The sequence below is a fragment of the Sulfurimonas sp. genome, assembly GCF_028714975.1.
In the GTDB taxonomy this organism is placed as follows: Bacteria; Campylobacterota; Campylobacteria; order Campylobacterales; family Sulfurimonadaceae; genus Sulfurimonas.
The window spans coordinates 57,048-114,718 of record NZ_JAQTLH010000003.1; the positions used below are offsets into that span (position 1 = coordinate 57,048).

Annotated in this window: 62 protein-coding genes and 1 tRNA gene (2 of these 63 cut by a window edge); 38 read left to right on the top strand and 25 right to left on the bottom strand. The window is 36.0% G+C overall.

Annotation, left to right across the window (positions count from 1 at the left end):
- On the top strand, window positions 1-1,129 hold the 3' portion of the coding sequence (locus tag PHQ93_RS03635; protein WP_299940993.1) for a methyl-accepting chemotaxis protein. It extends 866 nt beyond the left edge of the window; 1,129 of the gene's 1,995 nt are visible here — the last part of the coding sequence; its start codon lies beyond the left edge, outside the window; the stop codon is at window positions 1,127-1,129.
- Here PHQ93_RS03635 and PHQ93_RS03640 read toward each other — a convergent pair.
- The 5 genes from PHQ93_RS03640 to PHQ93_RS03660 all read right to left on the bottom strand — a co-directional run bounded on the left by PHQ93_RS03640 (window position 1,126) and on the right by PHQ93_RS03660 (window position 6,349).
- Window positions 1,126-2,049: a cation diffusion facilitator family transporter gene (locus PHQ93_RS03640; RefSeq protein WP_299940995.1), complete on the bottom strand. Its 924-nt coding sequence runs from the start codon at window positions 2,047-2,049 to the stop codon at window positions 1,126-1,128. The genes PHQ93_RS03635 and PHQ93_RS03640 overlap by 4 nt on opposite strands.
- 135 nt (window positions 2,050-2,184) lie before the next feature.
- Window positions 2,185-2,883 carry an energy transducer TonB gene (locus PHQ93_RS03645; RefSeq protein ID WP_299940997.1) on the bottom strand — a complete coding sequence of 233 codons (699 nt, stop codon included), beginning with the start codon at window positions 2,881-2,883 and terminating at the stop codon, window positions 2,185-2,187.
- A gap of 47 nt (window positions 2,884-2,930) precedes the next feature.
- Window positions 2,931-4,106, bottom strand: coding sequence for an ammonium transporter (locus PHQ93_RS03650; protein WP_299941000.1), 1,176 nt, complete (start codon window positions 4,104-4,106; stop codon window positions 2,931-2,933).
- 286 nt (window positions 4,107-4,392) lie between these two features.
- Window positions 4,393-4,731, bottom strand: a complete 339-nt coding sequence (locus PHQ93_RS03655) for a P-II family nitrogen regulator (RefSeq protein ID WP_299916085.1) — start codon at window positions 4,729-4,731, stop codon at window positions 4,393-4,395.
- 364 nt (window positions 4,732-5,095) lie between these two features.
- On the bottom strand, window positions 5,096-6,349 hold the full coding sequence (locus tag PHQ93_RS03660) for an ammonium transporter (protein WP_299941003.1): 1,254 nt from the start codon (window positions 6,347-6,349) through the stop codon (window positions 5,096-5,098).
- A 199-nt stretch (window positions 6,350-6,548) separates the two neighbouring features.
- Between PHQ93_RS03660 and gyrA the strand changes: the two genes are divergently transcribed.
- The 10 genes from gyrA to PHQ93_RS03710 all read left to right on the top strand — a co-directional run bounded on the left by gyrA (window position 6,549) and on the right by PHQ93_RS03710 (window position 15,324).
- Window positions 6,549-9,032, top strand: coding sequence for a DNA gyrase subunit A (gene gyrA, locus PHQ93_RS03665; protein WP_299941005.1), 2,484 nt, complete (start codon window positions 6,549-6,551; stop codon window positions 9,030-9,032).
- A 44-nt stretch (window positions 9,033-9,076) separates the two neighbouring features.
- The gene (locus PHQ93_RS03670; protein ID WP_299941008.1) at window positions 9,077-9,598 is read left to right on the top strand and encodes an LPP20 family lipoprotein; all 522 of its coding nucleotides are present in this window, start codon (window positions 9,077-9,079) and stop codon (window positions 9,596-9,598) included.
- Window positions 9,547-9,957, top strand: coding sequence for a hypothetical protein (locus PHQ93_RS03675; protein WP_299941009.1), 411 nt, complete (start codon window positions 9,547-9,549; stop codon window positions 9,955-9,957). Before PHQ93_RS03670 ends, PHQ93_RS03675 begins: the two co-directional genes overlap by 52 nt.
- Window positions 9,958-9,989: 32 nt before the next feature.
- Window positions 9,990-11,282 carry a sigma-54 dependent transcriptional regulator gene (locus PHQ93_RS03680; RefSeq protein WP_299941010.1) on the top strand — a complete coding sequence of 431 codons (1,293 nt, stop codon included), beginning with the start codon at window positions 9,990-9,992 and terminating at the stop codon, window positions 11,280-11,282.
- Between the two features lie 10 nt (window positions 11,283-11,292).
- Window positions 11,293-12,327 (top strand): aspartate-semialdehyde dehydrogenase, encoded by a 1,035-nt coding sequence (locus PHQ93_RS03685; protein ID WP_299941011.1) that lies wholly within the window; start codon window positions 11,293-11,295, stop codon window positions 12,325-12,327.
- A gap of 2 nt (window positions 12,328-12,329) precedes the next feature.
- Window positions 12,330-12,848: a YqhA family protein gene (locus PHQ93_RS03690; RefSeq protein ID WP_299941452.1), complete on the top strand. Its 519-nt coding sequence runs from the start codon at window positions 12,330-12,332 to the stop codon at window positions 12,846-12,848.
- Between the two features lie 37 nt (window positions 12,849-12,885).
- Complete coding sequence (gene hemE, locus PHQ93_RS03695) at window positions 12,886-13,917, top strand: uroporphyrinogen decarboxylase (protein ID WP_299941012.1); 1,032 nt, start codon at window positions 12,886-12,888, stop codon at window positions 13,915-13,917.
- Window positions 13,918-14,850, top strand: a complete 933-nt coding sequence (locus PHQ93_RS03700; protein WP_299941013.1) for a radical SAM protein — start codon at window positions 13,918-13,920, stop codon at window positions 14,848-14,850.
- 58 nt (window positions 14,851-14,908) lie between these two features.
- A tRNA-Asn gene (locus PHQ93_RS03705) sits at window positions 14,909-14,983 on the top strand.
- Between the two features lie 182 nt (window positions 14,984-15,165).
- Window positions 15,166-15,324 carry a hypothetical protein gene (locus PHQ93_RS03710; protein WP_299941014.1) on the top strand — a complete coding sequence of 53 codons (159 nt, stop codon included), beginning with the start codon at window positions 15,166-15,168 and terminating at the stop codon, window positions 15,322-15,324.
- 289 nt (window positions 15,325-15,613) lie between these two features.
- Here the strand turns inward: PHQ93_RS03710 and PHQ93_RS03715 are convergent, their stop codons facing one another.
- Complete coding sequence (locus tag PHQ93_RS03715; protein ID WP_299941015.1) at window positions 15,614-16,432, bottom strand: D-alanyl-D-alanine carboxypeptidase family protein; 819 nt, start codon at window positions 16,430-16,432, stop codon at window positions 15,614-15,616.
- Between the two features lie 171 nt (window positions 16,433-16,603).
- Here PHQ93_RS03715 and PHQ93_RS03720 point away from each other — a divergent pair, with 171 nt between their 5' ends.
- Together PHQ93_RS03720 and PHQ93_RS03725 are read left to right on the top strand one after the other, a co-directional pair.
- Complete coding sequence (locus tag PHQ93_RS03720; protein WP_299941016.1) at window positions 16,604-17,554, top strand: nitrate reductase; 951 nt, start codon at window positions 16,604-16,606, stop codon at window positions 17,552-17,554.
- 146 nt (window positions 17,555-17,700) lie between these two features.
- On the top strand, window positions 17,701-18,450 hold the full coding sequence (locus PHQ93_RS03725) for a response regulator (RefSeq protein ID WP_299941017.1): 750 nt from the start codon (window positions 17,701-17,703) through the stop codon (window positions 18,448-18,450).
- 16 nt (window positions 18,451-18,466) lie between these two features.
- On the opposite strand, the gene PHQ93_RS03730 is transcribed toward PHQ93_RS03725, so the two are convergent.
- Together PHQ93_RS03730 and PHQ93_RS03735 are read right to left on the bottom strand one after the other, a co-directional pair.
- On the bottom strand, window positions 18,467-18,670 hold the full coding sequence (locus PHQ93_RS03730) for an RNA-binding S4 domain-containing protein (protein ID WP_299941018.1): 204 nt from the start codon (window positions 18,668-18,670) through the stop codon (window positions 18,467-18,469).
- A complete protein-coding gene (locus PHQ93_RS03735; RefSeq protein WP_299941019.1) occupies window positions 18,670-19,212 on the bottom strand; it encodes a hypothetical protein in 543 nt (180 codons plus the stop codon). The genes PHQ93_RS03730 and PHQ93_RS03735 overlap by 1 nt, the downstream gene beginning before the upstream one ends.
- 226 nt (window positions 19,213-19,438) lie before the next feature.
- Here PHQ93_RS03735 and PHQ93_RS03740 point away from each other — a divergent pair, with 226 nt between their 5' ends.
- Window positions 19,439-19,657, top strand: a complete 219-nt coding sequence (locus PHQ93_RS03740) for a cold-shock protein (protein WP_294878387.1) — start codon at window positions 19,439-19,441, stop codon at window positions 19,655-19,657.
- Between the two features lie 56 nt (window positions 19,658-19,713).
- Here the strand turns inward: PHQ93_RS03740 and PHQ93_RS03745 are convergent, their stop codons facing one another.
- Window positions 19,714-20,142: a GNAT family N-acetyltransferase gene (locus PHQ93_RS03745; protein WP_299941020.1), complete on the bottom strand. Its 429-nt coding sequence runs from the start codon at window positions 20,140-20,142 to the stop codon at window positions 19,714-19,716.
- Between the two features lie 93 nt (window positions 20,143-20,235).
- Between PHQ93_RS03745 and PHQ93_RS03750 the strand changes: the two genes are divergently transcribed.
- The 6 genes from PHQ93_RS03750 (at window position 20,236) to gdhA (ending at window position 26,166) form a co-directional block, all read left to right on the top strand.
- Window positions 20,236-21,732, top strand: a complete 1,497-nt coding sequence (locus tag PHQ93_RS03750) for an FAD-dependent oxidoreductase (RefSeq protein ID WP_299941021.1) — start codon at window positions 20,236-20,238, stop codon at window positions 21,730-21,732.
- A 20-nt stretch (window positions 21,733-21,752) separates the two neighbouring features.
- Window positions 21,753-21,890: a hypothetical protein gene (locus PHQ93_RS03755; RefSeq protein WP_299941022.1), complete on the top strand. Its 138-nt coding sequence runs from the start codon at window positions 21,753-21,755 to the stop codon at window positions 21,888-21,890.
- Between the two features lie 83 nt (window positions 21,891-21,973).
- The gene (locus tag PHQ93_RS03760) at window positions 21,974-23,578 is read left to right on the top strand and encodes an ABC-F family ATP-binding cassette domain-containing protein (RefSeq protein WP_299941024.1); all 1,605 of its coding nucleotides are present in this window, start codon (window positions 21,974-21,976) and stop codon (window positions 23,576-23,578) included.
- Window positions 23,565-24,404: a DUF5718 family protein gene (locus PHQ93_RS03765; RefSeq protein WP_299941026.1), complete on the top strand. Its 840-nt coding sequence runs from the start codon at window positions 23,565-23,567 to the stop codon at window positions 24,402-24,404. The genes PHQ93_RS03760 and PHQ93_RS03765 overlap by 14 nt, the downstream gene beginning before the upstream one ends.
- Window positions 24,401-24,745, top strand: coding sequence for a translation initiation factor (locus PHQ93_RS03770; protein WP_299941028.1), 345 nt, complete (start codon window positions 24,401-24,403; stop codon window positions 24,743-24,745). Before PHQ93_RS03765 ends, PHQ93_RS03770 begins: the two co-directional genes overlap by 4 nt.
- Before the next feature lie 68 nt (window positions 24,746-24,813).
- Window positions 24,814-26,166 carry an NADP-specific glutamate dehydrogenase gene (gdhA, locus tag PHQ93_RS03775; protein ID WP_299941030.1) on the top strand — a complete coding sequence of 451 codons (1,353 nt, stop codon included), beginning with the start codon at window positions 24,814-24,816 and terminating at the stop codon, window positions 26,164-26,166.
- 17 nt (window positions 26,167-26,183) lie between these two features.
- On the opposite strand, the gene PHQ93_RS03780 is transcribed toward gdhA, so the two are convergent.
- Window positions 26,184-27,440, bottom strand: a complete 1,257-nt coding sequence (locus PHQ93_RS03780) for a diguanylate cyclase (protein WP_299941032.1) — start codon at window positions 27,438-27,440, stop codon at window positions 26,184-26,186.
- Between the two features lie 150 nt (window positions 27,441-27,590).
- On the opposite strand from PHQ93_RS03780, the gene PHQ93_RS03785 reads away from it, so the two are divergent.
- The 11 genes from PHQ93_RS03785 (at window position 27,591) to PHQ93_RS03835 (ending at window position 37,290) form a co-directional block, all read left to right on the top strand.
- A complete protein-coding gene (locus PHQ93_RS03785; RefSeq protein WP_299941034.1) occupies window positions 27,591-28,256 on the top strand; it encodes a Crp/Fnr family transcriptional regulator in 666 nt (221 codons plus the stop codon).
- Window positions 28,256-29,263 carry a type IV pili methyl-accepting chemotaxis transducer N-terminal domain-containing protein gene (locus PHQ93_RS03790; protein WP_299941036.1) on the top strand — a complete coding sequence of 336 codons (1,008 nt, stop codon included), beginning with the start codon at window positions 28,256-28,258 and terminating at the stop codon, window positions 29,261-29,263. The genes PHQ93_RS03785 and PHQ93_RS03790 overlap by 1 nt, the downstream gene beginning before the upstream one ends.
- A 224-nt stretch (window positions 29,264-29,487) precedes the next feature.
- Entirely contained in the window at window positions 29,488-32,310 is a 2,823-nt protein-coding gene (napA, locus tag PHQ93_RS03795) for a nitrate reductase catalytic subunit NapA (RefSeq protein WP_299941038.1), read from the top strand.
- A 55-nt stretch (window positions 32,311-32,365) separates the two neighbouring features.
- Window positions 32,366-33,160, top strand: coding sequence for a ferredoxin-type protein NapG (gene napG, locus PHQ93_RS03800; RefSeq protein WP_299913658.1), 795 nt, complete (start codon window positions 32,366-32,368; stop codon window positions 33,158-33,160).
- Window positions 33,157-33,984, top strand: a complete 828-nt coding sequence (napH, locus tag PHQ93_RS03805; RefSeq protein ID WP_299913647.1) for a quinol dehydrogenase ferredoxin subunit NapH — start codon at window positions 33,157-33,159, stop codon at window positions 33,982-33,984. The genes napG and napH overlap by 4 nt, the downstream gene beginning before the upstream one ends.
- Before the next feature lie 11 nt (window positions 33,985-33,995).
- Window positions 33,996-34,697 (top strand): nitrate reductase cytochrome c-type subunit, encoded by a 702-nt coding sequence (locus PHQ93_RS03810; RefSeq protein ID WP_299941041.1) that lies wholly within the window; start codon window positions 33,996-33,998, stop codon window positions 34,695-34,697.
- A complete protein-coding gene (locus tag PHQ93_RS03815) occupies window positions 34,697-35,179 on the top strand; it encodes a ferredoxin-type protein NapF (protein ID WP_299941043.1) in 483 nt (160 codons plus the stop codon). The genes PHQ93_RS03810 and PHQ93_RS03815 overlap by 1 nt, the downstream gene beginning before the upstream one ends.
- Entirely contained in the window at window positions 35,179-36,129 is a 951-nt protein-coding gene (locus PHQ93_RS03820; RefSeq protein WP_299941045.1) for a WD40 repeat domain-containing protein, read from the top strand. The genes PHQ93_RS03815 and PHQ93_RS03820 overlap by 1 nt, the downstream gene beginning before the upstream one ends.
- A gap of 38 nt (window positions 36,130-36,167) precedes the next feature.
- Window positions 36,168-36,557: a chaperone NapD gene (locus tag PHQ93_RS03825; protein ID WP_299941047.1), complete on the top strand. Its 390-nt coding sequence runs from the start codon at window positions 36,168-36,170 to the stop codon at window positions 36,555-36,557.
- Window positions 36,558-36,560: 3 nt separating this feature from the next.
- Window positions 36,561-36,860, top strand: a complete 300-nt coding sequence (locus PHQ93_RS03830) for a hypothetical protein (protein ID WP_299941049.1) — start codon at window positions 36,561-36,563, stop codon at window positions 36,858-36,860.
- Between the two features lies 1 nt (window position 36,861).
- Window positions 36,862-37,290 (top strand): hypothetical protein, encoded by a 429-nt coding sequence (locus PHQ93_RS03835; protein ID WP_299941051.1) that lies wholly within the window; start codon window positions 36,862-36,864, stop codon window positions 37,288-37,290.
- Between the two features lie 132 nt (window positions 37,291-37,422).
- Here the strand turns inward: PHQ93_RS03835 and PHQ93_RS03840 are convergent, their stop codons facing one another.
- The 15 genes from PHQ93_RS03840 to surE all read right to left on the bottom strand — a co-directional run bounded on the left by PHQ93_RS03840 (window position 37,423) and on the right by surE (window position 50,398).
- The gene (locus PHQ93_RS03840) at window positions 37,423-38,706 is read right to left on the bottom strand and encodes an aminopeptidase P N-terminal domain-containing protein (RefSeq protein ID WP_299941053.1); all 1,284 of its coding nucleotides are present in this window, start codon (window positions 38,704-38,706) and stop codon (window positions 37,423-37,425) included.
- Window positions 38,697-39,290: an ABC-type transport auxiliary lipoprotein family protein gene (locus tag PHQ93_RS03845; protein WP_299941055.1), complete on the bottom strand. Its 594-nt coding sequence runs from the start codon at window positions 39,288-39,290 to the stop codon at window positions 38,697-38,699. The genes PHQ93_RS03840 and PHQ93_RS03845 overlap by 10 nt, the downstream gene beginning before the upstream one ends.
- Before the next feature lies 1 nt (window position 39,291).
- Complete coding sequence (locus tag PHQ93_RS03850; RefSeq protein WP_299941057.1) at window positions 39,292-40,254, bottom strand: MlaD family protein; 963 nt, start codon at window positions 40,252-40,254, stop codon at window positions 39,292-39,294.
- Window positions 40,247-41,038, bottom strand: coding sequence for an ABC transporter ATP-binding protein (locus tag PHQ93_RS03855; RefSeq protein ID WP_299941059.1), 792 nt, complete (start codon window positions 41,036-41,038; stop codon window positions 40,247-40,249). The genes PHQ93_RS03850 and PHQ93_RS03855 overlap by 8 nt, the downstream gene beginning before the upstream one ends.
- On the bottom strand, window positions 41,038-42,162 hold the full coding sequence (locus tag PHQ93_RS03860; RefSeq protein ID WP_299941061.1) for an MlaE family lipid ABC transporter permease subunit: 1,125 nt from the start codon (window positions 42,160-42,162) through the stop codon (window positions 41,038-41,040). Before PHQ93_RS03860 ends, PHQ93_RS03855 begins: the two co-directional genes overlap by 1 nt.
- 10 nt (window positions 42,163-42,172) lie before the next feature.
- Window positions 42,173-42,667: a chemotaxis protein CheW gene (locus tag PHQ93_RS03865; protein WP_299913529.1), complete on the bottom strand. Its 495-nt coding sequence runs from the start codon at window positions 42,665-42,667 to the stop codon at window positions 42,173-42,175.
- The gene (locus PHQ93_RS03870) at window positions 42,664-45,051 is read right to left on the bottom strand and encodes a chemotaxis protein CheW (protein ID WP_299941063.1); all 2,388 of its coding nucleotides are present in this window, start codon (window positions 45,049-45,051) and stop codon (window positions 42,664-42,666) included. Before PHQ93_RS03870 ends, PHQ93_RS03865 begins: the two co-directional genes overlap by 4 nt.
- Window positions 45,052-45,061: 10 nt before the next feature.
- Complete coding sequence (locus PHQ93_RS03875; protein WP_299941066.1) at window positions 45,062-46,003, bottom strand: chemotaxis protein; 942 nt, start codon at window positions 46,001-46,003, stop codon at window positions 45,062-45,064.
- Window positions 46,004-46,006: 3 nt separating this feature from the next.
- On the bottom strand, window positions 46,007-46,738 hold the full coding sequence (locus PHQ93_RS03880; RefSeq protein ID WP_299941071.1) for a metallophosphoesterase: 732 nt from the start codon (window positions 46,736-46,738) through the stop codon (window positions 46,007-46,009).
- Window positions 46,728-47,732, bottom strand: a complete 1,005-nt coding sequence (gene argC, locus PHQ93_RS03885) for an N-acetyl-gamma-glutamyl-phosphate reductase (RefSeq protein WP_299941075.1) — start codon at window positions 47,730-47,732, stop codon at window positions 46,728-46,730. The genes PHQ93_RS03880 and argC overlap by 11 nt, the downstream gene beginning before the upstream one ends.
- Window positions 47,719-48,216: a transcription elongation factor GreA gene (gene greA, locus PHQ93_RS03890; protein WP_299941078.1), complete on the bottom strand. Its 498-nt coding sequence runs from the start codon at window positions 48,214-48,216 to the stop codon at window positions 47,719-47,721. Before greA ends, argC begins: the two co-directional genes overlap by 14 nt.
- Before the next feature lie 118 nt (window positions 48,217-48,334).
- Window positions 48,335-48,586, bottom strand: coding sequence for a thiamine biosynthesis protein ThiF (locus PHQ93_RS03895; protein ID WP_299941081.1), 252 nt, complete (start codon window positions 48,584-48,586; stop codon window positions 48,335-48,337).
- On the bottom strand, window positions 48,570-48,950 hold the full coding sequence (locus PHQ93_RS03900; RefSeq protein WP_299941084.1) for a hypothetical protein: 381 nt from the start codon (window positions 48,948-48,950) through the stop codon (window positions 48,570-48,572). The genes PHQ93_RS03895 and PHQ93_RS03900 overlap by 17 nt, the downstream gene beginning before the upstream one ends.
- Before the next feature lie 9 nt (window positions 48,951-48,959).
- The gene (locus PHQ93_RS03905; protein WP_299941086.1) at window positions 48,960-49,598 is read right to left on the bottom strand and encodes a ThiF family adenylyltransferase; all 639 of its coding nucleotides are present in this window, start codon (window positions 49,596-49,598) and stop codon (window positions 48,960-48,962) included.
- A complete protein-coding gene (gene surE / locus PHQ93_RS03910) occupies window positions 49,595-50,398 on the bottom strand; it encodes a 5'/3'-nucleotidase SurE (RefSeq protein WP_299941088.1) in 804 nt (267 codons plus the stop codon). The genes PHQ93_RS03905 and surE overlap by 4 nt, the downstream gene beginning before the upstream one ends.
- 148 nt (window positions 50,399-50,546) lie before the next feature.
- Here surE and rho point away from each other — a divergent pair, with 148 nt between their 5' ends.
- The 7 genes in view from rho to PHQ93_RS03945 are tightly spaced (at most 51 nt apart) and all read left to right on the top strand, a layout consistent with a single transcriptional unit that may run on beyond the window.
- A complete protein-coding gene (gene rho / locus PHQ93_RS03915) occupies window positions 50,547-51,899 on the top strand; it encodes a transcription termination factor Rho (protein ID WP_299941090.1) in 1,353 nt (450 codons plus the stop codon).
- Between the two features lie 3 nt (window positions 51,900-51,902).
- A complete protein-coding gene (murI, locus tag PHQ93_RS03920) occupies window positions 51,903-52,646 on the top strand; it encodes a glutamate racemase (RefSeq protein WP_299941093.1) in 744 nt (247 codons plus the stop codon).
- A gap of 16 nt (window positions 52,647-52,662) precedes the next feature.
- Window positions 52,663-53,652 carry a hypothetical protein gene (locus PHQ93_RS03925; RefSeq protein ID WP_299941095.1) on the top strand — a complete coding sequence of 330 codons (990 nt, stop codon included), beginning with the start codon at window positions 52,663-52,665 and terminating at the stop codon, window positions 53,650-53,652.
- Window positions 53,652-54,065 (top strand): hypothetical protein, encoded by a 414-nt coding sequence (locus tag PHQ93_RS03930; RefSeq protein WP_299941097.1) that lies wholly within the window; start codon window positions 53,652-53,654, stop codon window positions 54,063-54,065. The genes PHQ93_RS03925 and PHQ93_RS03930 overlap by 1 nt, the downstream gene beginning before the upstream one ends.
- Window positions 54,065-55,120 (top strand): HD domain-containing phosphohydrolase, encoded by a 1,056-nt coding sequence (locus PHQ93_RS03935; protein ID WP_299941100.1) that lies wholly within the window; start codon window positions 54,065-54,067, stop codon window positions 55,118-55,120. The genes PHQ93_RS03930 and PHQ93_RS03935 overlap by 1 nt, the downstream gene beginning before the upstream one ends.
- Window positions 55,113-57,167 (top strand): ATP-binding protein, encoded by a 2,055-nt coding sequence (locus PHQ93_RS03940; RefSeq protein WP_299941103.1) that lies wholly within the window; start codon window positions 55,113-55,115, stop codon window positions 57,165-57,167. The genes PHQ93_RS03935 and PHQ93_RS03940 overlap by 8 nt, the downstream gene beginning before the upstream one ends.
- A 51-nt stretch (window positions 57,168-57,218) precedes the next feature.
- Window positions 57,219-57,671, top strand: partial view of a GGDEF domain-containing protein gene (locus PHQ93_RS03945; protein ID WP_299941105.1) — the start only. 1,308 nt of this gene lie beyond the right edge of the window; 453 of the gene's 1,761 nt are visible here — the first part of the coding sequence; the start codon lies at window positions 57,219-57,221; the stop codon falls past the right edge of the window.

Consider the following 57,671-nt stretch of genomic DNA (forward strand, 5'->3'; position numbering starts at 1 on the left):
CAGTATCATAAATAGCGCTTTGGCTTTGGTAGCTATACTAATCATCATTATAACAATCGCAATTTTAATTACCATTAGAAAAATTGTTCTAAACCCTCTTGATACATTTGAAGAGGGACTGTTAAACTTTTTCAAATATCTTAACAAAGAGAGCAAAGAGGCAAATCCTATTAAGATTTATGAAAATGATGAAATAGGAGAGATGGCTAAAGCAGTTAATGAAAATATCTTAAAAACAAAACAAAACATAGAAGAAGATAGAATTCTCATAGAAGATGTAAAAAGAGTAGTTGCAGGGATAGATAAAGGAAGCTTGGAGCAAAGCGTAGTCGAGAGTACAAAAAATCAAGCCTTAAACGAGCTAAAAGAGAATCTCAACAAGATGTTATACTCGCTTCAAAATAGCATCTGTAGAGATACAAATAACCTTATTGCGACATTGGATCGCTTTAAAAATTCGGATTTTACCGCTAATGTCAAAAACGATAACGGAAAAACTGCACTTGCCGTCAATAATATGGGTGAAACTATCCGCAATATGTTAAGGGTATCTAGTCAAAATGCTTCAGATCTCTCTCAAAAATCTATAACGCTAAAAGAGAAGATGCAAACGCTAAGTACGGCATCGTCAAAACAGGCATCAATGCTAAAAACCATATCATCATCTATGGAATCTACAAACAGCTCAATTGCCGATGTCTCGCAAAAAGCAAAACAGGTAGCTTCACAATCAATGGAGATAAAATCGGTTATAAATGTTATCTCCGATATAGCCGATCAGACAAACTTGTTGGCTCTTAATGCCGCTATCGAAGCCGCAAGAGCAGGAGAACACGGAAGAGGTTTTGCAGTCGTTGCGGATGAGGTAAGAAAACTTGCAGAAAATACTCAAAAAAGTTTACATGAGATAAATATAAGCGTTGAAACACTCTCTCAAGCTATTTTAGAGATAGGAAGCGCCATAGAAGAACAAGTAGGCGATATCAACGAAGCAACCGATTCCATAAAAGATATAGATAAAACTACGGCACAAAATGCATTATATACCAAAGAGATAGAGAGCATTGCCATAGAGCTCGACGATATGTCTGCAAAAACACTCCTAGATATCAGCACAAAGAAATTTTAATTCTCTTTGTGCTCTATTTGGATTGTCGTGTGAGCTATGATAAATTTATACTCTAAAAACTCACTAACTTCAGAAATAGTTTTATCATAAAGCTCTTCATCAACTTTATCCAAAATTATATGGCATGTAAGGTAGTAGTAGTTGTGTGAAATTTCCCAACAGTGAATATCATGAACATCTGCTATATACTCAAACTCTGCTAAAATCGCCTCTTTTACAGTATCCACATCATAGGGTGAACCTTCTAAAAGTACATGCACGGAGTCACTAAGCAACCCTTTTGCCCATTTTGCTATAACTACGGCTACAACTAAAGCTAAAATAGTATCGAGCATATAAAAATGGGTATAATAAATTATTATGGCACCTATAATAATCGCGGCAGATGAAAAAGTATCCGCCAACATATGCAAAAATGCGGATTTTATATTGATATTGTCATGATTTGCTTTAAGTAAAATAAGCCCCGTGATTATATTTACTACAAGTCCTAAAGCGGCTATCATTATCGTAGCACTCGCCAGTATCTCTTCCGGGCTTAAAAATCTCATTATCGCTTCATATACTATCCATACTACGGAGAGTGCAATAGTAAGCCCGTTGATAAATGCGGCTAATACCTCGGCTCTAAAATATCCGAATGATTTTTTATTATCAATTTTCTTTGTAGAAATTACAAGAGCAAAAAGCGACAGTCCCAAAGCAAAAGCATGGGTAAACATATGGATTGCATCGCTAATGAGTGCCAATGAATTTACATAAATTCCGCCCGCTATTTCTACTATCATAACTACAAATGTAATCACAAAAGAGATAGTTAAAAGCTTTTTGTCATTTATGTCGTGATGATTATGACCATTATCGTGATTTTGCTCATGGTTTGAAAGCGGATAGTGATGATTATTATATTTACAAACCATTATATATGTACCGTTTTTTAAATATAAGTCTCATTTACTCTCCAGATGATTATAATTGAAAAGCTAGTATAACTACTTATTTCTTAACTTTTGATAATGGATATCAATATAATAATCCGATTGATATTATAAATTTCAATTTAAATTATAGTTTATAGGGATACTTAGGCTGATTTCCCTACTAGGTTTTGGAAATTTCTGGGACAAATCTTCTATAGTTTTAATTGCTGCGCTACTAAGAATCTCACTACTAGAATCAACTATTTTTATATCTGAGACTTTTGCATCGGTACTTAGGCAAAACTTTACGACTACGGTTCCCGTAATCCCTCTTCTTCTAGCAGAAATCGGATAAGATAAGTTATCTTTTATTAACTGGGCTATTTTTTGCGTATTTACTTCAATATACTCTTTGCTTAACTCTTCTTGTTTTGGCGGCGGATTATCTTTTTGTATCTCAAAATGCTCTTTTTGAACAACTTTTTGCTCTAAGACAACATCTTTGGCGATAGGAAGCTCTTCATGCACCATCTCTTTTACACGCTCAATCTCCTGAGTTTTTGGCTCCGCAATCTCCGCTTTTTTTAACGCAACAAAAGGTTTTATCTCTTTTTGTTTTTGCTCTATTGTTTCTTGGATTTTTTCAATTTTTTTTGATTCCGTTTGTTGCGGTGGTTGTTGGTTATGTTCTACATTACAAAGCTTTAGGCAAACTTTGTTAAGCTCCTCTTTTTTTTCAATACTGCTATAAGTTTTATATGCAAAAAAAAGAGTTATAAGCAGAGCAGCATGTATGCCTAGAGAGATAAGAAGTGAGCTTTTTTGTCTAATCATAAAAGAAATAGTAACAGAAAAACTATTACTATTTTGTTAAACTATTTTTATATAGCTCTTTTAAATTCAGGGTATGATTCCACACCGCACTCGTTTACATCCATACCTTCAAGCTGATTGTCATCACTTGCTCTAAATACGGAGATTTTATTAATTAGATATAAAACTATATAAGAAACACTAAATGCAAAAATTCCCACAAGAACTACGCCTTTTAACTGAGCGGTAAAAGATATGCTATCCGCAAAAATTCCAACAGCCAAAGTTCCCCATATACCGTTTACTAAATGAACGGATAGTGCTCCGACAGGGTCATCAAGCTTAAATTTATCAAATACCGGAACGGCAAATACAACTAAAGCTCCGCCTACCAAACCGATTAAAATCGGTGTATATGCATCATATAAATCAGGTCCTGCAGTAATTGCGACCAAACCGCCCAACGCACCGTTTAGTATCATAGTAATATCAAGAAGTTTGTATCTCATATACATAATTATTCCGGCGATTATTGCACCTGCAAGTCCTGCCGTATTTGTATTCATAATCGTTTTAGCTACTAAATCAGCCTTTTCTATACTTGATATTGAGCCTACGCTTCCGCCGTTAAAGCCAAACCAACCTATCCAAAGCAAAAGCGCTCCAAGCACGACAAGCGGTATATTTGAAGCAGGAATAACTTTGATTTTTCCGTCTTGATAACGACCTTTTCTTGGACCGATAATCATTATAGCTGCTAAAAGAGCCCAACCGCCCGTTGAGTGAATAACGGTTGAACCTGCCAAATCGTACATTTCGATATCAAGCATAGTTCCTTTAATCATATCGGCACCCCAGCAAACATTGACTACAAGCGGATATATAACAGCACCCATTACAACCGTAAAAATAGCCAAAGGAATAATGCGAACACGCTCGCTGACACCGCCGCTCATAATGTTTACTGTTTTACCGACAAATGCCATCTGGAACATAAAAAATGCCCAAATGCTTTGATTAAGATTTTCCCAACTGCCAAAAGCCACCTTAAAACCGATAAGCAAAAACGAGAGCGATGCAACGGCATAAATCATTACATTTATTGTAAGAACTGCAGAGACATTTTTTGTTCTGACAAGCCCTGCTTCAAGCATAGCAAAACCGGGAACCATAAAGATTATCAGCACCATTGCAAAAATGGTAAAGAAAGTATCGAGAATATATTTAAAATCTGCTTCTAACATGTAAGAGATCCTTTTGAAAAATAAAGAAAAGATTATATCTTAGAAATTGAGCAAGATTTTTTTTAATTGATTAAATTTTAATCAGTTTGAGGATTTTTTAATGCTATATATCGGTTCTCTATATCTTTTTTAGATATAGAGAAAAACTTCTTGTAAAACTGCAAGAAGTTTTCTGTCTCGCAAGAGGCAAGCTTTAGTACCCGTGCTGCTAGCGTAGCAAAAGGAACTTTGTTCCTTTTGCGTGTAAATTGAGTTCTGCAAGAACTCTAATAAAAAAGTTAAATTATTATATCGCTTCGCTATCTGTCTCGCCAGTACGAATACGGATGATTTTTTCAATATCGCTGACAAAAATTTTACCGTCACCTATTTTACCGGTTCTTGCAGCCTCTACGATTGTGTTAATCACCTGATCTACATTCTCATCATCCACTACCATTTCCATTTTGATTTTAGGTAAAAAATCTACAACATATTCGGCACCGCGGTAAAGTTCGCTATGACCTTTTTGACGACCGTAACCTTTTACTTCACTTACCGTCATACCGGTAATTCCTATCTCTGCCAATGCATCCTTAACATCTTCTAATTTAAATGGTTTAATAACCGCTTCTACTCTTTTCATAATAATATCTCCAAATTAAGTTTAAAATTGTAACCATTTTTATGCTTTAAAGCAAACTACTTTGTTTATACGCAAAATGAGCAAAGCCCATTTTTGCTACGCTGGCCGCTTTGGCACTAAAGCTTGCCTCTTTCGAGGCAGATATGCAAAACATATCATTTATACGCAAAATGAGCAAAGCCCATTTTTGCTACGCTGGCCGCTTTGGCACTAAAGCTTGCCTCTTTCGAGGCAGATATGCAAAACATATCATTTATACGCAAAATGAGCAAAGCCCATTTTTGCTACGCTAGCCGCTTTGGCACTAAAGCTTGCCTCTTTCGAGGCAGATATGCAAAACAAATAATGTTTTGCAATTAGATTTTTACAGATTTATTGCTTTTTCGCCGTGAATTGTTTCGTCAAGACCTCTGTTTTCGCTCTCATCGTCAACTCTGCCGCCGCCTGTTATTGCTGAAGCTATAAAATAAATAACCGCAGTTGCAATAGCGCTATAAACAGTTGTTAATCCGATTGCTTTTAGTTGACTTGCCAACTGTGAAGCCATACTATAGTTCTCTATCATCGCATAAGGTGCAATAAATATTGCAGTTGCAATCGAACCCCAGATTCCTACCAAACCATGGATCCAAAACGCATCCAATGAATCATCCACTTTAAACATAGTTTTTAGTTTAGCCACGCCGATAAAACCTAAAGCTCCGCCGATTAAACCTATAATAATTGCACCCTCGACACCCGCAGTTCCCGATGCCGGAGTAATAGCGACCAAGCCTGCAACGGCTCCCGAAGCTCCGCCTATAATCGTCGCTTTTTTATAAACAAACCACTCTACCATAATCCAACCGATTACACCAAGGGATGCGGCAACATTTGTAACTAAAAATGTAGATGAAGCTATACCGTCCGCAGCCAGTGCTGAACCTGCATTAAACCCGAACCAACCGAACCATAAAAGCGCCGCACCGAGTGAAACCAATACCGGTGAGAACGGTTTAATTGCCGCTTTGCCGTAATCTCTTCTGCGTCCAAGTATCATTGCAACTACAAAACCTGCTATACCTGCATTTAAGTGAACAACCGTTCCGCCTGCAAAGTCCATCTCTCCAAAGTTAAGCGATGAACCGCCGCCCCAAGCCCAATGTGCTACAGGTGCATAAACCGCGACAATCCATAAAGCCGCAAAAACCATATATGTAGAAAATTTAACCCTCTCTATCATAGAACCGCTTGCAATTGCAACCGCGATAGCAGCAAAAGTTCCCTGAAATGTTACAAACAGAAGTTCAGGAATAGTTCCCTTTAAAGTATCCGATGTAATTCCCGAAAGTAAAACCTTACCGCTTCCGATAATATCACCGTCCCCGAATGCTATAGAGTAGCCTACTAAAACCCATACCAAAGTACCGACCGCATAAGCGCCTAAACTCATACCTATAGTATTTAGCACATTCTTACTGCGAGTTAAACCTCCGTAAAACAGTGCTAGTCCCGCAGGTGTCATAAGCATAACAAAAGCGGTAGCAACAAGCATCCAAGCGGTATTGCCGCTACTTAGCAGATCTTCGGCAAACGCCAAAGACGGTAGAGCTAACAAACTAAGTAAAAACCTCTTCATCTTTCATCCTTTTATAGCTAATCTACTCAAAATTATACATATAAAAACTTCACTATAAACAAAATATTGATTAATTTTTAATCAATATAATTTTTTGAGGTAAACATCAGTAAAATTATCTTTTTTTTAGCCGTTTTCATAAAGCTTAAGGCGTTTTTGGATACTATCGAAAAATTTTATTTTCTAGTAGGTGTTATATATGGGCAATTTGCTAAACAACGATAATATACAAACTATAAATATTGAAGAATCTCTTCAAAACAGCTACCTTGATTACTCTATGAGCGTAATCGTAGGACGTGCTCTGCCTGATGTTCGCGACGGACTTAAACCAGTTCACAGAAGAATTCTTTATGCTATGGATAAATTAAGCCTCTCGGCAGGAGCAAAATTTAAAAAATCAGCCCGTATCGTCGGTGACGTTATCGGTCAATACCACCCACACGGCGATACAGCCGTTTACGATGCACTTGTTCGTATGGCTCAAGACTTCTCTATGAGAATGCAGTTAGTTGACGGTCAAGGAAACTTTGGTTCAGTTGACGGCGATAGTGCTGCTGCTATGCGTTATACCGAAGCTAGAATGACGAAATATGCCGGAGAACTTTTAAAAGATTTAGAAAAAAATACTGTTAATATGATAGACAACTACGACGGTACCACAAAAGAACCGGATGTTATGCCTACTCGCGTACCTAATCTTCTTATAAACGGCTCATCGGGTATTGCAGTCGGTATGGCAACAAATATTCCTCCGCATAATCCTACCGAGATTATGAACGGTTTAAAAGCACTTTTGGCAAACCCGAATATAGAGCTTTTTGAACTTATGGAGCATATAAAAGCACCTGATTTCCCGACAGGCGGAACAATATTCGGTAAAAAAGGGATTATGGATGCATATGCAACCGGTCGCGGCCGTATAAAAGTTCGTGCCAAAACTCATATAGAGAAAAAAGGCAATAAAGATGTCATCGTAATCGACGAATTGCCGTATCAAGTAAACAAAGCTCGTCTGATTGAAAATATTGCAGACTTAGTAAAAGATAAAATGATAGACGGTATTTCAGAGATTCGCGATGAATCCGACCGTGACGGTATCCGTGTCGTTATTGAGCTAAAAAAAGATGCAATGAGCGAAATAGTTTTAAATAACCTTTTCAAGCAGACAAGTATGCAAACTACTTTTGGTATCATTATGCTATCTATTTTAAACCAAGAACCGAGAGTTTTTGGGATAATTGACATATTAAAGCACTTTATAAATCACCGCAAAACTATTATTATTCGTCGTACTATTTTTGATCTTGAAAAAGCAAAAGCTAGAGCGCATATCTTAGAAGGTCTAAAAAAAGCTCTTGATATTATTGATGAAATCATTAGAGTTATAAAATCTAGTAAAAACATTGAAGAAGCAAGAGACAACCTAGTTTCAGAGTTTGATTTTAGCATGCTTCAAGCGCAAAGTATCGTAGATATGCGCCTTGGAAGGCTTACAGGGTTAGAGCGCGAGAAAATAGAAAATGAACTTCGTGAACTTCTTGAACTCATCACTTACCTAGAATCTATCCTAAAAAGCGAAGAGATACTTCACGGTATCATAGATCAAGAATTTGATGAAATCCTCTCTATCTATACGGATAGCAGAAGAACAGAAATCGAAGATGATTATGACGATATTGATGTTGAAGATCTCATCCCTAATGAGCCGATGGTTGTAACTATTACTCACAGAGGCTATATAAAAAGAGTTCCTCTCGTACAGTATGAAAAACAAAAAAGAGGCGGTAAAGGAAAAATTGCCGTCACAACCTATGAAGATGACTTTATAGAGAGATTCTTTACATGCAACACGCATGATACGCTACTTTTTGTAACTGACCGCGGACAGCTTCACTGGCTAAAAGTTTATAAAATTCCTGAAGGAAGCAGAATAGCTAAAGGTAAAGCGGTTGTAAACCTGCTTAATCTTGTAGCAGATGAGCAAATCCAATCAATCAACCCGACAACAGATTTTAGCGAAGAGAAATCTTTGGTATTCTTTACTAAAAAAGGTGTTGTAAAGAGAACAAATCTAAGTGAGTTTTCAAATATTAGAAGTAACGGTGTTAAGGCTATTTTACTTGACGATGACGACTCTATCATAACGGCAAAAATTGCAGATCAGAGTATAAAATATCTTTTTATAATGACTAAAATGTCTCAATGTATAAAATTTGATATGGAAAAAACTCGTGATCAAGGTAGAAATACAAGAGGTGTCAGAGGTATCAAGTTTAAACATGCAGATGATGTGGTTGTAGATGCAGACATTATTGCTAATGATGATCAAGAGATTTTAGTGGTAAGCGAAAAGGGTATCGGAAAACGAACCGATGCAGGCGAGTATCGCTTAACAAATCGCGGCGGTTCCGGCGTTATTGCTATGAAGATGACCGCTAAAACCGGAAAATTTGTTGTCGGATGTTTGATGGTTGATGAAAGCATGGATATGATGGCACTTACAAAAGCCGGCAAAATGATAAGAGTAGATATGCAAACAATCTCAAAGTCAAGCAGAAACACAAGCGGTGTTTACATAGTAAAAGGGGATGATGTAGCAAGTGTTTCTCGTTGTCCGAAACAGCCAATCGAAGATGAAGAAGATGATGATTCTCTTTTTGAATCAAATGAGTTGGAATAATAGTTGCTTAAACTAGTTAATAAAATCATGTCAAGGGACAAACAATGAGATATTCCGCACTGCTTGCACTGCTTTTAAGTGTTTCATCACTTTTTGCATCTGAGCGAGATGCTACTACTGTAGAACAAACAAATGTTGAGCTTAAAAAAGTAAGAGCTGAAGCGGCTCAAATAAGAGAAGAACTTGCTCAGGCAAAAGCCCAAAAAGAGGAAGCATTCGCTTCAATAAAAGCTGAAGAAGAACTTTTAAAAAAGAATAGTTCTATGCATATTTCAGTTGTTGGACAAGGCGTTGCACCTATGAACACCTCTTCTCCCGCTCAAGCTTATGCTCTTGCAAAAAGAGCGGCAATCGCAGATGCATACAGATCAATAGCAGAGAAAGTTAAAGGTGTTCGTATCGATGGACAAGACACAATCAAAAATATGATGATTCAAAAATCAACAGTACGAACTTATGTTCAGGCTATGGTAAAAAATGCAAATATTGTTGAAACAACTTTTAAAGAGGGATTATGCGAAGTAGAGATGGAAATAATGATTTCTCACTCAGACTTTGCTCAATAATAATATTTAACTCACTTGCACTTCATGCAAGCGAGTATCTTATCTCCTACAAATATATAATTGAAGATATTATGCTTTACAATGAAACACTGCTTATTTCAGAGGCTATGACAAAATGCCGTGGCAAGCCGTATGATGAGTTGGTTTTTAGCAAGAGTGACAGCAAAGATTTAAAAAAAATTATCTCTGAAAATTCCGAGGAATTTATCGACTTCATACACAAGCTTGGACTTCATCTAGAACATAAAGAGACAACAATAAATTTAAAAAACTCTTCAACAACTACGCTAGTGCTTAAAACAACTTGCTTCAAAGTCGATTTTAATGATAATTTTGTTAAAATTGCACCTTTAAAATAAGAGTGTCAGATACCCAAACTCTAAGGTTCTTCGTGAAAATTGCAATAGTTGAAGATGATATCAATATGAGAAAATCTCTTGAAATCGCAATGAGCGACTATAAAGAGTTTGAAGTAAAAACATTCAAAAATGCAAAAGATGCACTTAAGAGCATTGATGATAGTTTTGATTTGATTATTACTGATATAAATATGCCTGGTATGGATGGTATAGAGTTTGTAAAAACGCTAAATGGCAAATTTGAAGTTATCATAATGACCGGAAATGCAACTCTGCAAAGAGCTATTGAGTCTATTCATCTGGGCGTAAAAGACTTTTTACTAAAACCTTTTGATGTAGATACGCTTATAGCTGCTATCAAAAGAGAAGATAAAATACAAAAAGTAAAAAAAACTATTACGCAAAGTAGTGATAAAAACGGTTTGAGCAGTTTTTTAGGCACATCAAAAGCGTTGGAAGCAGCTCTTAATATTGCTAACAAAGCTGCTAAAACAGATGCCGGCATTTTGCTCTTAGGTGAGAGCGGCGTCGGTAAAGAGATTTTCGCCGCTTATATACACGAAAACTCATCTAGAGCAAAAAAGCCTTTTGTTGCGATAAATATGGCGGCAATTCCGGACAATCTCATAGAGAGTGAGCTGTTTGGATTTGAAAAAGGTGCTTTTACCGATGCCGGTGAAGCTAAAATCGGACAATTTGAACTAGCAAACGGCGGAACGCTTTTTTTAGATGAGATAGGTGAGATGCCTTATGGCGTTCAAGCTAAGCTCCTTCGAGCTATTCAAGAAAAAGAAGTACGAAGGCTCGGCTCGACAAAGGGCATAAAGATTGATATAAGAGTTATTTCTGCAACAAATGCAAATTTAATTGATAAGATAAAAAACGGTACCTTTAGAGAGGATTTGTACTATCGTTTAAATACGATACCTCTAAACATTCCGCCTCTTAGAGAAAGAAAAGATGAAATTTTACAGATTGCACAAAAAGTTTTAGAGCAAAATTGTAAAAAATACGGTTTTACTTTAAAAAATTTTTCAAATGAGGCGCAAAAACAACTTTTGTCTTATAACTGGCCGGGAAACATAAGAGAGCTCATCTCTGTTGTTGAGAGAGCTGTAATATTAAGTGACAGTGATGAAATAACGCCTCAAGAGCTATTTTTAGAACATCGAGGATTGACTAAAGAAAAAGATATTGCAACTATGGAAAGAGAACTTATACAAAAAGTCCTAAATTCCGAGAGCGGTGATGTTGACAAAGCATCGGAAGTGCTAGGTATGAGCAAATCAAACTTAGTTAAAAAAATAAAAATTTATGAACTGTAAGGAGTAGGAAATGTCAAAGAAATATAATGTAGCGGTAGTTGGAGCAAACGGAGCGGTTGGAGAAGAGATATTGGCAATTTTGCATGAAGTTAACTTTCCTATCAATAAACTAGTTCCTTTGGCTAGTTCTAGAAGTGCAGGAAACACGGTAGAATTTGGCGGCAAAGATATAGTTATAAAAGAACTGACTGACACTGTTTTTGAAGAAGAGGATGTTGAGATTGCACTCTTTTCGGCAGGCGGAAGCGTGAGTGCCCAGTTTGCACCCTCAGCTGTTAGAGCCGGTGCCGTTGTAATTGATAACACATCGCACTTTAGAATGGATGAGAACATTCCTCTTGTTGTTCCTGAAGTAAACCCTGAAGATATTGCAAAATGGAAAAAGTCGGGAATTATCGCAAATCCAAACTGTTCTACTATTCAAATGGTTCAAGCACTTAAACCGCTAGATGAAGTTTATGGTCTAGTTAGAGTCGATGTAAGCACATATCAAGCAACATCAGGGGCCGGAAAAAGAGCTATGGAAGAGTTAGTTAATCAAATGAAAGATTTTTTCAGCTTTAAATTAAGCGAGAGTGCACATAAGGCATTTAAGCACCAAATTGCTCTAAATGTAATCCCTCAAATAGATACTTTTTTAGAAAATGGATATACTAAAGAAGAGATGAAAATGGTAAATGAGACTACAAAAATTATGCACAAACAAATTCCTCTAAGTGCAACTTGTGTTCGCGTACCGACTCTTCGCGGTCATGCAGAAGCTCTTACTCTTACATTTGCAAATGAAGTTTGTGCAGATGAAGCTAGAGAGATTTTAAGAAAAGCTCCAAACCTTGTTATTTTAGATACTCCTATGGAATCTATCTATCCGATGCCTTCGGTTTGTTTAGAAAAGAATGAAACTTTTGTAGGGCGAATCAGAAATGACAACTTCTCTAAAAATATGCTTCATCTCTTTATCGTTGCCGATAATCTAAGAGTAGGTGCCGCTACAAATGCCGTTCGCATAGCTCAAAAATGGGTAGAAATGAAGGAAGAAAAGTGAATTTGTTAGAAGAAGTTTTTGAAAACGGTCTATGGAGTTCAAGATTTGTAATAATTCTCGCCGTAATTTTTGGTCTCATCGGTGCTATCTTACTCTTTGTCGTTGCCAGTTTTGATGTATATGAGACTGCAGTCTATGTAATAAACACATATCTTACACATGTTCATCCTGAAAATTTCCACGAAGAGGTTATCGGCGGGATTATAGGTGCAGTTGATTTGTACCTAATCGGTGTCGTAATGGTAATCTTCTCTTTCGGTTTGTATGAACTTTTTATCTCTGAAATCGACCCTGCAAAAGATGAAGAGGGAAAAGAGAATCAACTCCTTGCAGTACACTCGCTAGATCAGCTAAAAGATAAAATATCTAAAGTAATCGTGATGGTCTTGGTTGTCGGATTTTTTCAAAAAGTCGGACACACGGCATATAACAGTGCTCTAGATTTACTATATCTTGCTCTTTCTATTGCAGCGATTGCGGTTGGTCTTTTCTTTTTAAGCAAAGTCGGAAAAGCACACTAATTTAGAATTAAAAAAATAAACTATTTTAAGGATTAAAATGAGTAAAATATTTGTAGATGCATGTTTTGGCAAAGAGACTCCCTATACCCCTGTTTGGATGATGCGTCAAGCAGGTCGCTATCTTCCTGAGTATATGGAAGTAAGAAAACAAGCCGGAAACTTTTTAAACCTATGCCACAATCCAAAACTTGCCGCAGAGGTTACACTTCAGCCTGTCGATATTGTCGGTGTAGACGCAGCAATTCTATTTAGCGATATCTTAGTTGTTCCAAATGAGATGGGCATGAAGCTTGATTTTCTCGTTGGAGAGGGACCTGTTTTTGAAAAGCCCATCAAAACAGAGGCTGATATTGATGCTCTTTTGGGTGGCGATGAGGCAGCGTCGAAACTTACTTATGTTTATGAGACCATAAAAATTATCAAAGAGCAACTAGCAGATGATAAAGCTCTAATCGGTTTTACGGGTGCACCGTGGACGCTTGCAACATATATGATAGAGGGAGAGGGTACAAAAACATACAATATCTGTAAAAAGATGATGTACTCAAATCCTGAACTTTTGCATAAAATACTCGCAAAAGTAACGGAAGTTGTAAAGCTGTACATGGAAAAACAGATAGAAGCGGGAATCGATGTCGTTCAGATATTTGACTCATGGGCTGCTGCAATTGAACCTGCAAAATATGATGAATTTTCTTGGAAATACATGGTAGAAATTGCCGATTATCTTAAAGCAAAATACCCGCACATCCCGATTATAATGTTCCCAAAAGGCATACCTGCATTTTTAGACAAAGTGTATGGAAACTTTGATGTATTCGGCGTAGATTGGTCGACTCCTATGGCTCTTGCAAAAGAGAAGCTTGGTGATGAGTATGTACTTCAAGGAAATATGGAGCCGTGCAGACTATACTCTAAAGAGTCAACGACGCAGTGCGTAGAAGCACTTCAAAATATCATGGGCGGCAAAAGACATATATTCAACTTAGGGCATGGAATTTTACCTGATGTACCGGTAGAAAACGCGAAACATTTTATTAGCGAATGCCACAGAGTTAGCAAAAAATAAGTGAAGACGATTTTTGGACCTATAAACTCAAGAAGATTCGGTTCTTCTTTGGGTATAGACCTCTCCCCTGCCCTAAAACAGTGTAATTTTGACTGCCTATACTGTGAACTAGCCCCTAGTGCGACGACGGATGAGCAAAAAAATATAGTAGAAGTATCTACGATTATCAGTGAACTAAAAGAGCATTTAAACAACCATATAGATGTTATAACCATAACCGCAAACGGCGAGCCAACCCTCTATCCATACTTAGACGAACTAATCGATGAATTAAACAAAATCAAAAACGGTACCCAAACTCTTATACTGACAAACAGCTCAACATTAGTTGATGAAAAAGTTTTTAACTCACTCTTAAAACTCGACCAAGTTAAACTATCTCTTGACGCGGTAAGCGAGAGCGTTTTTAAGAGAATTGATAGACCGCACACAAATATAGATATTGAAAAAATAGTTCAAAAAGTAATTGAATTTAGCAATGTTTATAAAGGCAAGCTCTTCATTGAAATACTTTTTGTTCATGGGCTCAACGATACGAAAGAGGAGATTGAAAAACTAAATAGCGTTCTTTTAAAACTGCATGTTGAAAGAGTGGATTTAGGCACTATTGACAGACCCCCTGCTTATCCCGTAAGTGGTCTTAGCTACAAAGAACTTCATGATGCTTCACTTCTCTTTGAGAGCTCCCTGCCTATTCATATAGCTTCAAGAGTTCATGCAGAGCCAAATAATACTGGCTATACCGATGAAGAGATATTAAATACGCTGGACAAGAGACCATTAACTGCCGAAGATATCAACCTGCTATTTGATGAAGAGAGCAAAAAACGACTTGAAATACTTATAAAAGAGTCTAAAATTACCAAAAAAAGAGTAGGAAATTTGGAATTTTTTATTTTACATGAAAATGAGAAGCGAAAACGGATAAAATAGCGTAAAATGCTTGACTTTTAAAACATCATAAAGTATAATTCCACCCTCTTAAAAATATTCCGAATTAGCTCAGCGGTAGAGTAGGTGACTGTTAATCACTTGGCCACTGGTTCGAATCCAGTATTCGGAGCCACCCTTTTTAAAACCCATAAAACACGGCATTTCAGAAGATTTATTTTCCTATTGTGCCCAAAGTGTGCCCTTAGATATTACCCAAAAATGATAATTCAGCCTCTCGTTTTTTTCATTACGCCGAACTGTTCAATAAATTATTTTTAGAATTGGCGATAACAAAAATTTAAAAAGGAGTCCTTTATGGCACTGCATATAGACAAAAGCGGAAAAATACAAATTGTGACACCGCCAAAAACACTTACAAGTGGTGAAAAAAAGCTTTTGGAAAATAGCCAAGTAAATGAGCATCTCATCCAAAAAGCGATAAATACTAAATTTAATGTAGTATATGGGCAGTAATATAACTATCGTTAAAATAGACGATAAAAATATTCGCCTATATAAAGCGCCAATTCTAATATCAAGTGCAATTTTCACCTAAAATTCACTAGCTAACTTTCTACTCATTTCACTAAAAATACTTTATATGAAATTTTATAGCCCTCAATGGATGCCTAGTATCCAAGCACTTTTCTAGGTCTATGGTTAAGTCTGTTTTGTATCATAAATTTTATTGCGGATTTTATTTTTAAGTTGCAGTATTAAAGAGAGCTATCTTTTGCTCTCTTTAATGTCCTAAAATGGTTGACTACCCATTTTTAGATGATTTTGACACAAAAACTTGCTCAAAAATTTGTTTTGCAGTTTTCCAACGATCTTCTTTGGAATCCATCATTACTATAAGACAATCTCTACCGTTTTTCTTTGCTCTTGCGATTAAACACGCTCCTGCTTTAGAAGTATACCCCGTCTTCACCCCAACAGCGTATTCATAACGACTAAGAAGGCGGTTATGCGTGTACGCATAAAACTTTTTATTATTATTTAGAGAAAAATAAGTATGTTGATTCTTCTTACTGATTTCATTAAAGTATTTATTCTTTATTGCATATTCTGTCATTTTCAAAAGGTCGCTCGGTGTTGAATAATGCTCTTTATTATCAAATCCACACGGATTTACAAAGTGAGTATGCTTCATACCTAATGCTTTAGCTTTGGCATTCATCATCTCAACAAAGCGCTTTTCAGTTCCTCCGACGGCAATCGCAATTGATTTGGCAGCATCATTGTCCGATTTCACCATCGCCGCCGTAACTAGGTCTCGCAGCCTGATAACATCACCAGGTTTGTATCCTGCAATGGTAGGTTCCACTTGAATCATCTCATACGTAATCGTCACGGGACGGTTTAAATCTCCCTGCTCGATCGCAATCAAAGCAGTCATTACTTTTGTAAGGCTAGCCGGTTTTAGCTCTTTAAACGCCTCTCTGGCATAAAGCATTTGATTGGAAGTCATGTCTTTAACTAGCAACGCACCGACATTGAGTTTATTTAACTGCTCTTTATTTATACTAGCAGAAGCGCTTATGGTCAAGCCAAATAATAATACACAAAAAAATTTGATCATACTCTCTGAACTCCTTAAAATTTTTCAATTTAACTATTCTACCTCAAAACGGCTTATTATGTTCATCAATTTTAAAAATAAAACTGCAAAATTGCAAAAAAGCATTTTATGTTCCTCTTTAACATCGTGTTAACCTATAGTGGTATAAAATATCTCAAAAAAAGGCAGCTTTTGCAAAAGATATTTTTACTTTTTTTTCTACTAATGGGGATAACGTTTGCAAAAGATATATCTCCTGTCTCTCGTTTTTACTCTGTCGGTTTTGTAAATGATTTTATTGTGCATGAAAATCTATTATATGCCGGAAACGACATGGGAACGGTCGATATATTTGACATAAAAACGGCAAAATTAATAAACCAAATTTCACTTCCGCCGATTGCATCTTCTATGAACAAAATTATCCCTGCGGATATACTTAGCGTAGATTATATAAACGGCAAGGTTCTGATTCTTAGTATTGGAGAGAGCGGTTATCGCAATGTTTGGATATATGAAAACAATATGCTAAAACAGATAATAAATGAAAATAAAAAATTAACCATTAAAAAAGCTAGATTTATAGATAAAGAAAAAATAATATTGGCAACACTTGATTCTGATATTATCTTACACGATACATCCGAAAACTATAATCTATACCGCTCAAATGTGTCACAAAGTACGATGGGAGATATCTCTCTAAGCGATGACAAAGAAAAAATAATTTTTTGTGATGAAAGCGGAGAGGTAAAAATAATAGATGTTAAAAATTCAAATATTATTAAAAAATATTCATCACAAAATGTAGATAATATTTTTAGAGTCGCCTATAGCAACGGCGTCATAATCACGGCGGGACAAGATAAAAGAGTCGGGGTTTATCAATCTAATCAAGAAGCGTACCACATTAAAAGCAACTTTTTGGTCTATTGCGTAGGCATAAGCCCAAGCGGAAAAATCGGTGTATACTCAAGCGGTGAAGAAAATGTACTGCAACTTTTCGATACCAAAACAAAAACGAAGTATGACCGATTAATCGGTCATAAAAATGTTATTAATCAAATTAAGTTTGTAAATGAAAACGAACTATTTAGTTCAGCTAGAGATAATCATATTTTGCGGTGGAAACTCACTCAATAATCGCTCTTTTAGTGTAGTTTTGTAACAAAATTATCACAATTATCACAATTGTCACAATTTAACTTCTTAATTAAAAAAACTTATATTAAAATGATATTACCTATAAATGTCATAAAATAATTATAAATAAACTTTAAGGGTTGGGCATGGAAAAAAAAACTATTATCATTGTTGAAGATGATGAGATAACGGCACTAAACTTAAAACTATCTCTACAAAAATATGATTATAATATTATTTCAATATGCGACAGTGCCGCCGATGCAAAAGAAAAAATAGACATCTTTAAACCTGATGTTATTATCATCGATATCTCCCTGCAAGAGAGTAATGACGGAATTGAGTTAGCTAAAGCAATCAAACAGCATTATGCGATACCTTTTATATATTTGACTTCTTACAGCGACGATGAGATAATAGCCGAAGCGATAAAAACAGAACCATACGGCTATATTGTAAAACCGTTTGATCCATCTTCACTCCATGCAACAATACAAATGGCGATTTTTAAATTTGATGTAGAAAATCAGAGATTCGCAGAACTAAACAATTCAAAAGTAGATGAGCAGAGCTTAGAAAAAATGCTCTACGCAAGAAGAGATGCAGATAAACCTGTTGTTAAATTTGGGGATGCATATCATATCGACATATCGAAAAATGAGATATTTTATAATAATGAAAAACTCAAACTTACAAAAAAAGAGAGTGCCATTTTTAGGCTTCTTGTTGCAAAAGTAGGACATACTATCAGTTTTTCTCAAGCTATCGACTATGTTTGGAAAGAGCACGGCGCTACGGAAAACAGCATAAGAACACTTGTGTGGAGACTTAGAAACAAACTCCCGACCGACATTATAAAAAATGCCTCCGGAATCGGTTACTATATAGAAGAGTAACCAAATTCTATTATAGTTAACAAACCTCTATAACTACATCCGCTACTTCTATGACATCGCCGCTGCGAATTTTGGCTCTTTTTCTTAGCTCAACTTCATCGTTTCTTCTTACATGTCCATCGGCAATTATAAGTTTGGCTTCCGCTCCGCTGTCAACTAAATCTAAAACTTTTAAAAGCTTATAAAGCTCTATATACTCATCATTTAAAATATATTTCATCATACCTCTTTATCTAATATAGAAAAACCTAAATCATACATTGCTTTATCTACCATCTCGATAGCTCTGTCCATGGTTTTTTGAGAAATTTCAGGCAATTTTCCGCCCCACATCTCCTCGGCCTCTTTAAATCCCTGAATCATTCCTTCACGCCCTGCACGAAATCTATCTTCATCTTTGCCCGCTCCGTTTATAACAAAGTCGGCTATCCTCTGCGATGTCTGATTTATACCGAAAAACCCGTCTTCGCTGACAAGTTCAGTTGCCTCTTTTTTTGAGAGTTCGGCTATAGGCTTTCCGTTATAACCTATATCTTTGAGAAAAGTTTGAAAATCATCATACTCTTGCTTAAAGTTATTATTCCCGCCGGCAATAGTACCTTGAATAGAAGCTGAATTAAAAGCAACTGCATTTGCATTTTGCTTGATTTGCTCTCTAATCTCTTTAACCTCATCTTTTGATAGTTTTTCGGTAAAAAGAGGCTTAATTGCCGACATCTCTTTTGTAGAGCTAAAAACACCCATGCTAGATGATACTTGCATAACAAATCCTTTTTCTTTTTTCAATCTATACATATCGACCTAAACCCGACTTACATAAAGTTTTTATTTTTATGTACAAAAATTTAAAACTTAGGTTATAATTCTTTTCGATGAAAGATTTTTGTGTGCGAGTTCATCTATAGTATATTCTGCTAGACAAACGACTCTCCCTATATTTTGACTCCACTTCCAAAAGAAGTGAATTTTTACCACAGAGGTACTACACATGGCAGAATTGCTAGACGGATCAGTTAAATGGTTCAATGAAGAAAAAGGTTATGGTTTCATTCAACAAGAAAATGGCGGAAAAGATGTATTCGTACACTTTCGTCAAGTAAACAGAACAGGTCCAGGTCGTGTTTCTTTAGCTGAAGGTCAAAAGGTAACTTTTGAACTTGGTGAAGGTCAAAAAGGTCCTCAAGCTGAGAATGTAACACCTCTATAAGGTTTTACCTTGCAGGCATTTTTTGCCTGCAAATCTTTTACTTAATCTCTTTTAAATTACTTTTCATTTCCGATACTCTTTAAAAAAACAAAACTCTTTTTTAAAAAACCGTTTTTTTCATAAAACTTATGCGCGTCAACCCTTGCAAAACCCGATGATAAAACTATATTTTCACACATACCCATTTTTGCATAGTCCTGAAGATACTCAAGCATCATCGCTCCATATTTTTTGCCTCTATACTTCTCATCCGTAACCAAATCAAAAACAAACAGATGTCTTTTATGATAAAGATTTGTTTGAATTGCAATACCGGCATAAGCGATTAACATCTCTTTATCTATTATGCCTATCATTTTATATTCACTTTTTCTCATCTCATATATCAAATCTTCAAATTCATCATATGTCAATGTTGTACGAAGCTGAGAAACCACTTCATAGGCCATTAAAAGCTCTTTTAAATCCAACTCTCTAATCTGCATAGTATCAACCGTTATTAAATTGCAAAATCTTATAATAATTTTAGTTACAATACCTATAGAGGTACTCTATATTTTTTTTAAAGTGAAGCTTTTATGTCTATAAAAAATTTTGAAGTAATAATTATAGGAGCCGGAGTATCCGGTGCAGCACTAGCGTACGAGCTTGCAAGATATACCGATATCAAATCCATCGGAATAATTGAAAAATATGAAGATATTGCCACACTAAATTCCTGCGCGACAAGCAACTCCCAAACTATACATGTGGGTGATATTGAAACCAACTATACTCTTGAAAAAGCAGCTATTACAAAACGAACTGCAAAAATGGTTGAGAAATATTGCTTGCAACATAACTATCAAAACGAGATAATATTTTCACACCAAAAAATGGCTTTAGGCGTCGGAAAAGAAGAGGTCGAATTTTTACTGCATCGCTATGAAGAGTTTTCCGAGCTATTCCCTTATCTAGAAGTGTGGGATAAAGATAAGCTAAAAGAGTTGGAACCGCGTGTCGTATTTGATGAAAACAGTAATGAGAGAAAAGAGGAAATCGTCGGAATCGGCACAAGAGGGCAATGGACTACCGTTGATTATAAAAAACTATCAAAATCATTTATAGAAAATGCGAAGAAAGAAGAAGGTATCAGTGTTGAACTCTTTTTAAATACTAAAGTCGAGGAGATTAAAAAAAGCAAAAAGCGAGGATATGTCGTTAAAACCAAAGATAAAAGATTTTATGCCGACTTTGTCGTTGTAGATGCCGGAGCGCACTCTCTATTTTTAGCTCATAAAATGGGATTTGGTCTAAATCTCGGCTGCTTGCCCGTGGCGGGAAGTTTTTACATGACAAACGAAAAAATGTTAAACGGCAAAGTTTATATGATTCAAAATCCTAAACTTCCGTTTGCGGCTCTTCACGGCGACCCAGATATACTTGCAGGAGGAAATACCCGTTTTGGTCCGACTGCACTAATCTTGCCTAAACTAGAGCGATACAAAAGCGGTACCTATATGGACTTCATCAAAACGCTTAGATTTGATAAAAATATCGCTATTGCTTTGTGGAAACTTTTAAAAGAGAGTGACATACGCAACTATATTTTTAGAAATTTTCTATTTGAAATCCCTTTTATAAATAAATACTTTTTTTTAAAAGATGCCAGAAAAATCGTTCCCTCACTAAAAGCGGACGAGTTTAAATATGCCGAAGGTTTTGGCGGTGTTCGCCCTCAAGTACTCAATAAAGATGAACAAAAACTTCTTCTCGGCGAGGCGTCTATCTACACAGGTGAAGGAGTAATCTTTAATATGACACCCTCTCCGGGAGCAACATCATGTTTGGGTAATGCAGAGCGAGACTTAAAATATATAGTAAAATATCTCGGCAAAAATTTTTATGAAGAGAAATTTAAAGATGAGTTAACCGACGGCGAATATTGCGCACTTCCACAACCGATAGCGTCGCAAAAAGCTGTTGTAAACCTCATCAGAGCAGAAATACAAAAAACACAAGAGAAATTTTTTCAAGAGTTACATATAGGCAAACCTGATGCCGATTTTTGGGATAAACCGCATAGTAAAATATAGGCACATATATAAGGAAAGAGATGAAAGCGCTATTTTTAACAATAATTCTAATATTTGCAGGATGCAGCACAAAAGAGATTAACGAGGGCATAGAGAGCATAACAAGTGACATATCAAACGCTTTTGAAAATGCAAAAGACAAATCTCCAAATAAATAATAATCAGTTTTTAAACAACTATTGGCTACAATCGCGAAAAATTATAGACACATTTTAGCTGTGTCTAAACGAGAGATAAAATCATGGTAACAGTACAAAATTTAGTTATGCGTTACGGAAATAGAGTTCTATTTCAAGACATAAACCTTAAACTTGACCGTCATAAAAGATATGGTCTTATCGGTGCAAACGGTGCCGGAAAAACAACATTTTTAAAAATACTCAGCGGTCAGATAAAAGAGTATGAGGGTGAAATTATTATCCCAAAAACAAATAAAGTCGGTGTTTTAGGACAAAATCAATATGCCTATGAGGACTTTACGATTGCCGATGCTGTTTTATACGGAAACAAAAGACTCTATGATGCGATTAAAGAGAAAGAAGAAATCTATGCAACGGGTGATTTTGAAGACGATGCGGTAAATGACCGTCTTGCAGAGCTGGAAGTTATCTGCGTTGAAGAAGATCCGACTTACGAGTATGATGTAAATATTGCAAAAATCCTAGAAAATGTAGGTATTCCTGCAAGCAAGCATAACGACCTTATGAGCACGCTTGACAGTGCTGATAAATTTAAAGTTCTTTTAGCGCAAGTTTTATATCCAAAACCCGATGTTTTATTTCTTGATGAGCCAACGAATAACCTTGATATCCAAACTATCAGCTGGTTAGAGCATGAACTTCAACGCCATGAAGGCACAATGGTAGTAATTTCACACGATAGACACTTTCTAAACTCGGTAGTTACAAATATTTTGGATGTTGATTATCAAAAAATCCGTGAGTTTACGGGTAACTATGATGATTGGTATATTGCCGCAAATGTTATAGCAAAGCAGCAAGAGCTAAATAACGCTAAAAAAGAGAAAGAAAAAGAGCAGCTAGAAGCTTTCGTTCGCCGTTTTAGTGCAAATGCCTCAAAAGCAAAACAGGCGACTTCAAGACAAAAGCAGCTTGACAAACTTGTAATTGATGATATAAAACCATCTTCAAGAAGAGACCCGAGTATCGTATTTAAACCAAAGAGAGTTATGGGGGATGAGGCATTAAATATCATCAACATAAACCACTCTTACGGCGATAATGAAGTTTTAAAAAATATAAGTTTAAAATTTGAGCCGGATGAAAAAGTTGCACTAATCGGACCAAACGGTGCCGGTAAAACAACACTTTTAAAAATAATCATGGAAGAGATGAAGCCCTCTAGCGGAGAGATTCATTGGGGTGCTACGATTGAGAACAGCTACTTCCCGCAAGATACGGCAGATATCATCAAAGGTGAAGGAACTCTATACGACTGGCTTAGAGGATTTGATCCAAAACGAGATATTGCAGAGATTAGAAACTGTTTGGGACGTATGCTTTTTAGCGGTGAGCAGCAAGAAAAATCTGTTGTAAGTATCTCAGGCGGTGAAAAACATAGAATGATGCTAAGTAAAATGATGCTTGAGGGCGGAAACTTTTTAGTTTTAGATGAGCCTTCAAACCACCTTGACCTTGAAGCAATCGTTGCCCTTGGCGAAGCTCTTTACAATTTTAAAGGTAATGTTATCTGTGTATCACATGACCGTGAACTTTTAGATGCATTTGCAAATCGTGTTATAGAACTTAGAGCAGACGGTACTTATGTTGACTTCAAAGGCTCTTACGAAGAGTTTGTAGAAGCTAAAGAAAATGGACAAATATAAAGATTTTTTAGGGCTGGGGATTGCAGGCAACTTTGCTCTGCATCTTGCCCAAGCCGGTGAGCTGGAAGATTTTAAAGAGATTATCACCGCCGATGAAGCATCTCCAAAAGGGATGTTTCCTTTTTATCTGCCAAAGCGTGTTGATGAAGCGAAAGATATTTTAAACACCTACCCTCTCTCAAGCTCCACTATCAAACTGCCATATCAAAGTGTTAATGTTCAAGCTGAACCGGAAGTTGCTCTTATCTGCGATTTTGTGTATGAAAACAACAGACTCTCAAAGATAATCCCGACTCATTTTGGAGCATATAACGACTGTTCTATAAGAGTTGCGGGAGCTAGCAAAATCAGTGATAAAAAAAACTGGGGCGAAAATTCTAAAGGAGTGAGCGAAAACCTTATCCAAATAGACAGGTTTGATGGCGGCGGGATTATGGATAGTTACTCGATATGCAGTTTTTTAAAAAGAGATAATGAAATCCATGCTTACGGGGAGGATGTAGAACTTAGCGGCTACAGCTACTTCTACGAAAAACTGCTTGATTGGATGGTAAATCAGATAAACACCCAAGAAGATTTCGGACCTCTTGAGCCTCTAAGCGAATACATTTTGAGATGTGAAAATCCGACAAAAGCTATCATCAGCATCGGCGCAACAAGATATACTCACTACGGCGAAACCACATTCTTAAAAAATGGCGATGAGATAATCATAGCAGTCTATAACAGAGCAAAAACAACATCACAAAATATCTTAAAGAGCATAGAGGATGAGAGTTATAACCTCTTGGATGCAAGTATCTTAAGACAAAAAGTTCTCTCATGAGCAGAGGCAAAAAACTAGATATTTTCATCGGTGCAGAGATAGAAGATGGATGGGCAAAGGTTGAGTCACCTAAAAAAACAGATATATCAGACGAGATTTTAGAACCGCAAAAGCACTTTTTGGTTTTTAAAAAAGAAAAAAGAAGAGGAAAAACAGTAACCCTTGTCGGCGAATTTCATCTAAGCCAAAATGATTCGGAAACGATATTAAAGAGTTTGAAAAAAAAGCTCGGCTGCGGCGGCACTCTTAAAGACGGATGGATGGAGTTTCAAGGTGAACTCAAAGAGAAGCTTAGAATTTTGCTTGTAGAGAGTGGTTTTAGATTTAAACACGGACATTGATTTTTAATAATGCTATAAATTTTAGTATATAATACTACTAAAAGCCTAGTTAAATCAAAGGGAAATTAATGCCGTATGTTAAAGAAGTTTTAGATTATTTAAGAAGAACAAGCCCCGCTCAAAACGAGTTTTATCAAGCTGCCGAAGAGGTATTGGAGTCACTAAGACCTTTAATACTGCAATACCCCAAATATGCAAAATACAAAATTATAGAGAGAATCGTAGAGCCTGAGAGACAGATACTCTTTAGAGTAAACTGGCTTGACGACAAAGGCGAGATTCAAGTAAACAAAGGGTACAGAATCGAGTTTAACTCTGCTCTTGGACCATACAAAGGCGGTTTAAGATTTCATCCGAGCGTAAAGGCGGGGGTCATTAAATTTTTGGGATTTGAGCAGATTTTCAAAAACTCTCTGACAGGACTTCAAATCGGCGGAGGAAAAGGCGGAAGCGACTTTGATCCAAAAGGCAAATCCGACAATGAAATTATGAAATTTTGCCAAGCGTTTATGAGTGAGCTATATCGACATATCGGAGCGACTACGGATGTTCCGGCGGGAGATATCGGAGTCGGTGCAAGAGAGATCGGCTATATGTTTGGAATGTATAAAAAGCTCTCAAACAGATATGAAGGCGTCTTTACCGGCAAATCCTTAAAATGGGGTGGATCGCTTGCAAGAACTGAAGCCACCGGATACGGAGTCGTCTATTTTGCAAAATATATGCTTGAGGATAGAGGTGAGAGTTTAAATGGCAAAAAGTGTGTAGTCTCAGGAAGCGGAAATGTCGCCCTGCATACAATCGAAAAACTTTATCATCTCGGCGCACTTCCCGTTACATGCAGTGATTCAAGCGGTATGATTTACGATGAAAATGGTGTTGATTTAGAACTTCTAAAAGAGATAAAAGAGGTTAAGAGAGAAAGAGTTAGCGAATATATAAAATATAGACTCAATGCAAAATATACTCCTGTTGAAGAGTATCCACAGGGTTATAACGGCGTTTTTTCAATTCCATGTTTTGCAGCTTTTCCGTGCGCTACACAAAATGAGCTAAACTTAAATGACGCGAAAAATCTTCTTGCAAACGGCTGTTTTTGCGTAAACGAGGGTGCAAATATGCCATCAACAAATGAGGCTGTTAATCTTTTAATTGAGTCTAAAATCTGCTACGGACCGGGGAAAGCCGCAAATGCAGGCGGCGTTGCTACAAGTCAGCTTGAGATGGCACAAAACGCTTCTATGACTAGCTGGAGTTTTGAAGAAGTTGACGCCAAACTAGCTAAAATTATGAAAAATATCTATGTGAGTGCAAGTCAAACGGCGGCAGAGTTCGGCGAGCCTACTAACTTGGTTTTAGGTGCAAATATTGCAGGATTTAGAAAAGTAGCGGACGCTATGATAGAACAAGGATTGGTTTAAAGCATCAGGTGTAAATTTTATGCACTGGCTTCTTCTATGATATGCGGAGTTGCCGTGCTAACATTTGTAGTTATATCGTATCCGTCTCTTCCATTCTCTTTTGCACTATAGAGCATCTCATCAGCACGACTTATTAGCACTTCTTCATCAAGTGCTTCGTCAGCTATACAACAAGCTACACCGATAGAGACGGTCAGAAATTCATTAACCTTAGAACCTTTATGCTCTATTTTGCTATCTCTTACCACATCACAAATATTGGCAGCAACCGTTGCACTGTCTGATTCTGATGTTTCGCTAAGTAACACTCCAAACTCTTCTCCGCCAAGCCGAAATATAAAATCACTAGGACGGTTAAGTGCATCTTTTAAAATTTTTGCAACACTCTTAAGGGCGATATCGCCCTCTATGTGCCCATATGTGTCGTTATATTGTTTAAAATAGTCAATATCAAGCATCATAAAAGTTATATAACTGTGAGTTCTTTTTGCTCTTCTTATCTCTCTCTCATATATAAGATTAAAATATCTTCTATTGTAGAGTCCCGTTAAAGAGTCCGTATATGAAGCATTTTCTAACTTTTTATTAGCTATTTTCAATTTTTTCGTGGTTATTTCAAGAGTCGTTTGATCATTTTTAATACTCTTAAATACATAATATGAGATTATCATAACACCAAAAATTACAATAACCAATACGGCACCTACTTTTAACAAAATCGAGTCGTATAAATTTAAAAAATTTTTTCTCTCATACTTGGCAATATCAATTTCATACTCAATCAACTTACTTACCACTTTATGAATATGCGTAATTCTCTCCTCAAAATTGCTAATTGACAAATCTTTAATGTTATTTCCAACTGCGAGTGCATCTAGTATCTTAAAAAAATAATCGTTTGTTGCTTTTATTTCTGCCGCGGTATACTCTACATATGAAAACTCTTCATATCTTTTAAAATGCGACTCATAATTTTTCCACTCTTTATTGATTGTATCTATTGCAGTTTTTATTTGTGCTTTTATCTCATACGCATTTACTTCGGAGTGCTTGGCTTTGTAAATCGTACTTGCTAAATTTCCGTGATATGTTTGAAGAATGGTACTTAGTTCAATAACCGGAACAAGAGAGCCGAAATATAGCGAATCTAAATTTTTTTTCATAGAGTTTAAATTTATCGTACCCATAACCCCTATAATAACAAGTCCGATAGTTACGATTATAAATATAAATAAAAGTTTGCTCTTTAGCTTTAAAGCTTCTATAAAATTCATCTAACTCCCTAAAATACATCCTAAAACTAAAGCAAACACTATGCCAAATATAAAAATTATTTTTAAAAAAAGTATCTTTTATGATAAAATACCCGATATATAAATTGAGTTTCGCAAGAACTCTATTAAAAAAGAAGCCAAACGACAGTTATGAATGAAAAATTAAATTTTATAAAACAACTATCTTTTTTCAACTCCCTCGATAGTGAAAAATTAAATCTTATAAATAGCATGTCAAAAATAATCACTCATCCGAAGAACTCAATACTCTATTATGAAAATGATATAAACAATAAAATATTTTTTTTAGTATCCGGTCTTTTAAAAGTATATAAAATAGATAAATTTGAAAATGAAATTTTTCTCTACTATATACACAAAAACTCTCTTATTTCCGAACTCACTACACTAGATAATGATATGATACGCTGCTTTTCAAATGCCGAATTTATGGAAGAGAGCGTTGTTTTAGAGGTTGATTTTTCAGAGTTCAAAGCAGAATTTTTATCCAAGAATATATTAAACAATGAATTTATAAATGAGATACTGCTAAAAACCCAGCAGCTTCACTGCGTCGTAAACAGAGAGTTAGTTTTTGATGCAACTGCAAAAGTTGCTTTTTCTCTATGCGATGACTTGGAGATGTTTAACTCACTCAAAAGACATGAAGTCTCTTTTATGCTCCATATCCAGCCCGAAACTCTTTCTAGGGTTTTAAACAAACTAAAAAGAAGTGCCATAATTGATATTGAAAATTCTAATATTGTAATCCTAGACAAAAAAATGCTACAAAATATATACAGAGGCGATGCATAATGATAAAATCAAACAAAATAAGTACAAAAATCAAACTCATAGGTGCATTGCTAATATTTTTAATGGCAAGCGTAATAGCAACGACCATATATCTAAATCAACAAAATATCAAAGATGCTCTACTTATAAACATCGCGGGCAAGCAAAGAATGTTAACTCAAAAGATAGTAAAAAACATCTTCTACACACACTATAACTCCTTAAAAGATTTTCATGAGCTAGATGAAGCGTGTAATGAGTTTATAGATGGATTAAACACCTTAAGACACGGTAATCAAGGCAAAGGTATACTTGTAGTACCGACATATGAGATATCTAACAAACTCTTAGAAGTCGGCGAACTTTGGGGGAATTTTTACAAAGATGTCGAAGAGTTTAAAAAGCTCTCAAACTCAAACGATGAAAAAACAAAAGAGCTTGAAAAAATCATTGCTTCAATATACAAAAATAATACCGTACTATTAAATAATGTTGATAAACTTGTAACCATGTACACAAATTACAGCGAAGATAAAACCAACTTTATCAAAAGTTTTCAATACTCATCAGGAGCCATACTTTTCATACTTTTCATATACTCGCTATTACAGTTAAAATCTATAGAGTCGCACGTTGATTCATTTATGCAGTACTCAAAAATGCTTGTAAACAATGAAGATATATCAAACTTAGTCCCGTTAAAAGTCGAAGCTGAAAGCGAAAGCGAAATAGTTGAAGTCAGCGATACCATAAACTGCTTTATCAAAAAGATAAACTCTGCCGTAGATTACTCAAATGAAGCACTGCTTCAATCACAAAAAGCCTCGTCCAAGCTTGAAGAGCTAACCGATGAGTTTGACACGATTTTAGATGAACTAAAAGACAAATCATTGGCATTTAAACATCTAAATAACAGCGAAGACATGGTTATAGAATCAACCGAAGAGCTAATGAATTCAACAAAAAAACTCTCAAATTTGAAAAAAGAGTTAGACAAACTTATCAAAAGTTGTCAAGAGCTTAAATAATAAAAATTTCAAAAGCTTATTTTTATCTTAAATGTTACTTATGTAAACTTTTTTTAAAAAAAATCAAATTTAAGTGGCAAAAACTGTCAATTTGACTCAAGTCAAAGATTTTAAAAGCCCTAAAGTGATATTATAAATCTGTTAATGGACACCTTAACAAAATATCGAGATGTAGTAGTTGCATAACTATTATGTTTTAAAAAAATTATCATATAGGAGAAAATATGTCACTTTCAAGAAGAGAATTTCTTAAAAGTTCAGCAGCAGCATCTGCAGCAGCAGCGATTGGTATGAGTGTACCGGTAGAGCTAGAAGCAGCGGCAGCAGAGGCTGAATGCGACTGGAGATGGGACAAGGCAGCTTGTCGTTTCTGTGGTACGGGTTGTGGAATTATGATGGCAACAAAAAACGGTAAAATCGTTGCTGTTAAAGGGGACCCAGCTGCGCCGGTAAATCGTGGTCTTAACTGTATTAAAGGGTATTTTAATGCTAAAATCATGTACGGTGCGGATAGACTTACTCAACCGTTATTAAGAGTTGATGCAAACGGCAAATTTGACAAAAAAGGTAAATTTGCTCCTGTATCATGGGAAAGAGCTTTTGATGAGATGGAACTTAACATCAAAAAAGCACTTAAATCAGGCGGACCGGAAGCTGTCGGTGTATTTGCATCAGGTCAATACACAATCATGGAAGGTTATACGGCTCTAAAAATGATGAAGGGCGGATTCCGTTCTAACGCTATCGACCCGAATGCTCGTCACTGTATGGCATCTGCGGTTGTTGGTTTTTATCAAACATTTGGTGTGGATGAGCCTTCAGGTTGTTATGATGATATCGAACTTACAGATACAATCGTAGCTTGGGGTTCAAACATGGCAGAGATGCACCCGATCCTATGGTCTCGTGTAACTGACAGAAAACTATCAGATCCAAACAGAGTAAAAGTTGTATCTATCCAAACTTATACTCACAGAACTTCTGACTTAGCAGATATCGAAATAATCTTCTCTCCAAATACAGACGGTGCTCTATGGAACTATGTTGCTAGAGAAATCGTTATGAGAGATGCTGCTGAAAAAATTATCGACTGGGATTTCGTTAAGAAACATATGATTTTTGCTGCAGGTCCTGTAAATATCGGTTACGGTATGAGAAGAAGCGATGAGAAATCTGTAAAAGAGGGTAAATATACAGCTCTTGAGATGGAAACAGTTTCTAAAGAGATGAGTAAAAAAGTTTCTGCTAAAGAAGCACCTGCATTGGTACCGTACGGTTACAAAGAGGGTGATGTTATGACGAATGTTCCTGGTCACTTAGGGCACTGGGAAATTTCATTTGAAGATTATAAAAAATCTTTAGAGCCTTATACACTTGATTACACTGCTAAAATCGTAAAAGGTGATCCAGATGAAAAGATCGAAGATTTTAAAAAGAAACTTCAAGCATTAGCAAACCTTTACATCGAAAAAGGTAGAAAAGTAGTATCTTTCTGGACAATGGGTATGAATCAACATACTCGCGGTACATGGGTAAATACACTTTCATACAATGTTCACTTCTTACTAAACAAGCAAGCTAATCCTGGTGATGGAGCATTCTCATTAACAGGTCAACCTTCTGCTTGCGGTACTGCTCGTGAAGTCGGTACATTTACACACAGACTTCCTGCCGATATGATGGTAGAGAATCCTGCACACAGAAAAATTACTGAAAACAAATGGATGGTTCCAGAAGGAACGCTAAATCCTGTCGGCGTACAACACATCATGAAAATTCACCGTGATATCGAAGACGGTTTAATCAAATTTGCATGGGTAAATGTTTGTAACCCTTACCAAGATACTGCATCTGCTCACCACTGGATTAATGCGGCGAGAGAGATGGATAACTTCATCGTAACTTCTGATGGATACCCTGGTATTTCTGCAAAAGTTTCTGACCTTATCTTACCGTCTGCTATGATTTATGAGAAGTGGGGCGGATACGGTAATGCTGAGAGAAGAACTCAACTTTGGAGACAACAAGTAATTCCTGTCGGAGATGCTATGAGTGATACATGGCAATGGGTTGAACTTTCAAAAAGATTTACGGTTAAAGATGTTTGGGGCGGATATGCACCGTCAGGTCCAAGAAAAGAAGCTCTTCCAAGCATGATAGAAAAAGCAAAAGCAATGGGATATAACGAAAACACTACAATGTTTGAGATTCTATTTGCTAACGATATCGCAAAATCATATAAACTTGACCAAAATGATCCGATTCAAAAAGGATATGACAATACTGAAGGTTACGGAGACAGCAGAAAAGTTGTAGGAAGTGACGGGAAAGTATTTGAAGGTTACGGTTTCTTTATTCAAAAATATCTTTTCGAAGAGTATGCTGCGTTTACTCGCGGACACGGGCATGACCTTGCACCGTTTGATATGTACCATAAAGTTCGCGGTCTTAAATGGCCGGTTGTTGACGGTAAAGAGACTCAATGGAGATTTAATGTTAAGTATGACCCGTATGCAGCTAAAGCAGCTAAAGATAGCGGCAACTCACATGCATTCTACGGAACTCTTGCTAAAAAATTAAAAAGCGGTAGCTTAACAGGCGTCAATAAAGACAGTGAAGAAAAACCGTTAACTAACAAAGCTAAAATATTTGCTCGTCCTTACATGGATCCACCGGAAATGCCGGATGCAAACTACGATACTTGGTTATGTACAGGTCGTGTACTAGAGCACTGGCATTCAGGAACTATGACTATGCGTGTACCTGAACTTTATCGTGCCGTTCCTGAAGCTCTATGTTATATGCATCCAAAAGACGCAGAAGCTAAAGATCTTAAACAAGGCGGTTCGTGCTGGGTAGAATCTCGTCGCGGCAAAGTAAAAGCAAGGGTTGAGACTCGTGGTAGAAATAGACCTCCAAGAGGTTTAGTGTTTGTTCCATGGTTTGATGAAAAAGTATTTATCAACAAAGTATGTTTAGATGCGACATGTCCAATGTCAAAACAGACAGACTTTAAAAAATGTGCTGTAAAAATTTACAAAGCATAATTTATTAAATTAAAGGAGAAGTAGTTTTTGGTTTATAAAAAACTACTTATACGAAATGAAAAACAAAACAGAGAGTGATAGAAGAAAATTTATTTTAAGTATGGCTCGCGGTGCCGGAATAACGGCGCTGAGCGGATTCATATGGAGTGCTTATGTTGATGAAGTCACGGCTTCACAACTCACGCTTCGTCCGCCGGGAGCTATAAAGGAAAAAGATTTTCTAAAAACTTGTATCAAATGCGGGCTTTGTGTAGAAGCATGTCCGTATGATACTCTATTGCTTGCAAAACCGGGTGATCATAAACCTCTAGGTACGCCGTATTTTATACCTAGAAATATTCCTTGTTATATGTGTCCAGATATTCCTTGTGTACCTGTATGTCCTACAGGTGCACTTAATGAGCAAAGTGTTACAACAAACGGTAAACTTGATATAAACATTGCCGATATGGGACTTGCTATTATTGACAGAGAGACTTGTATAGCCTATTGGGGTATTCAGTGCGACGCATGTTACAGAGCTTGTCCGATATTAGGTAAAGCCATAACGGTTGAGTACAGCAAAAACGAAAGAACCGGTAAACATGCATTTTTGACACCGGTCGTTCATGCTGATGCTTGTACGGGATGTGGTCTTTGTGAAAAAGCTTGTGTTACAGAAAAACCTGCCATATTTGTGCTCCCTAGGGAAGTTGCAATGGGTAAAGCCGGTAGCCACTATATCAAAGGTTGGGATAAAGAAGATGAGAAGCGTTTAAAAGATGCCTCAGAAATTAAATCAACGACTGAGATAAGTAAAGGTACGGCTATTGATTCTTTAAATAGCGGGATAGGAGGTTTAGACAAATGAAAACATTTTGGAATAAATATCGCTATCTATTTTTTAGAAGAACAACCCAGATAGGTTTATTATTTTTATATTTCGGTGCAAATGCGTGGGGATGGACCGTTTTAATGGGAAATCTTAGCACATCCGTTTTATTTAATGTTATTCCTTTAAGCGACCCTTATGCAGTGTTACAAATGGTTGCGGCAGGTGCCGTGATAGCAACGGACTTAATTATAGGTTCTTTAATTATTACGATGTTTTATTTAGTAATCGGAGGGCGTGCTTTTTGCAGCTGGGTTTGTCCGATAAATCTGGTAACGGATGCAGCAGCACTTTTAAGAAGAAAGATTGGCGTTGACAATTTTTCAAAAAGACAACCGGCTACTAGAAATATAAGATATTGGGTTCTTGGATTAAGTCTAGTAATATCATTTGCAATGGGTGTGACGGCTTTTGAGTTTATTTCGCCCATCTCTATGCTTCATAGAGGGATAATATTTGGTTTTGGTTTTGGATGGGCAGCAGTGCTCATTATTTTTCTTTTTGACCTTTTAGTTTTAAAGAATGGTTGGTGTGGACATATTTGCCCACTTGGTGGATTTTATTCATTAGTAGGCAAAAACAGCTTAGTAAGAGTACATCACAATGAAGAGAATTGTACAGAGTGTATGAAATGTAAAGTTGTATGTCCTGAGCAGCAAGTTTTATATATGATTGGTAAAGAGAGTATTCCCGTACTTTGGGCAGAGTGCACAAATTGTGCAAGATGTATAGAAGTGTGCGATGATGATGCTCTTAGTTTTTCAATAAGAAAACTAGTAAATGATAAAAAAAAGGGAGAGTAATAATGAAAACAATGATTAAGATATCGGTTGGTTTAGTTACTGCAGCACTACTAATAACTGGTTGTGTTAGCGAGGAAAGCGCTAAATCTTCACAAAAATTAGCAGTTGCAAAAACAGTTAGTGAAGAGTCTTTAGGTTTAAGAAAGACAGATATTTACACTGAAGCCGGCACAATAGCTGATAAAACTGAATATAGAACGGCGCAAGCTACAACAAGTTCTAGAATTAAAAGAGCATTCCAAGATGCTCCGCCAATGATTCCACATGATACTACCGGTATGTTGCCTATTAAAGCAGGTAACAATCAATGTACAGGTTGTCACATGCCGGAAATGGCTACTGCAATAGGTGCAACTCCGATTCCTGTATCGCACTTTACAGATTTTAGACCGAGAGCTAAAATTGTAAACGGTATAGCTGTGGATACAGTTGATAACTACAAAAACGAGACTAAAATCGTTAAAGGAAATGATCTTCAAAATGCTAGATTTAACTGTTCAGCTTGCCATGCTCCGCAATCACAAGGTAATTTGGCTTGTGAAAACACATTTGAGCCTGTATTTACAAGCAAAGATGGTGCAAATAAATCAAGTTGGAGCGGCAGCAAGTTAACTGAAGCTCTTGATACTGTTGGTAAAGAAAGCTTTATAACAAAAGATGACCTTGCAAACAAAAACTCTAAAGCAGGCAGCTTAGGCGGCGCGGCTCACTAATGCAAAGAAGAGAGCTATTTAGCTCTCTTGCTTCATCCATAACAGGTGCAAAGAAGCAAGAGAAACCATTAAGACCACCCTACTTTAGTGATGAATCTCTTTTTCATAATGAGTGTAACAAATGCGATGCCAAGTGTGCCACTGTTTGTGAAGAAGATATAATTAAAATTTCGGACGATAAAACTCCATATCTAGCTTTTTCAAACAGCGGTTGCACATATTGTGACAAATGTGCCTTAGCATGTGAATTTGGGGTTTTAAAAATAGAAGATAAAAAATTAATCGGGGCAGTAGTTACGATTGATAAAAAAAGTTGTTTAAGCTGGGGACATACAATGTGTTTTTCTTGTAAAGATCCATGCTTAGATAAAGCAATAGATTTTAAAGCTATGTTTATGCCGACAATCAACGACAATTGTACATCATGCGGGTTTTGCATAGGCAGATGCCCGACAGATGCAATAAAAATAAAGGTGCTATAATGAAGATAATTACTATTTTAATGTTACTCTTAACACTGCTTGTTTCACAAAACATTAAACAGCCTGCATCAAAATTTACTTCAAGCGGTTCAGTCGTCGACTTGCTATATAAAGACGGCAAAGTATATAGTGCCACAAATGCAGGCTGTGTGGATATTTTTGATTATCAAAGCAAAAAATTGATTAAAAAAATTGAAGTTGAAAAAATAGTAGATTTTGCAGGAGATAAGATTGATGCAAAAGTTTACTCCGTAGATATAATTGATGACAAAATATTGATTTTGTCACAAGATAAAGGGGGATTTACAAGAGTACATATCCACCAAAACGGAAAAACTGAGCTTCTGTTTGATCACTCTAAAACTCTTGCCGTTGCAAAAGCTAAATTTTTAGATAGCAACACAATTCTCTTAGCACTTCTTAGTGATGAGCTAATCTCCTACGATATAAAAAAACGCTCTAATAACTGGTTGATGCAAGTTTCAGGTGCAAGATTTTCTGATTTTGCGCTCAATGAATCAAAAAGTGAAGTCGTAATCGCGGATGAGAGCGGAAATTTAAAAATTCACAATACCAAAGACGGCAAACTCATCAAATTATTATCAGGAGAAAATTTAGACAATGTTTTTCAAGTTGATTACAAAAACGGGATTATAGCAACAGCAGGACAGGATAGAAAAGTTGTAATTTATACTCCAAAATCTGCCTCAGCTTATCATATAAAATCCAATTTTTTAATTTACAGCGTTGGATTGTCTCCAAGCGGAAAAGTTGTAGGGTACTCAAGCGATGAACATAACAATATATCGGTTGTAGATACTGCTACAAAAGCAAATATAGGCAGATTCGGCGGCAACAATATGACACTTACAAAAATACTTTTTATAAATGAAAGTGAATTTTTAGTTGCAAGCGATGACAAAATCATTAATCTATATAGTGTAAAATAGGTTTATGAAATAACTAAAACAATATAAAAGGAAATAGAATGAATATATCAAGCATAGTGGTTCAAACAGTGCCAAAATACCTAAATGAAGTAGTACAAAGTCTAAAAGATTGTGAAGCATGTGATTATCATATGCATGATGAAAAAGGCAGAATCATTGTAACTATCGAGGGCGAGGGTGTCGCAGAAGAGCTTGAAAAATTAAGAGTTATTGAAGCTATACCGCATGTGGTTGCAGCTGATATGCAGATGGCATATAGCGAAGATGAACTTGATGCTCATATGGAAATTATTGAAAACGGTGACGCTGTTCCAAAAATGTTAAATGATGACACTATTGATGTGTCTAACATAACATACAACGGTGATTTAAGAAAAAAAGACGACTTAGCGACATTTGCTAAAAACTTCGATAAAACAGAGAGGTAGATTTTGTCTATTGTATTTGAATCAACTATAAAAATGGTTGAAAACAGCAGAACAGAGTGGTATATTGAACTTAAAGATACTATCAACGGTACTATCGAAATATGCAGTGATTTGCAAGAGTACTCTAAAAAAATAGAAGAGCTTGGAAAACTACACGGCGGCATTATAGATGAAGTAAAATGGAGCAAAGATGTTAATGTTCATCCTATAATTATCGATAACATCAGATTTGAGATGTCCAATCTTCAAAGAGAGTTAGAAGACGAGATAGGTGAACCTCTAATAAACGGGGAAAAGCATTAAATTGGAAGCGGCAGCTATAAAAACATTAAGATATTTGAGTGTGAGTGAGATACAAGAGCATTTAAACGGTGTTGAATATATCATTATGGCAGCCCCTGCACCGGATAACTTCAAAGAGACTCCGATTCATTTTACAATTTTTTTAAACACTTCGGATAACTTGCCCAAAGATATTCAAAAAGCCGTTTTTGATAAATTTTTATACGAAGAGGGCATAAAAAATCCGATTGAAGTTATGAGCCAGATAATGCCCGTCGGATTTTCAGAGGGAGTGCAAGAGACTTTAATGCCTATGCTTTTGGTAAAGCAAGAAGATATGAGAAGTATACCAAACGCTCCAATGTTTGTTATAGATTTTTTAGCCGACTCCGACAATTTTAGCGAAGCAAAAGATAAGAGTTTGACCGGTTGGACATACTCTTATAATTAATTAGACTTCTTTTATAGGCTAGATCCTGAATCAAGTTCAGGATGACAAACTTTCCGTCATTTCAGGCTTGACCTAAAATCTAGATTATAATTAAATCATAGATTTCAATTTCATAGAAGAAAGCAACTCCTTTTACTTTGCTAAAGCCTCTATCTCTTCTACAGTTTTTGCGATGCTAGAAGATAAATTTTCACATCCCTCTTTTGTGACTAAAATATCGTCTTCTATTCTTATACCTATTCCGCGATACCTTTTAGGTACGCTTTTATCTTCTTTGTCTATATAGATACCCGGTTCAATTGTTAAAACCATCCCCTCTTGCAGCGGTATCTCTCTGTTTTTAGCATCTCTGTACGGTGCCGGATCATGAACATCGATTCCCATCCAGTGACCTATGCCGTGCGGATAATATTTTTTATGTTTCTTCTCTTTGATTAGCTTTTTATACTCGCCTTTTAATATGCCAAGCTCAATCATCCCTTTTGTAAGCAATTTCTCCGCTTCTTCTTGAAGTTTAGTTCTTTTCACATTTGGTTTTATCATGCCGATAATTTTTAGCTGCGTATCTAAAACAATATTGTATAACTCTTTTTGCGGCTGTGTGAATTTTGCACTTACGGGAATCGTTCTTGTGATATCGCTTGCATAATAGTTATGCTCGCAACCCGCATCTATAAGTATAAGCTCCCCATCTACAAGCGGTTTGTCATTTTGTATGTAGTGAAGAGTGTTTGCGCTGTTTCCGCACGCAACGATAGATGTATATGCATCGCTGTAAGCTGCATTTCTTCTAAATTCATGCTCTATCTCTGCTTGGAGCTCATACTCGTACTTATCTTTTTTCTCAAAACGCATTGCTCTTAGATGAGCTTTTGCCGTTATTGCAATCGACTCTTTGATTAACTCAATCTCAGAGGGAGATTTGATTAGCCTCATTTTTTGTATAAGTTTTGTAATATCTTCTTTTATTTTAAAATATTTTATAAATTTTAAAATCTTCTTTACATCTATATTTTTAGAGTTTATATCAAAATATAGATTTTTTTTGCCCTTGATTAACTCTTTAAATCTCTTCTCAAAATCATCAATTAGATAAACTTTATCGATTAGGAACCTTTTTTTTGCCTCTTTTTTACCTAGCCGCTCTCCTGTCCAAAGTTCTAGCAACTCATCTTTTTTTTGAACAAATAGAACTGTTTTTACTTCGCCTTTTGTCTTTAAAAAAAGCAGACATGCGTTATCCTCTTTAAAACCCGTTAAGTAGTAAAAATTGCTATCTTGTCTATACGGATGATGAGTATCATGTGAACGAGCAGTATGCGGTGCGCTAAAGACGACCCCGACGGAGTTGTTAAATAACTTATTGGCTAAAGTATCTCTTCGCTTTTTATATTCGCTCTCTTGTGTCACTTGCACACTCCGTTAAGCCACTCTATATTTTGAGAAACTGTTTTGGACAAAGCACCGTTTAGCGCCTCTACTCCACCTTCGGCATCAAGAGTTTTTGCATCTACTTTTGAGTTAAAAGTTTTAGTTGCAATCACGCTGTTTGTCTTAGAATCAATCAGCGCTAAAGTTATTACGACATATGCGTATGAAGTTTTCATATCTTTACTGAAAAACTGCATAAACTCCTCTATATTTGTCTCCAAAATCAGGCTGCTTTTGCTTCTTGATTTTGATGTCTCGACACTGCTGAAAATTTCCGCTTCTCTTATATTTTTGAGCAGTTGTGAAGTTATCAAGTTATTCGGTGACTCTTGCCACTTCGACTGCGAGTATGAAAAAACTCTATTGTCAGACTCCATATAATCCATACTCAAAGACATAAGAGAGCTGGAGCTAAACGCTTGTGCAACTTTTAGAGACTTATCTCTGCAACCCTCGGAAATTTTATCCACTTTAAAAGATTCACTAACGACTCTATACTCCGTTATCGGGGGTTTAACCGTTGCACAGCCGCTCATCAGTACCGCTAGTATAATTAAAACAGTTCTCATATTACTTCTCTCCCGGACCTTTTTTAATTTGCTCTTTCATAAATATGATATCACTCGGACTTCTATCATGTTTATCAAGAGTGTCTTCTATTTTTATAATTAAATTCTGCATCTCAAAAAGCGTATTGTTCATAGTAGGTAAAAGATCGCTGCTCATCTCTCTTAGGTTAAAATCACCGCTTTGCAATGCTTCTTTGAATGTATTCATAGAGCCTGCAATTCCGGCATAGCTTTTGACGATTAAGCCAAAAGAAGCAGATATATTATTTTCCCATCCAATACTATTATCTATCAATTTCTCAACACGAGGCATCATCTCATCTATTTTTTTAGAAGCGCTATTGAGATTTTTCATAGTCTCTTTTACATTCACAATAGTTTCATCATCTAGTATTTGATTCATTTTAGAGACAAAAACAGCACTATTTTTTAGTAATAAAGAGAATTCTGCTTGATTTTCCTCTTTTAGCAACTCTTTTGTTCTTTGCAGCGTCTCAGATAGATTATAAGTCACATCTCCGAATGTATTTTCAAGTTTTATAAGCAGTGAGGGTATTGTTTTTATAACAGGATACTCCTCTCCCTTTTTTCTTTCAAGAAACGGAGCATTCCCGTCACCAAAGCTTAAATTTATATAACTAAGTCCGGTAATTCCCTGCGATGTAAGCTGTGCAACCGTAGATGACTTTATCGGAGTGTTTTTTAAAACATTTATTAAAACTTCAACTTGTTCAGAGTTTTTTGGGTTAATGTTAAGTGCCGTTACTTTTCCGACATTTATCCCCCTATATTTTACCGGTGCGTCCATATTTAAACCCAAAACCGATTCATCAAAGTATATAGCGTATACTTTCATCTCAATCTCTTTGGACGGTTTTAAAAGCCAGTAGCCAAATCCCATCATAGCAGATAAAGCAAAAAGAACTAAAAATCCGACTAGACTGTAATTTACTCTATTATTCATAACTTTTTTTCTCTTTTGTGTAACTGGTATTTTGCAGCGTCATATAATTTTGATTTCCATGAAAAAAAGTTTTTATAAACTCATTTTCAACATTTAATATATTATCCAAATTACCCTCATAGACCACTTTTTTATTATCTATAATTGCAACTTTATCAACGGTATCGTAAATTGATTTTAAATCGTGCGAAACCATAATAATGGTCAGATCCAGCAAATCACGAAGCTTTAATATCAAAGCATCAAATTCTCTAGCAGAGATCGGGTCCAATCCGCTTGTAGGTTCATCCAAAAATAGAAGTTTGGGATCCATAGCAAGCGAACGTGCCAAAGCCGCTTTCTTTTTCATTCCGCCGCTTATTTGTGACGGGTATAGATTGGCATCGCTTGCCTTCAAACCGACAATGCTTATCTTAAATGCTACTATCTCATTAATCATCTCTTGAGAGAGATCACTATACTCTACAAGCGAGAGGGCAATATTTTCTTTGATATTTAACGATGAGAAGAGCGCTCCCGATTGAAACAAAACACCCCACTCTTTTCTCAGCCGCATTGCTTCGTCGTACTGAATATTATTTATTTTTTGCCCGAGTATTTCAATATCTCCGCCGTCAATTTTTTGAAGCATTACCATTTCTCTTAAAAGAGTTGTTTTGCCGCATCCGCTCGGACCTAAAAGACCGTAAATGCTTCCCTTTGGAACGCTAATATTGATTCCGTCGTGAATAATTCTGTTATCAAAGAGTGTTTTTACGTCTCTTACTTCAATAATATTATTCATTATATTCCCAAATTTGTAAAAGCAATCGAGAAAACCGCATCGCATATAATAACCGCAAAAATAGATTCTACTACACTTTTTGTAGTATTAAACCCTATGCTTTGAGTATCGTCTCTGACTAGTAAACCTCTGTATATCGCTATAGAAGCGATTAAAAAGGCAAAGAAAGGTCCCTTTACAATCCCTACAACAAAGTGTTTTACTCCTACGACATTGGAGAATCTATCCAAAAACATATCCACCGTAATACCCAAATCCAAATTTGCAACAACCATTCCGCCGATAATCGCCATGATATCGGATACAAAAATGAGTATGGGCAGAGTAATCATAAGTGCGGCAATTTTAGGAATAACCAAAAACTTATATGGATCAAAGCCCATAGTCTGCATAGCATCAAGCTCTTGAGTTATCTTCATAGCACCTATTTGTGCGGTAAACGCCGAACCGCTTCTTCCTGCAATGACTATCGCCGTTATCAGCGGTGAAAGCTCTCTTAAAATCGATATACCCAACATATCGACTATAAATATATTGGCACCGTACAATTTAAGCTGATATGCCGATTGATATGCTACAACCAAACCTATTAAAAAACTAGTCAATGCCACAATACCGAATGCTTTTACGGCACTTTCGTTTATCTCAAAAGCAATCTCTTTATATCGGATATTTTTATATGATAAGAGATAATAAAGTTTATTTGCAAAAAGTTCACCCATAAACGACATAAAAGATAAAAAACTAAGATAATTTTTATATGTATTTTCACCCAGTTTTTTTACAAAACCTCTTTTTCTGCGCTCTAAAATTTCTCCGCAATTTAATTTCTGTGCTCTAACTAGTTCAAGCATATCCAAAACTTCCGTATCATTGCAAAGAAGCTCTATATGCAAAGCGCTATTTAAAGAGAGCCGGTTTTGTAAATTATTTATAAAAATGGAAGCGGCACTATCTAAAAAAGTTAGTTCCAATAAGTCTATAACTACACTGCGAACTTTACTTAAATCCAGTGAGTCTGTTCTTTTTTTATGTTTTGTGAGATTATAAAGAGTAAGCTCACCTTTAAATTTTAAAGAGAGCTTATCGCCGGTAAGTACAATATCTAAAGATGAGTTATTCATATCAATGAGGTTAGAAATCTCTCTCTAAAAGTTTGTTTACTTTGAGTATTGTTATAATTCTATCTTCTTGTTTTCCAACGCCGTCAATTGCGGTATCATCGCCGTTAGCAGTCTCAGGTGCGGGTCCGATTTTTGATTTGCTGATTCTAATAGCCATTGTAAGTCTATCGATTACAAATCCTGCAATATCATCACCGTGCCTCATAACTATAAATCTTGTCTCCTCATTATGCTTTTTAGGGCTGAGTCCAAATTTCAAACGAAGATCTATAAGAGGTATAACGGCACCGCGCATATTAAAAACACCTACCACATACTTTGGAACTTGAGGAACTCTTGTCCACGGAAACGGTTTAATAATCTCTTGAATAGCTAAAATCGGAACCGCATACTCCTCATCTCCGATTACAAATCCAACCAACTGAACTATATCATCAGAGCGTTTTAAACTATCTTCTTCATGTTTTCGTTGTTTGCTGATTACTTGCTTTAATTTATCACTCATCTTAAAAACTCCGATTTAAAGTTTATATTTCTTTGAACTACACTAGCCAAATAGTCCGCAGAATACGGTTTTGTTATATATTCTACCATTCCGGATTCAACACCGCGCATACGATCGGATTTACCCGTGCGAGATGTTACGGCAATCAGAGGTAAATTTTTATAACGATTATATTTTTTAATCTCAATCGCTAAAGAGTATCCGTCCATTCTAGGCATCTCGATGTCTACTAGCATCGCATCAAAATTGTAATCACCCTGCTTTAATATACTTAGCGCTTCTTGTCCGTCGCCTGCTTCAACCAAAGTTATCCCAAGCGGTTCAAGAGCTTTTCTCATAATAGTTCTATCCGTTTTAGAGTCATCTACAATCATAACCGCATAATCACTTGCTTTTGTTTTTTCACGCGTTGACATCGCCGCATCCGATGTAGTGTCTTTTAGAGCTTTTGTTTTAACACGCTTTGACATATCCATAATCGCTATAACGTCAACGATAAGCGTTACTCCGCCGTCACCGCGAATAGTAGCTCCCGCAATACCTTCTATACCTTTTAGGAACTCTCCGAGAGATTTTATAACTATCTCTTCCTGCCCTACCAATGTATCCACAATTAGTCCTAGTTTGCTTGTGCCCAAACCGAGTACGACCACATACGCATATTCACTAGAATCTAAAATGCGTTCAACTTCAAAAATATCTCCGATATGCACAAGAGGAAGAACATCCTCGCGCAATCTCATAACCGAACGACCCTCAACCGTGTAAACTTCATCTTTAGAAATTCTAACAGTCTCTAAAACCGAAGCTAGCGGAATAGCATAATGTTCCTCTTGAACACCGACTAAAAGTGCTTGGATAATGGCTAAAGTCAGTGGGATTTTAAGCTTCATCGATGTTCCGATACCTACTTCGCTGTCGATATCAATAATTCCGTTTAACTTCTCAATGTTTGTTTTTACAACATCCATACCAACACCTCGTCCTGAGACATTGGTTACTGTAGCTGCGGTTGAAAAGCCCGGTTTAAATATAAGGGTAAATGCCTCTTTGTCACTCATATTATCCGACTCTTTTTGAGTGATAAGACCTTTTTCTAAAGATTTTCTCTTGAGCATATCTGCATCAAGACCCTTTCCGTCATCGTCTATTTGAATAACGATTTGATTTCCCTCATTATATGCTTTTAACTTAATCGTTCCTGTTTCATTTTTACCTTGTTCTGCACGAATCTTAGGTATCTCTATTCCATGGTCGCATGAATTTCTAATAATATGAACTAGCGGATCGCCTACTTCTTCAACAATAGATTTGTCAAGCTCCGTCTCTTCACCGAATATTTCAAGCTCTATTTTTTTGTTCAGTTCCCTGCTTAAATCACGAATCATTCTCGGAAATTTGTTAAATACTTTACCGATTGGAAGCATTCTTGTTTTCATAACCGCTATTTGAAGGTCTGTCGTAACTAGAGACACGATAGATACTACTTGGTTTAACTCTTCAAGGAATCCCTCACCCTCATATCGCTCTTCAACATCATCGTTGATTTTAATAAGTCTGTTTTTAGCAAGAACAAGTTCTCCGATAAGGTTCATAAGATGGTCAAGTCTTTTAACATCAACACGGATTGTCTGTTCAACAACTTGCTGTTTCTTTGCAGGTGCCGCAGCTCTAGCATCATCCGAGTCTGAACTATCTCTAATTGAAGCCGGTTTAGGAGTCGGATTTACCGTCATCGGAACTTTTATAGTCGGCTCATAATCCTCTTCCGTAAACTCTTCTTCGGGCTCAGATGAAGAAGCATTGCTTCCTTTTTTAGCCGCTCTTTTAACTTTGTCTTCAGCCTGTCTCTGATTTAAAAGTCTCTCTATCTCTGCTTCTAGCTCATCCGCACCCATATTTTCATAGTCAAGATCATCTTCTGTATCTACAAACTCAATTTCAGGTTCTTCTTCGACTTTTGGAGCCGCCTGAGATACGGGAGTTTTAATCTCTCCACTTCCTCCGACGCATCTGTCAAGTCTGGCAACACAGGCAGAAACATCAACGCCACCGTCAGCGCTTGTATCGCGGATAATATTTAAAAGCGTTTTCATAAGGTCGATTGACTCTAAAATAACATCCATAATATCCGGAGTAATTACCAATTCTCCGTGTCTTGCTCTGTTTAAAACATCTTCCATATGGTGAGTCAAATGTGTTAAAACATCAAAATTTAAAAATGATGAAGCACCTTTTACCGTATGTGCAACACGAAATATTCTGTTTAAAAGTTCTAAATCATCAGGTCTGGTCTCTAATTCTACCAAATCTTGATCTAGCTGTTCAATCAACTCGAAAGATTCAACCAAAAAATCTTGTAATATCTCTTGAAATTCATCCATATTTATACTCCTACTTCATATGTGCACGAACGACTCGCGCTATTTCGTTATAAAATGAACTTGCTTGGAATTTAACCAAATAAGCTTCACCGCCCGCTTCAACACCTCTAAGTTCACTAAAATGATCACTGATTGAAGAGTTAAATACAATTGGAATATTGCCGAATCTTCCGTCTTCTTTGACATTTGCGGCAAAATGAAAACCGTCCATTCTAGGCATCTCGACATCTGAAACGATTATCTTTAAATTTTTAGATATTTTATCGCCGTACAGCTCATAGAGATCATTTAGTTTTTCTAAACCCTCTTCTCCGTCCATTGCTTCAAGAACATCAAAACCCATTTTCATAAGTGCTTCTTTAACAATTTTTCTTGCCGTTGAACTATCATCCAAAACAAGAGCCAAGCCGGAAAAGTTTTCAATCTCTGTCACATTAAACTGCGTATCGGGTTCATAAAGACCGAGATCTTGAACGACGCTCTCTAAATCCAAGATAAGAAGAACATTATCGCCCTCTATTTTGGTAACACCCGTTATTTTGCTTCCTTCGGCAGAGGCACTATTGCTCATAAAAGATGCCGGCTCTATATCTGCCCAACTTACTCTTCTGATGCGTTTTGCTTCATGAACTATAAAGCCGATGAGTACATTATTAAACTCAGTAATTACTACTCTTGAATTTTTCTCAACTCCCTCAGGTTCGCTGATTTTCATCCATTTTGCTAAATTAACAACAGGTATAACTATGCTTCTTAAATCAAAAATACCCTCAATAAACTCAGGGGTACCCGGAAGTTCCGTCAATTTCGGCAGCTTAATTATTTCACGGACTTTTGATACGTTTACCCCGTAAATACCTTCATAAACTCCGCCTTTTTCTTGTTTGAAAATACGGAAATCTACAAGTTCCATCTCATTTGAGCCAACCTTTAATGAATCTTCTATATTCATACTTTAAATCCCTTTTGAGAAAATTTTCTCTTCTAAAAACTCTATATCTTGTGTTGATTTTACAATAAAGTATCTTTGATTGCAAGCAAAAGCACCTAAATTAAAATATCTGAAATATTTTAATTTTATAGTTTTGTTTTGATGAAAATGTCCTTCAACAAAGTAGTCACATTTATATTTTTCGTCCAATCTCTTTGACATAAATTTTTCTAATCCTACAAACTCTTTGCAATCATCTTTTTTATCCAAATACAAATCCAGGCGTTTTAAGATGGAGTGTCCGCTCAAAGAGTCGATAACCTTTAAAATAGACAAAACAAAATGATTTCTAATCAATAATGAATAAATTTTATACCCTAAATCGCTCTCTATATCGCCATGCGCCAACAGAACCGTTTTATCTTCATATCTACATATAACGGGCTGAGAGGAGATAGGAAAAATCTTTACATGCGGAAATATATTTTTTAAATTAAAGTCGTGATTTCCCTCTAAATAGATAACTTCTACGATTAAAGATATCTCATTTAAAAGTTTAATTGCCTCTTGATTTTTTTTGTGGGTGTAAGTGATTTCTCCAAAGAGAGCATCAAAGATATCTCCCATCAAAATAAGCTGTGACGGATTTAATTCTTTGAGTGCAATACTCTTTAAAAACTCTAAAAACTTCGGACGATTATGTGAGTAGTGTGCATCTGCTACAACAAATGCACCGTTTTTTATCTCATGGGACATAAGCTATGTTCGGTACACCTAAATCTTCATCAAAACCCATCATCAAGTTTGCATTGGCAACCGCTGCGGATGATGCGCCTCTCATAAGATTGTCTATCGCACTTGAGATAAATAGCATATTCGCTTTTCGTTTTACATAGATGTCGCAAAAATTAGTTCCTGCTACACTCTTCATATCAACCGGATTTTTGCTAACTCTTACATGCTTAGCATCTTTGTAAAACTCTTCAAGCACGGCATATGCATCAAAATCACCCTCTACTTGAATGTAGATAGAGCTTAACATTCCTCTTGTTAGAGGGCATAAATGCGGAACAAAATGAACCTCATCAAAATCAACTCCAAGCTTATGTGCAATCTCAGGCGCGTGTCTATGCATAAGCGGATTGTATGCGAAAAGATTATCATTTACATTTACAAAGTGCGTTACATCGCTAAGTTTTTTACCTGCACCGCTTACGCCGGTTTTTGAGTCGATTATTATCGGCGTATGTTTTACTCTTTTGCTCATAAACGGCAGAACTCCCAAAACCGCAGAGGTCGGAAAACATCCCGGATTTGCAACAAGTTTTGCACTTTTTAACTCTTTTTCAAATAGTTCAGGCAAGCCGTAAACCGCATGTTCTAAGTTTTTCGTATCGGTATGAGGGCAGTAAAACTCTTCATAAATATCTTGAGGCAGTCTATAATCAGCCGAGAGGTCAACAACTCTCAAACCTTTTTCGATAAGCGGTTTGACATAAGCCATAGCCGTTTGATGCGGAAGTGCTAAAAAAACAAGTTCACAACTTGCGGCACACTCATCAAACTCTGCTTTTTTAACCTCTAAATCACAAACTTTATTTAAAGATGGATGAAGCTTGCCAAGAGTCGTATTGCCGTCCGTATTTGCAACATAAGAGAGATTAAATTTTGGATGATTTATAAGAATTTTTACAAGTTCAAGCCCGGTATATCCGCTTGCACCTATAACACCGACATTAATGACACTCAAATACTATCTCCTGATATCTTATCTCAATTACTTCAAACTCTTTTGTTCCGTTTGGAAGCTGTACTTTTATCTCGTCACCCTCTTCTCTTCCTAAAAGCTGTTTTGCCAAAGGGGAGTTAAATGATATAAGTCCCATATCAGGATTAGATTCGCATCCACCTACAATTGTATAAGTCGACTCTTTATCCGTAGCTAAATCTACCATGACAACAGTTGAACCAAAGCTCACTCTTGAATGTTCAAGTTCACTTGGATTTACTATTTTAGAAGAGCCGATAAGCTCGGCAAGTTCAGCCAATCTTATATCTATAAGTTTTTGATTCTCTTTTGCAGCATGATATTCGGCATTCTCTTTTAAGTCACCGTATCCCAATGCTTCTTCTATATCTTTTACGATTTGCGGTCTTCTAACTTCTCTTAAATACTTCACTTCAGCTTGGAGTTTGTTATACCCAAAGAGTGTCATCGGCTCGATTTTTTCCATAAATTATTCTCTTCTTTTAATTTTTCTACAATTATATCAAATTAACTTTTTATTTTATCGGCAAGTTTTGGTTAAAGATAGTCATAATTTCAATCCTATCTTCAAAAGATTTTTATTTTTACTTTTTTTGCATCTTAGACAAATCAAACTCTATCTTCTCATCTTCACACTCTATTGTTATGACGCACTTGCTTTTGCTAACCTTCTTTGCTTTTTTTATGTTTTGCGCAAGTGTAATATTCTCTTTTGAGATTGGGTCGTGGGCGTATAGTGTTTCTTTTTTTACAAAAAAAAGCCTTCCGCCTCCGCATCCGTCACCGACTATTCCTTCGCAAATAAGCTCATCATTGATATCAAAACCATGAATCATCTAAGCACTCCTCTTTGGCTTTATTTATAAACTTGTTAAAATCAGAACTGTTTTTATCTACCGTTTTGTACTCTTCGTAAGTGTATTCTTTAAAAATCTTATCATCTACACATTCGCATAATGAGGCATTGCTATCGTTTTTGCAGGTAGAAATCATCTCTGATTTTTGGTTTTCGTCCCATCCGATATAGCTGTTGTAGTATGGGTATAAAGTCCACACTGCAAAGAGTACGGTTAGAACTATATTTACTATATATTCTCTTTTTTTAGTTTCAATATATTTCTTTATATCGTAAGAGATAAGTATGAGAAAAATTATCTCTAAAGTTATATTAAACCAATCACTCTTTAAAAAATCAAACAATTTTTCCCTTTATTTTGAGACTATTTTTTTAACGGCTTCGCTGCACATAACAAGTCCAAAAGTAGCCGTAACGCCGATAAAGCTCCCTTTATCTTTTACTTTTGCTTCTTCTGCACTAAATATAACTTTGTATTTTTTATTGAAGCCTCTTTTTTTTAGCTCATAACGGATTTTGGAGCCGAATTTATCGCCGTAGCTTTTCCATACATCGCCCACTTGGACTTTTGTAGGGTCAAGCCTTTTTGCGCTCCCTAGCGATGAAATCAGTTTTTTATGACATTTTTGAGCAAGAGCGAGTTTTGCTTTAATGTCATCAATCGCATCAAGAACCAAATCATACTCGTCAAAATCAAAATCCCATACCCACTGCTCGTCTATTTTTGCATTTATTGTCTCTATATGCGGATAATGTTTTTTGAGCGATTCAACTTTTATCTCACCCTCGTGCAACTCCGACCACATCTGACGGTTTTGATTTGAGAGGTCATAAGTGTCAAAATCTACTATTGTTATATTTGCCACGCCACTTCGACTTAGACAGTCAAGGCAATGTCCGCCGACTCCGCCGACTCCTAAAAGTAAAACTTTTGCATTTTGAAGCTTGGAAAAATCATCCCCCAAAAGAGATTTTATGCGTTCGTATTTCACTTTTGCTCTATCCACTCTTTGAGACTATTCATACTTTTATATGCGCTCATATCAAGCTGAATAGGCGTTATAGATATATCTCCACCCGCAATAGCTTCATAATCGCTTATACCCTCATTGCCTCTGCGCGCCGCAAAATTTAGCGGATGAAGCCCCAGCCAGTAGTACTCCTCGCCTCTGGGATTTCTGTGCAGATGCGAATCATTTGCATACATTCTATATCCTGCATAAGTTATGAGCATTTTTGGATCTTTTACATCAATAGCCGGAGGAATGTTCACATTTAAAAACTCTCGCTCAGGAAGAGGAAAAGAGCCGTTTTTTATTTTTAAAACCAACTTTTTAATCGTCTCTTGCGCTAAAGTAAAATCACCTTGCGGGTCTGAAAAATCCATTACTTGCGAGATGGCAATTGAGGGAATATTGTGCAAAACTCCTTCCATCGCTCCTGCTGCAGTTCCCGAGTATGTAATATCTTCGCCCATATTTGAACCGCGGTTTATTCCGCTGATTAAGAGGTCTGGTTTAAAATCTACAAATATCGTACTGAGAGCAAGATATACGCAGTCACTCGGTGTTCCGTCGTCTAGTTTAAAAAAGTTATCCTCAATTCCTATAAAGCGAAGCGGTCTAATGAGAGTGAGCGAGTGTCCGCAAGCCGATTTCTCGTTTGCCGGAGCCACGACGATTACCTCGACATCATCCAACTCTTTAAGCGCTTTAATTAAACAAAGCAAACCGTTTGCTTCATATCCGTCATCATTTGTTACTAAAATTTTGTATTTATTATTATTTTTCATAAGCCGCATTTTAACACACTTGACATTACAACTTCTATTAGTGTAAAATTACGCTATCAAAATGTATGAAACATATCTTACACTTTCCCGATGCACGACAGAAAAATACCCACAGTGCAAAATCTCAAAATATTAAGGTAGCTATCTTATGAGCGAAATAGATTCACAACAGCCTCGCAAAAACAGTAACAATAACAACAAAACAACCAATGCAAAGACAAGAACGCACAAACCCGTAAAAGGTGCCAGTGTTGAAGACCTACGCGTTAAAAGCATAGAAGAGCTGACGGCTATGGCTGTTGAGTTAAATATTGAGCAGCCAAATGAGCTAAAGCGACAAGACCTTATCTTTGAAATCTTAAAAGCTCAAACGGAGCAAGGCGGTTTCATCCTCTTTAGCGGTATTTTAGAGATTATGCAAGACGGTTACGGTTTTATCCGTTCAATCGATAAGAGTTTTGACGAGAGCATCAACGACGCTTATGTTTCAAACACCCAAATCAAACGCTTTGCTCTTCGTAACGGGGATGTCGTAACGGGGCAAGTCCGTCCTCCAAAAGAGCAAGAGAGATACTATGCGCTTATCAAGATAGAAGCCGTAAACTCGCTTCCGCCTGAAGAGAGTAAGAAAAGACCTCTTTTTGAAAACCTAACTCCGCTCTATGCAACTGATCAGATAAAACTTGAGTATAGAGAAAAAGGACTTACAGGTCGTATGATGGACTTGTTTGCTCCTATCGGAAAAGGTCAGCGCGGACTTATCGTCGCACCTCCAAGAAGCGGTAAAACGGAACTTTTAAAAGAGATTGCTCACGGTATCACGCACAATCACCCAGAGATAGATTTGATGGTTTTACTTGTTGATGAGAGACCCGAAGAGGTAACTGATATGGAGAGAAGCGTCAAAGGTGAAGTTTACAGCTCAACTTTTGATATGCCTGCAAAAAACCATGTAAAAGTTGCCGAAATGGTAATAGAAAAAGCAAAAAGAAGAGTCGAACTTGGCAAAGATGTCGTCATACTTCTTGACTCTATCACTCGTCTTGCCCGTGCTTACAACACCGTAACACCTTCAAGCGGTAAAGTTTTATCAGGCGGTGTGGATGCAAATGCTCTACATAAACCAAAGAGATTCTTCGGAGCTGCAAGAAATATAGAAAACGGCGGAAGTTTGACCATCATCGCAACGGCTCTTGTGGATACGGGAAGCAGAATGGATGAAGTTATCTTTGAAGAGTTCAAAGGTACGGGTAACTCAGAAGTTATTCTTGATAGAAAAATCGCAGATAGAAGAATTTTCCCTGCTATCGACATCCTTAAATCAGGAACGAGAAAAGATGAACTTCTTGTGGGTCCTGATGTACTGCAAAAAGTATTTATTCTTCGTCAGATGATTCACAAACAAGATGATGAAGTCGAAGCGCTTAAATTTGTCTACACGACTATGGGTAAAAAACCGACTAATGCAGAATTTTTAGAAAGCATGAATCCAAACCAATAAACTATGAAAGTAGGTGTATTTGATAGCGGAATCGGCGGACTAACGGTTGTAAAATCACTTTTAGAAAACAAACTCTTTGAAGAGATTGTCTACTTTGGCGATACCGCACGAGTACCTTACGGCATAAAAGACAAATCAACTATCATTCGTTACGCTATTGAAGCTGTCGAGTTTTTCAAAAACTTTGAACTTGATCTTATCATTGTTGCATGCAATACAGTCAGCGCACATGCTCTTAGCGAGATGAGAGAAGTTTCACCCTGCCCCGTAATAGGAGTTGTTGAAGCCGGTATCTTAGCAACGGCAAATGCGCTCAAAGATAAAAACTCAAATATTCTAATCCTTGGAACAAAAGCGACCGTCAACTCTAAAGCCTACGAGATAGGTTTAAAAGCCGAAGGCTTTACAAATTTAGAAGCAAAAGCGACGGGTCTTTTTGTCCCTATCGTCGAAGAGGAGATTTATGAGGGTGAAATTTTAGATGCCGCTTTTAAACACTACTTTAAGAGTATTACAAAACCTGATGCCGTTATACTCGGCTGTACGCACTTTCCGCTAATTACAAATGCACTAAAAAACTATTTCAGCAAAGACACCGTATTTATACACTCCGGCGATGCCATTGTCGAGCAACTTCAAAAGAGTTTTTGTTTTGACACAAGATACCAAACAACAAAACTGGAATTTTTTGCCTCAGAAAATCCGGAATCTCTAAAAGCTATAGCTAAAAAGTGGTTAAATCTATAAACTAGGAAGATTATACATGCGTAGTCTTATTTTGCTATTTACTTTTTTATTGACACTATATGCCGAAGATGAGTATCAATTAGGTAAAGGGGCGCAGGTAGGCTCTTTGCCTCTTTATATCGGCGGCTATTTTTCACTTGACTACAAACATGAAGATGATATAGATAGATACCGAATTGATGATATAGCTATTTTAGGTTACGGTGATTATAAAAATTTCTCTTACTTGGCTGAGTTTGAGTTTAAAGAGATGTATGTTCAAACATACAAAAACAATATAAAAAATACGACGCATAACAACAAATTATATGCAGAGAGGTTGTATGTAGACTATAATTTTAATGAAAACTATATGTTTAGAGTCGGTAAATATAACTCATCTATTGGTTTTTGGAACCTACTGCCGGTAAATGTCTTACGCGAAACAACATCAAACCCAATGAGTACAAACATACTTTTCCCTAAATTTACAACCGGTTTAAATGCTTCTTATCTTTACTACGGCAATGGCGAAATAAAAGTAGATGTTATGCTGCAGCACAATAATGACCTTAGCTATGAATACAATAATTACAAAATTGATAAACATTATGCTTTTGGCATATCTTACGAGATGGATAACTATACTTTTAAACTAAACAGCGGCTACTTTTATAATCTTAATGACTCTGTTCTCTACCATGACCTCTACTATATGTTAGCATCTGCTAAATATGAATCTAGCAAGTATCAGGTTTTAGCTGAAGTGGGTTCTCAAAAATCCAAAAATAATTACACTACCGACTATGCGGGGTATGTTCAGGGCTTATATAGATTTACAGAACAACATCTTGGAATTATAAGAGTTGAGTCATATGATGACAGTGTCAAAAAAATTGCTGATGATATGCTAATTTTGGGATATACATATAGACCTCTGCGCCCCATTGCCATCAAATCTGAATATCAGTTTCATTCGGATAGTACATTTAATCAACTTTTACTCTCTTTTTCAATGCTATTTTAATGAAAACAGTTATAAAAATCTCACTTGTTATACTGTTTTTTTCCACACTGCTGTTTGCTGATAATTATGTTGTAATATCAGGCAGTAAAATGAAAGATTTGTCACATTCACAGATTAAAGCGATATTTTTAAAAAAAATAACAGTTATTGACAATATAAACATCGTACCCATAAACCTAGAAGCAAGAGATTCAACAAGAGAAAAATTTGAAAATAAAGTATTGGAAATGGATTTTGAGAGATTGAAATCATATTGGATGAACCAACATTATCTTGGAAAAAGACCACCGATTAGTATGCAATCGAGTGATAGCGTTAAAGCTTTTGTAAAAAATGTTGAAGGTGCCGTAGGATATATTAACGCTAGCAATCTTGATGAGAGTGTAAAAGTTTTATATAAATGGAGCGAATAATGGAGTGTGTACTTTTATGCGACGATGAGTTGATGAATAGAAAAGTAGCTTCTAAGATATTAACAAAAGAGGGGTTTAGTGTTGTAGAAGCCGAAAATGGCAAAGAAGCCATAGAAATTTTAAACACCCAAAGAGTTGATTTGATTTTAATGGACTTAATGATGCCCGTTATGAACGGATATGAAGCTACAAGCATTATAAAGAGTGATGATAGATTCTCAGCCATTCCACTTATCATTATTTCAGCACTCTCAGATAAAGAAGCTATCACCAAAGGGCTAAAACTCGGTGCAAATGAGTATTTGACAAAGCCTTATGACATAATTGAATTTGGACTTAGAGTTAAAAATGCTATTAAACTCGGAGCTTATCAAAACATGCTTAAAGACCACAAAAAAATCTTGGAATCAGAAGTCTCTAAAAAAACAAAAGAGTTGCAAGAAGCACTCGCTGAAGTGCAAAAAAGTGAACAAGACATCATATCAATTTTAGCTAAAACTGCTGAGTACAGAGATAATGAAACCTCAGCGCACACTCTTAGAGTCGGTGAAATGGCAGCACTAATCGCTAAAAAATTTGCATGGAGCGATGATGATGTTGAACTTATGAGATTAGCATCTCCTATGCATGATATCGGAAAAGTCGGTATTGCAGACAATATACTTTTAAAACCCTCTAAACTCGATGATGAAGAATTTGAAGTAATGAAACAGCACTCACATATCGGTTACTCGATACTCTCTCAAAAAAAGACACCTCTTTTAAAACTTGCGGCAGAGATAGCCCATACTCATCATGAAAAATATAATGGCAAAGGCTATCCAAATGCTCTTATCGGCGATGATATACCACTTAGCGGTGCCATCGTAGCGGTTGTTGATGTTTTTGATGCACTACTGAGTGAAAGACCTTATAAAAAGGCTTTTACACTTGAAAAAACTATTGAAATTTTAAAAAATGATTCAGGTTCGCATTTTCATCCAAAAGTAGTTGAGCTATTTATGGATAGCTTAGATGAAATTTTAGCCATAAGAACAAGACTTCAAGATGTTTGATTTTTTTAAAAAATCATTACGCTACAAACTTCTATCTACATTTATAGGGATTGGATTTTTACCATTTCTTACACTTTTAATATATACACTTTTTTTAAGTGAAACAAAAATAGTAAACAAGACTATTACTGAACATTTTGATAGAACAAAAGTTGTTGTAAACTTAATTGACAATCATTTAAATAGCTTAACTAAAGAGGTTAAATTTCTAAGCTCTCTTGATTTGATGGATGACCTTTTGGCTGAAGATATAGATAAAAGAATTTCAAGACTTTTAACTCAAAGATATGATGATTTGAATTTAGATATTACTTTTATGGCTGTTGCTCTTGATTCTACAATAGTCGCCTCATCAAATAAAGATAATTTACTCATAAAATATAGCATGAATGAGCTAAATGTAAAAAACTACGGAACATATATAAAAGATAACTATTTATACATCTATTCACAAATCACCGCATCATTCGATAAGACAAAAAAGCTGGGGTTTTTAGTTTTAAAATATAATTTAAAAAACTTAGATTCATATCTAACACATAATGACACCATACACTCATATATAATAGATCCAAAAAGTAGTTTTATCATAGGTGAAAACATCCCTATAGAGATAAATTTCAACAACAAGACAAACAATATTATAGATAATAAGTATGTTGTTGTTTATGAAAAATTATCATCTATTTTAAATAATCGCTATATTGTATACGCGGTAGATAAAAGTGTTGCATTTGAATTTTTATATGACTTTATCAGTTTTATGCTCTATATCTCATTTGTTATTTTTATACTGATTATCTATGTATCCATAAAACAATCAAAAGAGATTGTAAAGCCTATTGAAGAGCTGACAAATATAACCGACAACATAACAAAAACACATAACTACTCTGCACAATTAGAGGTAAAATCACAAGATGAGATAGCTACTCTTACGCACTCTTTTAATGATATGCTTAAAACCACCTCTTTTGCACTGCAAACGCTAGAAGAAGAGAACAAGTTGAGACTAAAAAGGTTTACTCAGCTAATCGAAGTCTTCAATACTATCATTCAGACAAAAAGTGAAGATGAGTGTATAGATGTCTCAATGCAGGAGATAAAAAAGTTAACAAATAAAGATGATTTATATTTTCAAAAAAATCAAAATATAGCTACCGACAAAGAGTGTACAAATCTTTATGTTACAGACTTTGAGAATGATGAGAAAATATATTTTGGTTCTATTGAATTAGGCGTAGAGAGCTTTGAAGATAAAAATGAACAAGATTTTTACAACTCAATTGCTTCAATGATAACTCTACAGCTTGATAAAATTAGACTAATCCAGAGAACCACCTCGGCATCAAAAGCAAAGTCCGCATTTATCTCCAACATGTCACATGAACTTAGAACCCCGCTAAATGCCATTATAGGTTTTGCACAATATATGATTGAGTATGAAGAGCTAAATGAGGATCAAAAAGATACAGTTATAAACATTGAATCATCTGCACAATACCTGCTAAGTATGATAAATGAAATTTTAGACATAGCTAAAATTGAGGCCGGCAAGATGGAAGCGCATATTGAAAATGTAAACATTTTAGCGGTACTTCAAAGTTGTTACAATATGCTTTCTCCTTTGGCTAAAGATAAAAATATCAAATTTGATTTAATTTTCAATAATTTTGATAATAAAATTTATAAAACAGACCCTAAAATGTTTAAACAAATTGTTGTAAATCTTATCTCTAATGCTATAAAATTTACAGGTGAGGGAAACATATCACTAGAACTCTATAATGATGAAGAAAATTTATATGTCAGTGTAAAAGATAGCGGTATAGGGATATCTAAAGATGATATGAAACATCTATTTAACGACTTTACTCAACTCGAAAATGTTATGCAAAAGAGTCATAAAGGAACAGGTTTAGGTTTATCGCTAAGTAAAAAAATGGCAAAAATTCTAGGTGGAGATGTCACGCTTGAGAGCCAAGGCATAGGACACGGCACTCTATGTATTTTTTCACTACACATGCCTAAACAAAAAAGTATCTAAACGCTAAATCATTGTAATCTTCTTGAAACAATTCGGCACTAAAATTGTGCCATGAAAAGTAATTTACCAAAAAAATGGATACAAAACCTAAGAGTTTTAGATGTTGCGTTTCAACCAATCTTAAACATTCACACCGGAAAGATTTTTGCAGTTGAAGCACTTCTAAGAAACTATGAAGAGGTGGGATTTAGCTCTATCTTTGAACTTTTTGACGAAGTATACAAAGACAATCTGCTCTACTCTTTTGATTTAAAACTGCGAAAAAAAGCTTTAAAAAAATTCATAACTATTGAGGGTTATGAAAATATTAAACTCTTTTACAATCTTGACAACAGACTTCTTGAGATGCCCGACTTCTCAAACGGAAATACAAACAAACTTTTAAAACGCTACAATGTAGATAGAAACAGCGTCTGTTTTGAGATTTCAGAGAGATACGAAGTGTCAAACAACTCTAACATGCAAGAGATTCTCAACCACTATAAAGATGAAAAATTTTGCATA

What these genes read in the sequence shown, in the direction of transcription:
- PHQ93_RS03640 (WP_299940995.1), bottom strand. Translation starts at nt 2,049, where the DNA reads ATGGTTTGTAAATATAATAATCATCACTATCCGCTTTCAAACCATGAG.
- PHQ93_RS03645 (WP_299940997.1), bottom strand. Translation starts at nt 2,883, where the DNA reads ATGATTAGACAAAAAAGCTCACTTCTTATCTCTCTAGGCATACATGCT.
- PHQ93_RS03650 (WP_299941000.1), bottom strand. Translation starts at nt 4,106, where the DNA reads ATGTTAGAAGCAGATTTTAAATATATTCTCGATACTTTCTTTACCATT.
- PHQ93_RS03655 (WP_299916085.1), bottom strand. Translation starts at nt 4,731, where the DNA reads ATGAAAAGAGTAGAAGCGGTTATTAAACCATTTAAATTAGAAGATGTT.
- PHQ93_RS03660 (WP_299941003.1), bottom strand. Translation starts at nt 6,349, where the DNA reads ATGAAGAGGTTTTTACTTAGTTTGTTAGCTCTACCGTCTTTGGCGTTT.
- gyrA (WP_299941005.1), top strand. Translation starts at nt 6,549, where the DNA reads ATGGGCAATTTGCTAAACAACGATAATATACAAACTATAAATATTGAA.
- PHQ93_RS03670 (WP_299941008.1), top strand. Translation starts at nt 9,077, where the DNA reads ATGAGATATTCCGCACTGCTTGCACTGCTTTTAAGTGTTTCATCACTT.
- PHQ93_RS03675 (WP_299941009.1), top strand. Translation starts at nt 9,547, where the DNA reads ATGCGAAGTAGAGATGGAAATAATGATTTCTCACTCAGACTTTGCTCA.
- PHQ93_RS03685 (WP_299941011.1), top strand. Translation starts at nt 11,293, where the DNA reads ATGTCAAAGAAATATAATGTAGCGGTAGTTGGAGCAAACGGAGCGGTT.
- hemE (WP_299941012.1), top strand. Translation starts at nt 12,886, where the DNA reads ATGAGTAAAATATTTGTAGATGCATGTTTTGGCAAAGAGACTCCCTAT.
- PHQ93_RS03710 (WP_299941014.1), top strand. Translation starts at nt 15,166, where the DNA reads ATGGCACTGCATATAGACAAAAGCGGAAAAATACAAATTGTGACACCG.
- PHQ93_RS03715 (WP_299941015.1), bottom strand. Translation starts at nt 16,432, where the DNA reads ATGATCAAATTTTTTTGTGTATTATTATTTGGCTTGACCATAAGCGCT.
- PHQ93_RS03725 (WP_299941017.1), top strand. Translation starts at nt 17,701, where the DNA reads ATGGAAAAAAAAACTATTATCATTGTTGAAGATGATGAGATAACGGCA.
- PHQ93_RS03730 (WP_299941018.1), bottom strand. Translation starts at nt 18,670, where the DNA reads ATGAAATATATTTTAAATGATGAGTATATAGAGCTTTATAAGCTTTTA.
- PHQ93_RS03735 (WP_299941019.1), bottom strand. Translation starts at nt 19,212, where the DNA reads ATGCAAGTATCATCTAGCATGGGTGTTTTTAGCTCTACAAAAGAGATG.
- PHQ93_RS03740 (WP_294878387.1), top strand. Translation starts at nt 19,439, where the DNA reads ATGGCAGAATTGCTAGACGGATCAGTTAAATGGTTCAATGAAGAAAAA.
- PHQ93_RS03745 (WP_299941020.1), bottom strand. Translation starts at nt 20,142, where the DNA reads ATGCAGATTAGAGAGTTGGATTTAAAAGAGCTTTTAATGGCCTATGAA.
- PHQ93_RS03750 (WP_299941021.1), top strand. Translation starts at nt 20,236, where the DNA reads ATGTCTATAAAAAATTTTGAAGTAATAATTATAGGAGCCGGAGTATCC.
- PHQ93_RS03755 (WP_299941022.1), top strand. Translation starts at nt 21,753, where the DNA reads ATGAAAGCGCTATTTTTAACAATAATTCTAATATTTGCAGGATGCAGC.
- PHQ93_RS03760 (WP_299941024.1), top strand. Translation starts at nt 21,974, where the DNA reads ATGGTAACAGTACAAAATTTAGTTATGCGTTACGGAAATAGAGTTCTA.
- PHQ93_RS03765 (WP_299941026.1), top strand. Translation starts at nt 23,565, where the DNA reads ATGGACAAATATAAAGATTTTTTAGGGCTGGGGATTGCAGGCAACTTT.
- PHQ93_RS03770 (WP_299941028.1), top strand. Translation starts at nt 24,401, where the DNA reads ATGAGCAGAGGCAAAAAACTAGATATTTTCATCGGTGCAGAGATAGAA.
- gdhA (WP_299941030.1), top strand. Translation starts at nt 24,814, where the DNA reads ATGCCGTATGTTAAAGAAGTTTTAGATTATTTAAGAAGAACAAGCCCC.
- PHQ93_RS03780 (WP_299941032.1), bottom strand. Translation starts at nt 27,440, where the DNA reads ATGAATTTTATAGAAGCTTTAAAGCTAAAGAGCAAACTTTTATTTATA.
- PHQ93_RS03785 (WP_299941034.1), top strand. Translation starts at nt 27,591, where the DNA reads ATGAATGAAAAATTAAATTTTATAAAACAACTATCTTTTTTCAACTCC.
- PHQ93_RS03790 (WP_299941036.1), top strand. Translation starts at nt 28,256, where the DNA reads ATGATAAAATCAAACAAAATAAGTACAAAAATCAAACTCATAGGTGCA.
- napA (WP_299941038.1), top strand. Translation starts at nt 29,488, where the DNA reads ATGTCACTTTCAAGAAGAGAATTTCTTAAAAGTTCAGCAGCAGCATCT.
- napG (WP_299913658.1), top strand. Translation starts at nt 32,366, where the DNA reads ATGAAAAACAAAACAGAGAGTGATAGAAGAAAATTTATTTTAAGTATG.
- napH (WP_299913647.1), top strand. Translation starts at nt 33,157, where the DNA reads ATGAAAACATTTTGGAATAAATATCGCTATCTATTTTTTAGAAGAACA.
- PHQ93_RS03810 (WP_299941041.1), top strand. Translation starts at nt 33,996, where the DNA reads ATGATTAAGATATCGGTTGGTTTAGTTACTGCAGCACTACTAATAACT.
- PHQ93_RS03815 (WP_299941043.1), top strand. Translation starts at nt 34,697, where the DNA reads ATGCAAAGAAGAGAGCTATTTAGCTCTCTTGCTTCATCCATAACAGGT.
- PHQ93_RS03820 (WP_299941045.1), top strand. Translation starts at nt 35,179, where the DNA reads ATGAAGATAATTACTATTTTAATGTTACTCTTAACACTGCTTGTTTCA.
- PHQ93_RS03825 (WP_299941047.1), top strand. Translation starts at nt 36,168, where the DNA reads ATGAATATATCAAGCATAGTGGTTCAAACAGTGCCAAAATACCTAAAT.
- PHQ93_RS03845 (WP_299941055.1), bottom strand. Translation starts at nt 39,290, where the DNA reads ATGAGAACTGTTTTAATTATACTAGCGGTACTGATGAGCGGCTGTGCA.
- PHQ93_RS03850 (WP_299941057.1), bottom strand. Translation starts at nt 40,254, where the DNA reads ATGAATAATAGAGTAAATTACAGTCTAGTCGGATTTTTAGTTCTTTTT.
- PHQ93_RS03855 (WP_299941059.1), bottom strand. Translation starts at nt 41,038, where the DNA reads ATGAATAATATTATTGAAGTAAGAGACGTAAAAACACTCTTTGATAAC.
- PHQ93_RS03860 (WP_299941061.1), bottom strand. Translation starts at nt 42,162, where the DNA reads ATGAATAACTCATCTTTAGATATTGTACTTACCGGCGATAAGCTCTCT.
- PHQ93_RS03865 (WP_299913529.1), bottom strand. Translation starts at nt 42,667, where the DNA reads ATGAGTGATAAATTAAAGCAAGTAATCAGCAAACAACGAAAACATGAA.
- PHQ93_RS03870 (WP_299941063.1), bottom strand. Translation starts at nt 45,051, where the DNA reads ATGGATGAATTTCAAGAGATATTACAAGATTTTTTGGTTGAATCTTTC.
- PHQ93_RS03875 (WP_299941066.1), bottom strand. Translation starts at nt 46,003, where the DNA reads ATGAATATAGAAGATTCATTAAAGGTTGGCTCAAATGAGATGGAACTT.
- PHQ93_RS03880 (WP_299941071.1), bottom strand. Translation starts at nt 46,738, where the DNA reads ATGTCCCATGAGATAAAAAACGGTGCATTTGTTGTAGCAGATGCACAC.
- greA (WP_299941078.1), bottom strand. Translation starts at nt 48,216, where the DNA reads ATGGAAAAAATCGAGCCGATGACACTCTTTGGGTATAACAAACTCCAA.
- PHQ93_RS03895 (WP_299941081.1), bottom strand. Translation starts at nt 48,586, where the DNA reads ATGATTCATGGTTTTGATATCAATGATGAGCTTATTTGCGAAGGAATA.
- surE (WP_299941088.1), bottom strand. Translation starts at nt 50,398, where the DNA reads ATGAAAAATAATAATAAATACAAAATTTTAGTAACAAATGATGACGGA.
- rho (WP_299941090.1), top strand. Translation starts at nt 50,547, where the DNA reads ATGAGCGAAATAGATTCACAACAGCCTCGCAAAAACAGTAACAATAAC.
- murI (WP_299941093.1), top strand. Translation starts at nt 51,903, where the DNA reads ATGAAAGTAGGTGTATTTGATAGCGGAATCGGCGGACTAACGGTTGTA.
- PHQ93_RS03925 (WP_299941095.1), top strand. Translation starts at nt 52,663, where the DNA reads ATGCGTAGTCTTATTTTGCTATTTACTTTTTTATTGACACTATATGCC.
- PHQ93_RS03930 (WP_299941097.1), top strand. Translation starts at nt 53,652, where the DNA reads ATGAAAACAGTTATAAAAATCTCACTTGTTATACTGTTTTTTTCCACA.
- PHQ93_RS03935 (WP_299941100.1), top strand. Translation starts at nt 54,065, where the DNA reads ATGGAGTGTGTACTTTTATGCGACGATGAGTTGATGAATAGAAAAGTA.
- PHQ93_RS03940 (WP_299941103.1), top strand. Translation starts at nt 55,113, where the DNA reads ATGTTTGATTTTTTTAAAAAATCATTACGCTACAAACTTCTATCTACA.